Origin of the sequence: Microbispora sp. H10830 (genome assembly GCF_014161375.1) — a bacterium.
Lineage (GTDB): Bacteria > Actinomycetota > Actinomycetes > Streptosporangiales > Streptosporangiaceae > Microbispora > Microbispora catharanthi.
The window spans coordinates 400,710-446,293 of record NZ_JABBWX010000006.1 but is presented as its reverse complement, the minus strand read 5'-3'; the positions used below and the strand labels follow the sequence as shown (position 1 = coordinate 446,293).

The 45,584-nt window shown below is 72.1% G+C and carries 39 protein-coding genes and 2 tRNA genes (1 of these 41 only partly in view); 13 read left to right on the top strand and 28 right to left on the bottom strand.

The window, feature by feature from the left end; genetic code table 11:
• Positions 1–915: 915 nt before the first annotated feature.
• Positions 916–1,311 carry a hypothetical protein gene (locus tag HHX35_RS18805; protein ID WP_220505565.1) on the top strand — a complete coding sequence of 132 codons (396 nt, stop codon included), beginning with the start codon at positions 916–918 and terminating at the stop codon, positions 1,309–1,311.
• 5 nt (positions 1,312–1,316) lie between these two features.
• Here HHX35_RS18805 and HHX35_RS18800 read toward each other — a convergent pair whose 3' ends face one another.
• On the bottom strand, positions 1,317–2,912 hold the full coding sequence (locus tag HHX35_RS18800) for an ABC transporter substrate-binding protein (protein ID WP_182900059.1): 1,596 nt from the start codon (positions 2,910–2,912) through the stop codon (positions 1,317–1,319).
• Between the two features lie 175 nt (positions 2,913–3,087).
• Between HHX35_RS18800 and HHX35_RS18795 the strand changes: the two genes are divergently transcribed.
• A complete protein-coding gene (locus HHX35_RS18795) occupies positions 3,088–5,097 on the top strand; it encodes a nitrate- and nitrite sensing domain-containing protein (protein ID WP_182900058.1) in 2,010 nt (669 codons plus the stop codon).
• Positions 5,094–5,465: a DUF742 domain-containing protein gene (locus HHX35_RS18790; RefSeq protein ID WP_239109313.1), complete on the top strand. Its 372-nt coding sequence runs from the start codon at positions 5,094–5,096 to the stop codon at positions 5,463–5,465. Before HHX35_RS18795 ends, HHX35_RS18790 begins: the two co-directional genes overlap by 4 nt.
• A gap of 24 nt (positions 5,466–5,489) precedes the next feature.
• On the opposite strand, the gene HHX35_RS18785 is transcribed toward HHX35_RS18790, so the two are convergent.
• From HHX35_RS18785 to HHX35_RS18700, 18 genes are all read right to left on the bottom strand, one after another.
• A complete protein-coding gene (locus HHX35_RS18785) occupies positions 5,490–7,199 on the bottom strand; it encodes a hydantoinase B/oxoprolinase family protein (protein ID WP_182900057.1) in 1,710 nt (569 codons plus the stop codon).
• Entirely contained in the window at positions 7,196–9,208 is a 2,013-nt protein-coding gene (locus tag HHX35_RS18780) for a hydantoinase/oxoprolinase family protein (RefSeq protein ID WP_182900056.1), read from the bottom strand. The genes HHX35_RS18785 and HHX35_RS18780 overlap by 4 nt, the downstream gene beginning before the upstream one ends.
• 43 nt (positions 9,209–9,251) lie before the next feature.
• Positions 9,252–10,778, bottom strand: a complete 1,527-nt coding sequence (locus tag HHX35_RS44635; RefSeq protein ID WP_182900055.1) for a helix-turn-helix domain-containing protein — start codon at positions 10,776–10,778, stop codon at positions 9,252–9,254.
• Positions 10,762–11,745 carry an ABC transporter ATP-binding protein gene (locus tag HHX35_RS18770; protein WP_182900054.1) on the bottom strand — a complete coding sequence of 328 codons (984 nt, stop codon included), beginning with the start codon at positions 11,743–11,745 and terminating at the stop codon, positions 10,762–10,764. Before HHX35_RS18770 ends, HHX35_RS44635 begins: the two co-directional genes overlap by 17 nt.
• Positions 11,742–12,554, bottom strand: a complete 813-nt coding sequence (locus HHX35_RS18765) for an ABC transporter ATP-binding protein (protein WP_182900053.1) — start codon at positions 12,552–12,554, stop codon at positions 11,742–11,744. The genes HHX35_RS18770 and HHX35_RS18765 overlap by 4 nt, the downstream gene beginning before the upstream one ends.
• On the bottom strand, positions 12,551–13,408 hold the full coding sequence (locus HHX35_RS18760) for an ABC transporter permease (RefSeq protein ID WP_182900052.1): 858 nt from the start codon (positions 13,406–13,408) through the stop codon (positions 12,551–12,553). Before HHX35_RS18760 ends, HHX35_RS18765 begins: the two co-directional genes overlap by 4 nt.
• A complete protein-coding gene (locus tag HHX35_RS18755) occupies positions 13,405–14,421 on the bottom strand; it encodes an ABC transporter permease (RefSeq protein WP_139579232.1) in 1,017 nt (338 codons plus the stop codon). The genes HHX35_RS18760 and HHX35_RS18755 overlap by 4 nt, the downstream gene beginning before the upstream one ends.
• Before the next feature lie 2 nt (positions 14,422–14,423).
• Positions 14,424–16,058 carry an ABC transporter substrate-binding protein gene (locus HHX35_RS18750; protein ID WP_182900051.1) on the bottom strand — a complete coding sequence of 545 codons (1,635 nt, stop codon included), beginning with the start codon at positions 16,056–16,058 and terminating at the stop codon, positions 14,424–14,426.
• A gap of 17 nt (positions 16,059–16,075) precedes the next feature.
• Positions 16,076–17,623: a hydantoinase/oxoprolinase family protein gene (locus HHX35_RS18745; RefSeq protein ID WP_182900050.1), complete on the bottom strand. Its 1,548-nt coding sequence runs from the start codon at positions 17,621–17,623 to the stop codon at positions 16,076–16,078.
• Positions 17,624–17,699: 76 nt separating this feature from the next.
• Positions 17,700–18,782 carry a DUF917 domain-containing protein gene (locus tag HHX35_RS18740; protein WP_310739165.1) on the bottom strand — a complete coding sequence of 361 codons (1,083 nt, stop codon included), beginning with the start codon at positions 18,780–18,782 and terminating at the stop codon, positions 17,700–17,702.
• 113 nt (positions 18,783–18,895) lie between these two features.
• Positions 18,896–20,149, bottom strand: a complete 1,254-nt coding sequence (locus HHX35_RS18735) for an FAD-binding oxidoreductase (protein WP_182900049.1) — start codon at positions 20,147–20,149, stop codon at positions 18,896–18,898.
• Positions 20,150–20,265: 116 nt separating this feature from the next.
• The gene (locus HHX35_RS18730; RefSeq protein WP_182900048.1) at positions 20,266–21,807 is read right to left on the bottom strand and encodes a CdaR family transcriptional regulator; all 1,542 of its coding nucleotides are present in this window, start codon (positions 21,805–21,807) and stop codon (positions 20,266–20,268) included.
• A 117-nt stretch (positions 21,808–21,924) separates the two neighbouring features.
• A tRNA-Met gene (locus HHX35_RS18725) sits at positions 21,925–22,001 on the bottom strand.
• 202 nt (positions 22,002–22,203) lie between these two features.
• Positions 22,204–22,280, bottom strand: a tRNA-Met gene (locus tag HHX35_RS18720).
• 83 nt (positions 22,281–22,363) lie between these two features.
• A complete protein-coding gene (locus HHX35_RS18715; RefSeq protein ID WP_310739164.1) occupies positions 22,364–25,330 on the bottom strand; it encodes a UPF0182 family protein in 2,967 nt (988 codons plus the stop codon).
• 206 nt (positions 25,331–25,536) lie between these two features.
• Positions 25,537–26,583, bottom strand: a complete 1,047-nt coding sequence (locus HHX35_RS18710; RefSeq protein ID WP_139579238.1) for a PDZ domain-containing protein — start codon at positions 26,581–26,583, stop codon at positions 25,537–25,539.
• Positions 26,584–26,626: 43 nt separating this feature from the next.
• Positions 26,627–27,052 (bottom strand): molybdenum cofactor biosynthesis protein MoaE, encoded by a 426-nt coding sequence (locus tag HHX35_RS18705; protein ID WP_139579239.1) that lies wholly within the window; start codon positions 27,050–27,052, stop codon positions 26,627–26,629.
• Between the two features lie 27 nt (positions 27,053–27,079).
• Positions 27,080–28,150 (bottom strand): NAD-dependent epimerase/dehydratase family protein, encoded by a 1,071-nt coding sequence (locus tag HHX35_RS18700; protein ID WP_240809349.1) that lies wholly within the window; start codon positions 28,148–28,150, stop codon positions 27,080–27,082.
• An 82-nt stretch (positions 28,151–28,232) separates the two neighbouring features.
• Between HHX35_RS18700 and HHX35_RS18695 the strand changes: the two genes are divergently transcribed.
• The 3 genes from HHX35_RS18695 to HHX35_RS18685 all read left to right on the top strand — a co-directional run bounded on the left by HHX35_RS18695 (position 28,233) and on the right by HHX35_RS18685 (position 31,168).
• A complete protein-coding gene (locus tag HHX35_RS18695) occupies positions 28,233–29,498 on the top strand; it encodes a zinc-dependent metalloprotease (protein ID WP_396780361.1) in 1,266 nt (421 codons plus the stop codon).
• Between the two features lie 41 nt (positions 29,499–29,539).
• Positions 29,540–30,082, top strand: coding sequence for an NUDIX hydrolase (locus HHX35_RS18690; protein WP_182900045.1), 543 nt, complete (start codon positions 29,540–29,542; stop codon positions 30,080–30,082).
• A gap of 78 nt (positions 30,083–30,160) precedes the next feature.
• On the top strand, positions 30,161–31,168 hold the full coding sequence (locus HHX35_RS18685) for an endonuclease/exonuclease/phosphatase family protein (RefSeq protein ID WP_182900044.1): 1,008 nt from the start codon (positions 30,161–30,163) through the stop codon (positions 31,166–31,168).
• Between the two features lie 7 nt (positions 31,169–31,175).
• On the opposite strand, the gene HHX35_RS18680 is transcribed toward HHX35_RS18685, so the two are convergent.
• Both HHX35_RS18680 and HHX35_RS18675 read right to left on the bottom strand, forming a co-directional pair.
• A complete protein-coding gene (locus HHX35_RS18680) occupies positions 31,176–31,751 on the bottom strand; it encodes a hypothetical protein (protein WP_139579243.1) in 576 nt (191 codons plus the stop codon).
• The gene (locus tag HHX35_RS18675; RefSeq protein WP_182900043.1) at positions 31,748–32,263 is read right to left on the bottom strand and encodes a M48 family metallopeptidase; all 516 of its coding nucleotides are present in this window, start codon (positions 32,261–32,263) and stop codon (positions 31,748–31,750) included. The genes HHX35_RS18680 and HHX35_RS18675 overlap by 4 nt, the downstream gene beginning before the upstream one ends.
• 200 nt (positions 32,264–32,463) lie before the next feature.
• On the opposite strand from HHX35_RS18675, the gene HHX35_RS18670 reads away from it, so the two are divergent.
• Positions 32,464–33,552 carry a ThiF family adenylyltransferase gene (locus tag HHX35_RS18670; protein ID WP_182900042.1) on the top strand — a complete coding sequence of 363 codons (1,089 nt, stop codon included), beginning with the start codon at positions 32,464–32,466 and terminating at the stop codon, positions 33,550–33,552.
• A 9-nt stretch (positions 33,553–33,561) separates the two neighbouring features.
• On the opposite strand, the gene HHX35_RS18665 is transcribed toward HHX35_RS18670, so the two are convergent.
• A complete protein-coding gene (locus HHX35_RS18665) occupies positions 33,562–34,443 on the bottom strand; it encodes a LysR family transcriptional regulator (protein WP_182900041.1) in 882 nt (293 codons plus the stop codon).
• Positions 34,444–34,536: 93 nt separating this feature from the next.
• Between HHX35_RS18665 and HHX35_RS18660 the strand changes: the two genes are divergently transcribed.
• A complete protein-coding gene (locus HHX35_RS18660) occupies positions 34,537–35,574 on the top strand; it encodes a nitrilase family protein (RefSeq protein ID WP_220505564.1) in 1,038 nt (345 codons plus the stop codon).
• Between the two features lie 198 nt (positions 35,575–35,772).
• The gene (locus tag HHX35_RS18655) at positions 35,773–37,116 is read left to right on the top strand and encodes an AarF/ABC1/UbiB kinase family protein (protein WP_182900040.1); all 1,344 of its coding nucleotides are present in this window, start codon (positions 35,773–35,775) and stop codon (positions 37,114–37,116) included.
• 16 nt (positions 37,117–37,132) lie between these two features.
• Here the strand turns inward: HHX35_RS18655 and HHX35_RS18650 are convergent, their stop codons facing one another.
• The 5 genes from HHX35_RS18650 to HHX35_RS18630 form a co-directional block, all read right to left on the bottom strand.
• Positions 37,133–37,540 (bottom strand): hypothetical protein, encoded by a 408-nt coding sequence (locus HHX35_RS18650; RefSeq protein WP_182900039.1) that lies wholly within the window; start codon positions 37,538–37,540, stop codon positions 37,133–37,135.
• 248 nt (positions 37,541–37,788) lie between these two features.
• On the bottom strand, positions 37,789–37,971 hold the full coding sequence (locus HHX35_RS18645) for a hypothetical protein (RefSeq protein ID WP_139579248.1): 183 nt from the start codon (positions 37,969–37,971) through the stop codon (positions 37,789–37,791).
• Positions 37,972–38,008: 37 nt separating this feature from the next.
• Positions 38,009–38,272, bottom strand: coding sequence for a WhiB family transcriptional regulator (locus HHX35_RS18640; RefSeq protein ID WP_030507395.1), 264 nt, complete (start codon positions 38,270–38,272; stop codon positions 38,009–38,011).
• A gap of 524 nt (positions 38,273–38,796) precedes the next feature.
• Positions 38,797–39,693 carry an acyl-CoA thioesterase II gene (locus HHX35_RS18635; protein ID WP_182900038.1) on the bottom strand — a complete coding sequence of 299 codons (897 nt, stop codon included), beginning with the start codon at positions 39,691–39,693 and terminating at the stop codon, positions 38,797–38,799.
• 24 nt (positions 39,694–39,717) lie between these two features.
• Complete coding sequence (locus tag HHX35_RS18630) at positions 39,718–41,814, bottom strand: ATP-dependent DNA helicase UvrD2 (RefSeq protein WP_182900094.1); 2,097 nt, start codon at positions 41,812–41,814, stop codon at positions 39,718–39,720.
• Positions 41,815–41,919: 105 nt separating this feature from the next.
• Between HHX35_RS18630 and HHX35_RS18625 the strand changes: the two genes are divergently transcribed.
• Positions 41,920–42,903: an alpha/beta hydrolase gene (locus tag HHX35_RS18625; RefSeq protein ID WP_182900037.1), complete on the top strand. Its 984-nt coding sequence runs from the start codon at positions 41,920–41,922 to the stop codon at positions 42,901–42,903.
• 76 nt (positions 42,904–42,979) lie between these two features.
• Positions 42,980–43,219 carry a mycoredoxin gene (locus tag HHX35_RS18620; protein WP_139579251.1) on the top strand — a complete coding sequence of 80 codons (240 nt, stop codon included), beginning with the start codon at positions 42,980–42,982 and terminating at the stop codon, positions 43,217–43,219.
• 1 nt (position 43,220) lies between these two features.
• Here the strand turns inward: HHX35_RS18620 and nudC are convergent, their stop codons facing one another.
• On the bottom strand, positions 43,221–44,135 hold the full coding sequence (gene nudC, locus HHX35_RS18615) for an NAD(+) diphosphatase (protein WP_396780372.1): 915 nt from the start codon (positions 44,133–44,135) through the stop codon (positions 43,221–43,223).
• A 129-nt stretch (positions 44,136–44,264) separates the two neighbouring features.
• On the opposite strand from nudC, the gene HHX35_RS18610 reads away from it, so the two are divergent.
• Both HHX35_RS18610 and HHX35_RS18605 read left to right on the top strand, forming a co-directional pair.
• Positions 44,265–45,428 carry a siderophore biosynthesis protein gene (locus HHX35_RS18610; RefSeq protein ID WP_182900035.1) on the top strand — a complete coding sequence of 388 codons (1,164 nt, stop codon included), beginning with the start codon at positions 44,265–44,267 and terminating at the stop codon, positions 45,426–45,428.
• A protein-coding gene (locus HHX35_RS18605) for an IucA/IucC family protein (protein ID WP_259405153.1) crosses the window boundary here: on the top strand, positions 45,413–45,584 show its beginning. Its footprint extends 1,448 nt past the window's final position; 172 of the gene's 1,620 nt are visible here — the first part of the coding sequence; the start codon lies at positions 45,413–45,415; its stop codon lies beyond the right edge, outside the window. The genes HHX35_RS18610 and HHX35_RS18605 overlap by 16 nt, the downstream gene beginning before the upstream one ends.

The following is a 45,584-nucleotide window of genomic DNA, read 5'->3' as shown; positions in this document are numbered from 1 at the left end:
ATGCCGTCAAAGGAATCCGTCACCGATGAAACCACCGGTTGACGGGGTCATGCATGATTCATGCACTGGCTTTTAGCACACTGTTGAGTTCTCAAGAAACGGACGCGACCACCATCACCCGAAACCCTCTGAAGAAGGTCCCACGCTCCGGGGCGTTTCACCGTTTGTTTTTCTTTTGTCTTGCTGTTCTTAATTCTTCCCGACCGGCTCTTCCGTGTCAAATCCGCCCCACCGGGACTTATTTGACCCGAAACCCGCCGACCGACAGGAATTCGACCACCCCGTTTCCGGGGCAACCCCTCTAACTTACCCGAACCCTCAGCCCGGCGCAAAACCACCGAACCAAGAAGATCGAAAAGCGAGAGGAGCCGCCGGCAATCAACCCGCGCACACACAAGACAACCACCGAAGTGATCGTGGAGGAGTGCGCCGAACCGCGCCGACACCACAAGATTACCAGGGTCCGGCACCGCCATGACCCGGTTCGAGAACAACGCCCCCACGGCTCGGGCTATTCCCCGCCGGGGCCGGCCCGGCCCGGGCGTCCGGTCGTCCAACACACCAGCCCGCGGCGGCTGTTCCCGCAGGTCGGGACCGGGAGCGTGCCCCGTCTCCCGTACGCGGCAAAACGGGCGAGCGAGCGGGGACAACCAGATCCGGCTCTCAGGCATCTACTTAGCGCCGCGGCGATCAGCCTGCACGGCACGGACGATCGGGGAGGCACGACGTGAGGGACGACAGCCGCGCATGGCCGTCGTCCTCGCGTTCCGCGACGGCTCCACGTGGCCGTCGTTGTCCCACGCAACCGAACGTCAAGCCGCTCGCAATCGCCCCGCGCTACGAAGACGATGCGGAAGTCCCCGTACGGCGCCAACCCGGCCGCCCGGACTTTCGTCGCTGGAGGTGGCCATCATCATGCGGTCGGAGTTCGACGACATCCGTGCCCACATCACCGCCGAGCCGCCGCGGCCGAGCGAGTTGCTCGAGCTCGCGCACTCACTGCTCGACGACCTGGAGCAGTTGCGAACCCGCGAGGCGATCCTGCGCTCGCACTACCTGGCTCTGCTGACCGCCGCTCGCGCCACCGTGGCGGCCGACGGCGCCGGGCACCCGGTGCCGCTCACCTTCCTCCAGCACGAACTGGCCGAGCACGGGCAGCTTCCCGACGGTGAGCAGGCGCAGCGGATCTTGTCGGACGCCGCGGCCGCGCAGTCCATGCTCGCCCACCTAGACGAGCCCGCGGGACCCCGGCGGTCCCGCGCCGCCCGCGCCCCCCTCTGCGGCGGTGTCAGCCGCAGTCTGCGGGGCTGAGGGGCTCAGCCGCCGGGGATGAGCTCGTGCACGAAGACGACGTTGGGGTAGGCCGGGTTGTCGGTGTACCCCTGGACGTTGCCCAGGTAGGCCCGCTGATAGTTGGACACCCACGGCACCGCCACCACGGCCTCCTCCTCGATGAGCTTCCTCTGGAGTTCGGCGTACGCCCTCTCCGCGGCGGGACGGTCGTTCGTCAGCAGTGACGGCAGACGGTCGATCTTCGCGTCGACGTCCCTGTCCTTGAGGTAGGTGAGGTTGAAGGACACCGGCTCCGCGCTGTGGAAGACGTTGAGGAACCACGAGTACGCGTCGGCGTAGTCGGGCCACCAGTACATGACGAGGATGTCCTGGCGCTTGGCCGGGTCGGCGGACTTGCCCTGGTCCCACTGCTGGGTCCACTGCATCGCTTTCGCATCGAGCTGGACGTTCAGCTCGGCGAGCGCGCTCCTGAGCCTGCGTACGAGCAGTTCCTCGTCGTCGTCCCCCTGCGCGTACGTCAGTGTCAGGCGCAGGGGCCTGCCGCCCGGGCCGTACCCCGCCTCGTTCAGCAGCGCGGCGGCCCCGGCCGGGTCCTGCTTCTGGGTGAGGCCGGGCGTGTGCCCGAGCAGGCCCTCGGGGACGAGACCGGAGGCTGGCGCCCCCGCCCCCTTGAGCGCGGCGATCAGGCCGTCGTAGTCGACGGCCTTCTGCACCGCCTTGCGCAGCCGTACGTCCGCCAGCGGGCCCGAGGCGGTGTTGAACAGCACGAGCATGTTCTGGAACGACGGCACCTGCAGCGTGCGCACCCCGGCGGTGGTGCGAGCCTTCTGGTACAGGGTCCGGTTCAACCGCCGTACGTAGCTCGCCTCACCGCGCAGCAGCAGCCGGTAGGCCCTGTCGAGGTCGGGCGTCACGCGGAACTCGGCGTTCCGGTAGTGCGGGCCCTCCCAGCCGCCCCAGTAGCCGTCGAAGGCGCGCAGCACCAGTTCCTTCTCGCGGCCCTTCTTCCAGCTCGCCACCGTGTAGGGCCCCGAGCCCGCGTCCCGGCCGGCCTGGAACCACTTCTTGAGGTCACCCGTGCCCGCCGCCTGGGTGTCGTAGATGTACGCGGCGTAGTCGGACGAGGCGATCAGGTCGAGCGGGGCGGCGTACTTGAGCCGGAACTCCACGGTGAGCGGGTCCTTGACCGTGATCTGCTGGACGGAGTCCCAGATGTAGGCCGCGCCGGCCCCCATCCGCTTGGTGCGCTCGATGGACGCCTTGACCGCGGATCCGTCCACCGGCCGCCCGGTGTGGAAGGTCATGCCTGAACGCAGGGTGAACGTCCAGACCTTGCCGTCGGACGAGGCCTGCCAGCGCTCGGCCAGGCGCGGCGCGGCCCTGCGCGTCCGGGGGTTGTACGTCGTCAGCGAGTCGTAGATGTTCTGCATCGCCATGATCTCGTTGGAGTACGAGCTGGCGGGGTCCCAGTCGGTGACGATGTCGAGATTGGACAGATAGACGAAGGTCGAGTCCTTCGTCGACGGAAGGTTCGCGGCCGAGATCTCCGGGACCTGACCTCCGCCGCATCCCGCGAGGGCCAGCACGGCCATCACTCCCAGCACGAGTAAACGGCGCATGCGTGCGGGTCCTTTCCGTGTCTACCATGATCGACGCTACTGCAAGATCACGATCAGACACGATATTTCCGGCTAATCGATCACAGGGCTCTCATCCGACCCACCCCGCTGCTAGTCTCTATCCCTGTCGCAAAAAGGTTTTATGTGAGGCTTGTCCCTCACTGGGCGAGGTGCCATGAGTCCGCGCAGGCGTGACCGGCCGATCAGGTCCCGGCTCATCGGCCTGCTGCTCGTACCGCTCTTCTCGCTGATCGCCCTGTGGGCGGTCACCGCAGGCGTCACGATCGGCGAGAGCCTGAGTCTGCGCACATACAACACGCTGTGGTCCACGCTCCGGCGGCCCGCCGACTCCCTCATCGTCGACCTGCAGGCCGAACGCCTGACCACGGCCCGATTCCTCGGTTCGCACCGGACGGCCGGCCGCGACGCCATGGTCCTGCAGCGCCAGCGGACGGACAGGGCCAGGGACACGCTCCGCACGCTGGCCCTGTCCGACTCCTCCCGCTCGGCCACCACTCCGGCCATGCGTACGCAGGTCGACGAGATGCTTGCGGGACTCAGCCAGGTCGACGAGATCCGGGCGGAGGTCGACGAGGGGGTCTCCGAGCGGCTGCGTGCCATCGAGACCTACAACCTGGTCAGCGACTCCATCTACCGCATGCACTACAGCCTGGCGCTGATCGACGACATCCCGATCTACCAGCAGTCGCGCGTGGTGATCTCGCTCGGGTACGCCAAGGAGCTGCTGACCCGGGAGCAGGCGCTGGAGGCGGCCGCCGGCACGTCCGGCCTCACCGACGAGGAACGCAAGCTGTTCACCCAGCTCGTGGGCAACCGCCGGTTCCTCATCGACCAGGCGCTGCCCGAGCTGGACGCCGGCCTGCGGCAGCTCCACGTCAACCTGATCACCACTCCGCTCTACCAGCGGCTGCGGCTGCAGGAAGAGCAGATCATCGAGGCCCCCAGGCTCTCGACGCGTACGCAGCGGGTGTGGCAGTCGACCTCCGACGACCTGGCCGACTCGTTCCAGAAGGCGCAGACCCAGGCGGCGGCCCTGCTCGCCGAGCGCGCCGCGCCGATCGCCGACTCGATCCTGCGGCGGGCCGTGCTGGCCGGGGGCTTCGGCCTCCTCGCGGTCATCGCCTCGATCCTGATCTCGCTGCGGGTCGGCGGACGCCTCGCCCGCGAGCTGGCCGACCTGCGGCAGGCCGCGCTCGACCTCGCGAACAAGCGACTGCCGGGTGTGCTGGTCAAGCTCAAGCGCGGCGACGACGTCGACCTGGCCACCGAGGCGCCCCCGCTGCAGACCGCGGGCGGGACCGCCGAGATCCAGGACGTGGGCCGGGCCTTCTCGACCGTGCAGGAGACCGCGGTGGAGGCCGCCATCGGGCAGGCCCGCCTGCAGCGGGGTGTCAGCCAGGTCTTCCTCAACCTGGCGCGACGCAGCCAGACGCTGCTGCACCGGCAGCGGACCCAGCTGCACGGCATGCAGCGCCACGCGACCGACCCGGACATGCTGGAGGAGCTGTTCCGGCTCGACCACCTGACGACCCGCATGCGCCGCCACGCCGAGGGCCTGATCATCCTGTCGGGCAACGCCCCCGGCCGTGCCTGGCGCAAGCCCGTCCCGATGTACGACGTCGTACGCGGGGCCGCGGCCGAGGTGGAGGACTACGCCCGGGTGAACGTGCCGCCGATGGAGGACCACGGGCTCGACGGCGCCGCGGTGGCCGACGTCATCCACCTCATCGCCGAACTGATCGAGAACGCCACGATCTTCTCGCCGCCGCACACCACCGTGTCGGTGCGCGGCGAACTCGTCGGCATGGGCTTCGCGGTCGAGATCGAGGACCGCGGGCTCGGTATGACCAAGGAGCGGCTCGCCGAGCTGAACGAGCGTCTGGCCAACCCGCCGGAGTTCGACATCGCGGACACCGACCGCATGGGACTGTTCGTCGTCGCGCGCCTGGCCGCACGGCGGGACATCCGCGTGACCCTGCGGCCCTCGCCCTACGGAGGAACGACCGCCATCGTGCTGATCCCATCCGTGCTCATGGTTGGCCCCAACGATCCCGATCTCGCCCGTCTCGCCGCGGGAGAGGTCACCCCGGAGGACATCATCCTCACCTCGCTGCAACGGGGGCCGCAGGAAAACGAGAACACCGGCGAGGAGGACCGAAAGTGACGGAACGCATGCAGGACCAGTGGCTGGACGAGGAGGCCGGGCCGATCGTGCCGGCCTACGCCCTGACCCGCGGACGCGTGCGGCCCTCCAGCCAGGAGATCGACCTCGTCGCCATCGTCACCGCGACCGGCGGGCCCACGCCGGTGAGCCTCGGTCCCGAGCAGTGGATGATCCTCAGCCTGTGCGCCCGCCCGGCGTCGCTGGCGGACATCGCCGCGGCGATCGACCTGCCGCTCGGCGTCGTACGGGTGCTGGTGGGCGACCTCCACGAGCAGGGTCTCGTGCAGGTGCGCCCACCCGCCAACGTCGCGCGCTTCCCCACCCCCGGCATCCTGACCGAGGTGATCAGCGGCCTTCGCGCGCTGTGACCCTCCTCGGTCGAGAGCGCCGGATCAGAACGCGTGCGGGTAGTGCCGTGCGGCGTGCTCAGGGGTGATGTAGCCCTCCCGCAGGTCGGCGCGCACGGCCTCGGGGTCGCGCTCGGCGGGCGGGCCGTACCCGCCGCCCGAGCCGGTGCGCAGGTGCACGACCGCGCCCTTGGGCAGGAAGATCCGCGTCTTCAGCGAGAAGTCCTCGGCGCGCCCGTCGGGATACTCCACCGTGAGCCGGTTGGGCCGGCCGGGCAGGCCGCCCTCCAGTCCCCAGGGCGCCAGCGCGGTCCTGGCCAGGCCCGCGGTGAGGTACTGGTCCTCCAGGATGCGGAAGGACAGGTCGAGCCCCAGGCCGCCGCGGTGGCGGCCGGGTCCGCCGGAGTCCTCGGCCAGGGCGAGCCGCTCGATCCGCCAGGGGTTGCGCGCCTCCCACACCTCGGCGGGGGTGAAGCGGGTGGCCGACTCCGAGATGTACATGAGCGCGCTCGCGCCGTCGGCCGACGGTGAGGCGCCCTGGCCCACCGGATGGGGCGCGCCGTCGGCCCACGGCTCGCCGGTCGCCTCGCGGTTGCCCCACCACACCAGGGCGTTGATGTCCCCGCCGCTGGCGGCCGGCACCGATTCGGGCACGGCCTCGGCCAGCGCCCTGATGATCAGCTCGATGGCGTGGTCGGAGGGGATGCCGTACATGAAGCAGGGCGCCGGCCGTACGGGGTGGAACAGCGAGCCGAGCCGGGTGACCAGCTCCAGCGGGCGGAAGTGGCCCTCGTTGGGCTGCTCGCCGGCCCCGGCGAGGAAGGCCACCGCGATCCGGACGGCCGCCACCGTGGACGGCAGCGGGCAGTTGACCGGCCCGCCGACCTGGTCGGGGCAGTCGGTCAGGTCGACGGTCACCGACGAGCCGTCCACGACGACCCGGACGCCGAACGGGATCGGCGTGCCGTTCACGCCGTCGGAGTCGATGACGCTGGACGCCTGGTAGACGCCGTCGGGCAGGCGCTCGAACCAGCCGCGCACCAGCGCCTCTCCGTGGGCGTACATGCGGGCGACGCAGCGGCGGAAGGTGTCCAGGCCGTGCCGCCGCACCAGCGCGCCGAGGGCCTCCGCCCCGGTCCGCGCCCCGGCCACCATCGCGTTGATGTCCCCGATGACCATCTCCGGCATCCGGCTGTTGGCCAGGATCATCCGGTAGACGTCGCTGACCAGCCGCCCGGCGTCGTACAGCTTGACCCCGGGGAAGATCGTGCCCTCCTGGTGGACGTCGACCGTGTCCGTGCAGTAGGGGTCCTTGCCGCCGATGTCGAGCCAGTGGGCCTTGATGACCGAGTACGCGACCAGCGTGTCGTCGTGGAAGATCGGCACCACCATCGCGGCGTCCTGGGGGTGGGAGCCGGTGCCGTACGGGTCGTTGTAGAGGATCACGTCGCCGGGGCTGAGCGCGGCGGGACCGCCGACGCCCTCGACGGCCTCCCGCACGCAGAAGCCGAGGGTGCCCATGAACGCCGGCAGCGTCGGGGCCTGCGCCAGCATGCACATGTCGGCGTCGTAGAAGGCGACGGCGAAGTCCAGCGCCTCGTAGATGATCGGCGAGAACGCGGTGCGGATCAGCGACTGCTTCATCTGGTCGGCGGCCGCGTTGAGGCCCTGCCGGATGATCTCGGTGGTGACGGGATCGGCGCCGTCGCCCAGCCCGGGGTGGACCTCCGCGTATCGGGTGCGGACGATGGTCATGGGCGGTCCTTCCGTGTGATCAGGAGACAGCCGCTCTCGTGCGCCTCCACCGCGAAGCCCGCGTCCACGTAGGTCGTCGCGGTCGGCTCCACCACCAGCAGCGGGCCCTCGGCCACGCCGCCCAGGTCCTCCCGCCGTACGACCGGGGCCTCGGCCCAGGCGCCCCGGCGGAACGACCACAGCCGCGTCGTCCCCCGCCCGCCCTCGCCGGACGGCGGGGCCGGCACCATCGGGCGGTCCGCGTCGAGGACCACCCTGCCGGTGGCCCGTACGGTGACGATCTCCAGCGGGTCGGGCAGGGTGTGGCCGAAGGACCGGTGGTACGCCTCGGAGAACCGGGCGGACACCGCCGCCAGATCGTCCTCCCCGAGCCGCACCGGGATGGTCAGCGTGTGCTCCTGTCCCCGGTGGCGCAGGTCGAGGTCCACCTCGCGTACGGCTCCGGGCTGCGCGAGCCGCTCGAACAGCGTCTCCGTCACCCGCTCGACCAGCGGCAGCGCCTCGTCGTCCAAAGGACGCACCATCGTGCGGGCGGCCGACCGCACGATGTCGGCCTGCACCAGGCCGACGGCGGAGAAGTTGCCCGCGTTGGGCGGCACGACCACGGTGTCCACGTCGAGCTCGTCGGCGAGCAGGCAGCCGAACACCGGCCCGGCGCCGCCGAAGGCGACGACGGCCGCGCCGCGCGGGTCCACGCCCCGCTCCACCGTCACGCCGCGCACGGCCTGGGCCATGTGCGCGGCGGCGATCCTGACCACGCCCACCGCGACCGCGTCCACGCCGTCGATGCCGGTCGGGCCCGCGAGCGGCGCCAGCGCGCGGGCCGCCGCGTCCTCGGACAGTTCGATGCCGCCGGAGATGTGCCCGCGGGGGATCATGCCGAGGTGCAGGGCGGCGTCGGTCACCGTGGGCTCGGTCCCGCCGCGCTGGTAGCAGGCGGGCCCGGGGTCGGCGCCCGCGCTGCGCGGGCCGACGCGCAGCAGGCCGCCCGCGTCGGCGTACGCCACGGAGCCGCCGCCGGCGCCCACCGACCGCACGTCCACCCAGGGGCTCTGCAGCGGCAGGCCGACGACCTCGCCCTGGTAGAGCAGCGGGAGCCGCCCGTCCTCGATGAGCGCGGTGTCGAAGCTGGTGCCGCCCACGTCGGCGGCGACGGCCGTGCCGATGCCGAGGGAGGGGCCGAGCGAGGCGGCCAGGCGGGCGGTGGCGGCGGCCCCGGCCACCGGGCCGGACAGGATCGTCTCGAACGGCCGGGCCGCGGCCTCGGCCAGCGCCAGTGCGCCGCCGCCGGACCGGGTCACGAGCAGCTCGCCCGCGAAGCCCCTCGCCCGCAGCTCGCGGTCGAGGTTGTGCAGGTAGGGGCCCATGCGGTGGCGGACGAAGGCGTCCACGACCGTGGTGCAGGTGCGCTCGTACTCCCGATACTCCCCCGAGACCTCGTGCGACAGGGAGACCGGCCCGGCGAACCCGGCCTGCCTGAGCAGCTCGGCCGCCCGTGCCTCGTGCGCGGGGTTGGCGTAGGAGTTGACGAGTACGATCGCGACGGCGTCCACGCCCTCGGCCGCGAACGCCTCGGCGGCCCGCCGCACGTCCTCCGGCTCCAGGTCGCGTACGACCGAGCCGTCGGCGGCCACCCGCTCGGTCACCTCCAGACGAAGCCGCCGCGGCACGAGCGGCGGCGGCGGAGTCCAGAACAGGTCGTAGGGATCGTCGCGGTCGCCCCTGCGGATCTCCAGCACGTCGCGGAACCCGGCCGTGGTGATCAGGCCGACGGTCGCGCCCCGCCTTTCGAGCAGCGCGTTCAGGCCCACGGTGGTGCCGTGCACGAAGTGGCGGCAGCGCGCGAGCAGGTCCGCCGGCACCGCCGCGTCGACCGCGGCGAGGACCCCGCGTTCCGGCGCGGACGGCGTGGTGGGCTGTTTGGCGACCCTGATCTCGCCGGTCGCGGCGTCGTGCAGGACGAGGTCGGTGAAGGTGCCGCCGACGTCCACTCCGATGACCGTTGTCATGCCTGGCAACGTAGATGCGGCCGCGCGCCGCGTCGATGTGTCCTCACGACGACGAGATCGGCGTTGTTGTCCCCGGGAGACAGTCGTGGTCGAGCACCACGTGGCAGGCGAGCTGGAGCGCGAAGCGGGTCTGCGGGTCGGACAGGTCGGCGTCGAGCGCCTCGGCGATGCGCCTGATCCGGTGGGCCACCGCGTTGGGATGCAGGCTGAGCAGCTCGGCCGCCCTGGTGCGGGATCCCCAGCTGTCCAGGTAGGCCTTCAGCGTGGGCACCGCGTGGGCGCTGAGCGCCCCGAGGCGTTCCAGCGGGGCGAGCATGTCGCGGGCGGCCACCAGCGCGCTCTCGCTGCCGCTCAACTCCGCGAGGAGCGCGTGGACCCCGAGCCGGTCGAACCTGACGACCTCCCCGGCGGCGGCGCGTGCGGCGGCCGCCCGCGCCTGCGACGCCGTGCGGCGCAGCCCGTCAGGTCCCGGCTGGCAGGTGCCGACCCCGGCCCCCAAGCCCCCTGTCCCCAAGCCCCCTGCCCCCACGACCGGCGGGTGCGGCAGGCCGGAGCCGAGAGTCGTCCGCTCGTCGGCGGTGAGGAGCACGAGCACGCCGTCCTGCCAGCGGGTGACCAGCGGCGGCGCGGACAGCTCGGCCGTCCCGCCGAGGCCCGTATCGCCGAGGCTCCCATCGCGAAGTCTTCCGTCGCGAAGTCCCCCGTCGCCGAGTCCCAGTGCGCCGGGCAGCGCGGCGGCGGTCCCGCGCGCCTCGCGGAGCACCGGATCGGCCGCCCCCGGGGCCGCCTCCCCGCCGGGGTCGCGCAGGAAGACCGCCACGTGCCAGCCGTCCACCGGCACGCCCTCGTGCCGGGCGCGGCGGGCGGCGGTCCGGGTGTCCTTGGCGCCGAGCAGGGCCAGCAGCGCCCGCTCGCGAGCCGCCTCCGCCTCCCGCGCGGCCGCCCGCACCCGGCCGAGCGTGGTCGCGACGACCTGGGCCACGATCGCCGCCGCCGGGTCCTCGCCCTCCCAGCACACGTAGCCGTCCGGCCGGCCGCCGACCCGGATCACGGTCGCGTTGGCCGCCGGGTCGGCCAGGTCGGCGACCATGTACGCGACCCCGACAGAGGCGGACGCCGCGCGCAGGATGTCGTCCTCGCCCGCGCCCTCCATCGCGCCGATGCCGTCGATCGCCTCGCGCGTACGGCGCAGCAGCAGCCCGGGGTCGGCGCGTACGGCCGCGCTGAGGCCGAGCACGGTGTCCGACAGCGAGTGGTCGGAGGCGCCGGCGAGCAGCGCGACCCGCTCCCGCCTGGCCAGCTCCACCGTCTCCGGCGTGGTGCCCGAGGGGCCGGGCAGCACGATCCCGGCCAGGCCGCCGCGTCCGGCCAGGCGCAGCGCGTCGAGCACGTCGCACGACCGCATGGCGTGGCGGGACAGGATCGCCAGCGCGCCGGGGGCCGCCGCGGCCAGTTCGCGCATCTCGTCGACGAGGACGACGCTGCCGACCTCCCGGGCGTCCCAGGGCCCGGCGACGAGCGTCAGCCTGCGGCCCGCGGGCGTCCTGAGCAGGTCACTGACGCGGCGCATCGGGGGTCTCACCTCCGTGGGGGACGCGCGGAGCCGAGGAGCCCGGGGTGTGCAGCACCTCCTCCGCACGGTGACATGCCACCTTACGCCCCTCGACCTCACGCGCCTGCGGCGTCTCCTCCCGGCAGCGGTCCACCGCGAGAGGGCAGCGCAGCCGGAACGGGCACCCCGTCGCCGCCGCGGCCGCCTCTGTCCGCCCGGCGGCGCGCGGCGGCTCGCCGCCCAGGCGCGGCACCGCGTCGCGCAGCGCCCGGGTGTACGGGTGGGCCGGCCGGGTGAGCAGTTCCCCGGTGGGGCCGGACTCGACGACCCGCCCGGCGAACAGCACCGACGACGTACGGCACAGCCGCCCCACGACGCCGAGGTTGTGCGTGATGAGCAGGTAGCCGAGCCCGTGTTCGGCCGCCAGCCTCTCCAGCAGGTCGAGGATCCTGGCCTGCACGGTGACGTCGAGCGCGCTGGTGGGCTCGTCGAGCACCAGCAGTCGCGGCTCCACGGCCAGGGCGCGGGCGATGGCCACCCGCTGCCGCTGGCCGCCGGAAATCTCGTGCGGCCTGCGGGCGGCGAGCGCGGAGTCGAGCCCCACGTCGGCGAGGAGCGCGGCGACCCGGTCCCGCCGCTCGGCCCCGGACATGCGGTGGTGGGTGGTCAGGGCCTCGGTGATCGACGCCCCCGCCGTCATGCGGGGGTCGAGCGCCTCGCTGCCGTCCTGGAAGACCGGCTGCACGGCCCGGCGGAACTCGGCCCGGCCGGCCCTGCCGAGCCCGGCCAGGTCGCCGGTGCCGTAACGGACGACGCCGGAGCGGGGGCGCATGAGGCCGAGCAGGGCGCGGGCGAGCGTGGTCTTGCCCGAGCCGCTCTCCCCGATCAGGCCCACCCCGCCCTCGTCGACGGCGAGGCTCACGTCGTGGACCACCGCCGTCGCGCCGTACGCGAGGGTGACCCCCTCGGCGGCGAGCAGCGTCATGGGCCCTCCCCCTCGTCGAGATCAGCAGCTTCGGGTAACGCGGGCACCGCTTCTGGTAGTGCGGGCACCGCGGCGATCAGCTCACGGGTGTAGGGGTCGCTCGGCCGGGCGAACACCTCGGCGGCGGGTCCGCTCTCCACCACGGCGCCGTCACGCATCACCACGACCCGGTCGGCGATCGTGGAGACCAGCGCGAGGTCGTGGGAGACCAGCAGCACGGCGAGGCCGCGCTCGTCACGCAGCCGGCGCAGCACCGCGACCACCTCGGCCTGCACGGTCACGTCCAGCGCGCTGGTCGGCTCGTCGGCCAGCACGACCTGCGCGCCGAGCGCGAGGGCCAGCGCGATGGCGAACCGCTGGGCCTGGCCGCCGGACACCTGGTGGGGGTAGCGGCGCAGGATCTCCGGGTCGAGCAGCACCGCGCGGACGCCCTCCTCGGCCCGCTCCCGCGCGTCCGCGCCCTTAACGCCGTGCCGGGCGAGCGCGCGGCGCATGAGCGTGCCCAGGCGCATGGTGGGGTTGAGCGCGGCCTGCGGGCTCTGCATCACCAGGGCGGCCCGCGAGCCGCGGATCTCCCGCAGCCGCGCCGGGCTCGCCGTGAGCACGTCCACGTCGCCGACCGTGATCCGGCCGGAGACGTCCGCGCCGTGGACGAGGCCGAGCGTGCTGAGCAGGGTGGTCGTCTTGCCCGATCCGCTCTCGCCGACGATCGCCACGCACTCCCCCGCGGCCACGTCGAGTTCGGGCACCGACGCGATCACCCGGTCGCCGATCCGCACGACGAGGTCCTGCACGCTGATCAAAGTCATCGCGACAGCCTCGCCCTCAGTCCCTCGCCGAGCACGTTGAACGAGAACGCGGTGACCAGGATGGCGAGGCCGGGGAAGGTCACCACCCACCAGTCGGTGGTGAACAGCGACTGACCCTGCTGCACCATCAGCCCCCACTCCGAGGTCGGCTCGTGGGCGCCCAGCCCGAGGTACGACAGCGCGGCGGCGGTGAGGATGACCCCGCCGCCGTCCAGCGACAGCTGGACCAGCACCGGCGTGAGCGAGTTCGGCAGCACGTGCCGCAGCACGATGAGCGGGGCGGGCACGCCCAGGCAGCGCGCGGAGTCGACGAACCCCCGGGTGGCCACGGACGCGGCGACCGACGCCGTGAGCCGGGCGTACCACGGCCACCAGGTGACCGCGATCGCCACGATCACGGTGGTCACGCTCGGCTGGAGCACCACGGCGAGCGCCAGCGACAGCAGCAGCGCGGGGAAGGCGAGGAAGACGTCGGTCACCCGCATGATCACGTCGCGGGCCCAGCCGCCGGCGTACCCGGCGACCACTCCCAGGACGACGCCGGCGACGCCGCTGACGGCCAGCACCGCGACGGCGATCAGCAACGAGGTGCGGGCGCCGAACAGGACCCGGCTGAGCACGTCGCGGCCGACCTGGTCGGTGCCGAACCAGTGGGCGCCGCTCGGCGGCAGCAGCGCCTCCAGGGGATGTGTGGCCGAGCCGCCGTCCTCCGGGTAGGGGGCGATCCACGGCGCGAGCAGCGCCGCCAGCACGACGATGCCCAGCAGCACGGCCCCCGCCACCGCGAGGCGGTCCACCCCCGCCAGGCGCCGCAGCGGCGTACGGCGGAACGCGGTCAGGGCCGGAGCCGTCATCGCGCCCTCACCCTCGGATCGACCACGCCCTGGAGGAGGTCCACGGCGAGGTTGGCGACGACGTACAGCACGGCGACCAGCAGCGTGACCCCGGCGATGGCGGGGGTGTCGAGCGAGCGGATCGAGTCGGCGGCGTACCGTCCGAGGCCCGGCCAGTTGAACACGGCCTCCACGAGGAAGCCGTTCACGATCGAGTACGCGAAGACGAGCGCGATCAGCGACAGCACCGGGTTCAGCGCGGGCCGCAGTGCGAACCGGGTGAGCACCGCGGTCTCGCCGAAGCCGAGCGCGCGCTCCAGCCGGGCGTGGTCGCGCGACGACTCCTCGATGAGGGCGGCCCTGGTCATCTGGGCCACCACCCCGGCCGGATACGCCGCGATCACCAGGGCGGGCAGCACCAGGTGCGACAGCGTGCTCGTGAGGATCGGCCAGTTGCCGGTGATCAGCGCGTCCACGGCCGTGATGTTGGTGTAGAGGTGCAGGGGGCTGGTCCGGTCGAGCGACGCGTCGTACTCCCCGGCGACGGGGAACCAGCCGAGCCCGCTGGCGAAGACCGTCTGCAGGGCCAGCGCCAGCCAGAACACCGGCACCGACACGGCCAGCATCGACGACAGCCGCACCGACAGGTCGGGCAGGCGGCCCTTGTAGCGGGCGGCGGCGATCCCCAGCGGGATTCCCACGACCAGCGCGATGATCAGCGCCGCGCCCACGAGTTCCAGGGAGGCGGGGAACGCCTGGAAGAGGTCGTCGCGCACGGGCTGCCGGGTGTGCAGGCTGGTCCCCCAGTCACCGCCCAGCAGGTCGCGCACGTAGTTCCACAACTGCACCGGCAGCGGGTCGTCCAGGCCGAACCGCCGCCGGGCCTCGGCGAGCTCGGCCGCCGTCGCCTTCGGCCCGGCGTACGCCACGGCCGGGTCGCCGGGCACCAGGCGCATGACGGCGAACGTGAGGACGATCACGCCGGCCACGACCAGGACGGCCTGGCCGAGCCGGCGGATCAGATACCTCGGCATGATCAGGCGCCGGGCTTCAGGTCGTAGACGAACACCACGTTGGGGTAGGCCGGGTTGTCCACGTACCCCTGGACCGACTTGGCGAAGGCCCGCTGGTAGTTCTGCACGTACGGCACGGCCACCGCCGCCTGCTCGCCGATGATCTTGTTCTGGAGGTCGGCGTACGCCTTCTCGGCCGCGGCCTTGTCGGTCGCGGTGAGCGCGGGCAGCCCGTCGATCTCCTTGTCGATCGCCGCGTCCTTCAGGTAGGAGAGGTTGAACTGCACGTCCTTCTCGCCGTGGAAGACGTTGACGAACCACGAGTAGGCGTCGGCGTAGTCGGGGAACCAGTACATGACGAAGATGTCCTGGCGCTTCGACGGGTCCTTCGCCTTGCCCTGGTCCCACTGCGTGGTCCACTGCAGCGGCTTGGCCGAAAGCTTCACGTTCAGCTTGTCGAGCGCCGAGGAGAGCAGCGTGACCAGCAGCTCCTGGTCGGCGTCGCCCTGGGCGTAGGTCAGCGTCAGGTCGAGCTGCTTGCCGCCGGGGCCGTACCCGGCCTCCTTGAGCAGCGCCTCGGCGCCCGCGAGGTCCTGTTTGGGCGTCATGCCGGGGACGTTGCCGAGCAGGCCCTCGGGGACCAGGCCGCTGGCGGCCACGCCCGAGCCCTTCATCGCCGCCACGAGGCCGTCGTAGTCGATCGCCTTCTGCAGGGCCTGGCGGAGCTTCACGTCCTTGAGCGGGCCGTCGGCCGTGTTGAACAGCACGAGCAGGTTCTGGAACGACGGCGTCTGCGAGGTCTGCACCGTGTCCGTGCTCCCCGCCTGGGCGAACAGCTGCGAGTTGAGCCGCTGCACGAACGACACCTCGCCGCGCTGCAGCAGCTGCCAGGCGGTGGTCAGCTCGGGCGTGACCCGATAGGCGATCTTCTTGTAGTGCTGGCCGTCCCAGCCGCCCCAGTAGCCGTCGAACGCCTTGAGCGTGAGCTCGGTCTCCTTGCCCTTCTGCCAGCTCTCGATCGTGTACGGCCCGGAGCCCGCGTCGTGGCCCTCGCCGAACCACTTCTTGAGGTCGCCGGAGGCGGCCGTGGTGTCGTAGACGTACGACGCGTAGCCGGCCGAGGCGACCAGGTCGAGCGGCGTGGGGTACTTGAGCGTGAACTCGAGCGTCGTGGCGTCCTTGGCCTCGATCTTCTTGACCGCGCCCCAGATGTAGGCCGCGCCCTGCCCCTCCTTCATCGTGCGCTCGATCGCGGCCTTGGCCGCGGCGGCGTCCACCGGCTTGCCGGTGTGGAACTTCACGCCGTCGCGCAGCGTGAACGTCCACTTCTTGCCGTCGGGCGAAGAGGTCCACGAGGCGGCCAGCCGCGGCTCGGCCTTCTTCGTCTGCGGGTTGTAGCGGGTCAGCGACTCGTAGATGTTCTCCATCGCGATGTTCTCGTTGGAATACGAGCTCGCGGGGTCCCAGTCGGTGACGACGTCCAGGTTGGGGACGTACACGAACGTGCTGTCGGCCGTGCCTCCGGCCGAGCCCGCCGAGGAGCCGGGCTGCGGGGTGGAGTCGGCGGCGCCGCGAACCTGCCCGCCCGAGCAGGCCGCGGCGGTGACGGTCACGGCGGCCACGGCCCCCGCGGCGAGAAGACGCTTGTGCCAGCGCATGTGAGGGAGTTCCTTTCCTATCCGGCCTGCCGGGCGAGGGGGCCGGCGGCCTTGACGTGCAGGCGCACCGCGGGCTCAGGAAGGTAGCTGAGAGGGATCTCGCTGAGCTCGACGATCTGAACGGTTGCGGGGTCGGCCCCGGCGGCGACGGCCCGCGCGGCCGCCTCCTCCTTGGCGTTGTCGATCAATCTAGCCCTGGAGCTCCCGCCTCCAGAAGCGGGCACGATCGTTTCGAGCCTGCCGCTGGCGAGGGCGATGGCCGCGCCCACGGCGTTGGCCACCTCGGCGTGCGCGGGGCGGATCACCTCACGTGCCCCGGGCACCTGATCGGCCAGCAGGAACGCGCCGCCGCCGACCGCCACGAGCGGCCGGTCGGCGCGACCCAGCGCCACCCGGTCCACCGCGTCCGCGACGGCCTCGTCGGCCGCCCGTACGGCCCGGGCCAGCCGCTCGTGCCACTCCTCGGGGACGGGACGGGTGCCCACCGTTCCCCGCCCGGCCGCCACCGCGGCGTCGGTCATGGTGGGGGTGGAGCCGCCGAAGACGAGCGCCTCCGTGCCGATCCGGTAGCCCACAGAACGCGGCTCCGCCCCGACGATCGTGCCGCCGCCGAGCGCGATGGACAGGATGTCGGGCATCCGGAAGTTGGTCGTGACCCCGCCGATCTCGACCGCCGCGGCCGACTCCCGGGGGAAGCCGCCCACGAGCACACCGAGGTCGGTCGAGGTGCCGCCGACGTCGGCCACGATCGCGTCCGTCACCCCCGACAGGTACGCCGCGCCGCGCAGCGAGTTGGCCGGCCCCGAGCCGATGGTCAGCACCGGGTAGCGGGCCGCGTAGTCGACGGCCATCAGCGTGCCGTCGTTCTGCGCGAAGTACGTCTCGACCTCCAGGCCCCGCGCATCGAGGGCCTCGCGCAGCGCGGCGGTGACGTCGCGGGCCACGCCGTACAGGGCGGCGTTGAGCACGGTCGCGTTCTCGCGCTCCAGCAGGCCGAGCGAGCCGATCTCGTGGCTGAGGCTCACCGGCACGTCGCCGATCTCGGCGCGGATGATCTCGGCGACCCGGTTCTCCTGGTCGGCGCTCGCCGGGCTGAACACACCGGCGACGGCGACCGCGTCGGCGGGCGTGGTGGCCACGAACTTCCTGACCGCGTCCACGTCGAGAGGCGCGATCTCGCGCCCGTCGACGAAGTGCCCGCCCCGCACGATCGCGGTTCCCGCCGCGACGGTGTCGCGCAGGTCGTCGGGCCACTCGCTGAGCGGCGGCACGGAGGTGGTCGCCGGGGCGCCGAGACGCAGCACGGCCACCCTGCCGAGCGCGCGCCGCTCGAGGATGGCGTTGGTCGCGTGGGTGGTGCCGAGCATCACCCGCTTCACACGCGTTTCCAGGCCCGGATCGGGCAGCTCGGCGAGGACCGCGTCGAGCGCGGCGCGCAGTCCCTCGGTCACGTCGGGGCTGGTGGGCCGCTTGGCGGTGGCGAGGACCCGGTCGTCGTCGTCCAGCACCACCGCGTCGGTGTTGGTGCCGCCCACGTCGATGCCGACCCGCAGCGTGGTACTCATGCCACCTCCTCGCCTTGCGGCTCGGAATCGCATGAGCACAACACCCTGTGTCTACTGATTCGCTCGCTTCGCTCGCTCATGCGATCTTCTCCACCGGCAGGTAGTCCATGTCGTAGCCGAACGCCCGCGGGCCCGCCGTCTCCAGGCCCTTCTGCGTACGCCACAGGGGGTCGCAGGGCCAGGCGAGCACGGTCACCCGCTGGCCGTACCGCAGCCCCTCGGTCTGGATCGCCGTCGCCGTCTGGCTGTCGACCACCGTGATCAGGTCGGGCACCATGGCCCTGACCCGGCCGTCCTCGACGGCGACGAGGTTCTCGTTCTGGATCTCCAGGGTCAGCGTCCTGCCCCGGTCGTCGCCGGTGCCCTCGATCGTCGCCGTGCCCCGGGCGAACCCGCCGGTGGTCCTGCGCTCCAGGTCGCCCAGCTTGCCGTTGATCAGCCGTACGGCGCCGAGCTCCGCGGTCAGGGCGGCCAGCGGGTCGGCGGCGCCCTCGGTCGCCCGGCCGACCGCGATCGCCCGGCTCACCGTGCCCTCGATCACCGCGCCCGCGCACTCGCGCGCGGTCAGCACGTAGTCGGCCATCAGGGCGCTCGACCCCGCCGCCACGCAGACGGCCCGCGCGATCTGCTCCGACCACAGGCCGTCGACCGGCCGGATCGTCACGACGTTGCCGACGACGTCGGTCATGACCACGAGGTTGGCCGGGATCCCGGCCACGTACATCGAGACCATCTGGACCTCGGGGAAGGCCCGGCCCATCGCGTCGGCGTCGAGCAGCGGCAGCCCGAGCCTGGCCGCCCAGGCCACCGGGGCGACGCCGTTGCCGCCGCCGATCTCCGAGGACATGACCGCGGCGGGCGGCCGGCCGAAGATCCGCTCGATCTCCTCAGCGATCCTGACCGGCTCGTCCGTGCCGTGGACCATCTCGTTGCTGACGGTCGGGGCGCCGATTCCCGACAGCGGCAGCACGAGGGCGTCATCGGGCAGCTCGTCCAGGGTGACCAGCGGCACCTCGCCGTGCTCGCGTATCGCGCGCCGTGCGGCGATGGCGCCGGGGCGGACGTCCCCGCCGCCGCCGGTGCCGAGCACGGCGCAGCCGCGGGCCAGCGCGGCGACGTCCTCCAGTGTGATGCGGGCCTGCATGCGGGGAGCCTTCACCACCGGACGGTCCCGCCTCAATGTCACTGCGCGACACATATCGGGCGATTGTTGTCGTCCCGCGACAAGGCCCGCAAGGCGGCGCCCAACTGAACGGGCTCAGCTGAACGGGCTCAGCGCAGCGGGTCGAACTCCCGCAGGGCGGCGGGCTGCTTGCCGGTGGTGATCTGCTCGGCGAGGAGCCGTCCGGTGGCCGGACCCTGGGCCAGGCCCCACATGCCGTGCCCGCCGGCCACGTAGACGCCCGGGGCGTCGGTCGCGCCGATCAGGGGTCGCCCGTCCGGCGTGACGGGCCGGGGGCCGACCCAGACGTCGGTGCGTTCCTCCCAGCGCACGCCCCGCAGCAGGGGGCGGGCCGAGGCGATGATCGCCCGCAGCCGGGCCTCGACGGCCGGAGCGTCCGGGTCGCGGAACTCCATCGTGCCCGCGACGCGCAGCCCGCCCTGGTAGGGCGTGCACGCCACCCGCACGTCCGGCAGGTAGATCGGGCCGGGGACGGGGTGGTCCACCGGCACGGTGAACGAGTAGCCGCGGCCGGCCCGCACGGGGACGCGTACGCCCCAGCGGCCCGCCAGCCGGGACAGCCAGGCACCGGTGGCCAGCACCGCCGCGTCGGCGGACAGGACGGCGCCGTCCCTGGCCACCACGACGACCTTCCCGGCGTCGCTGCGCACGTCGGCGACCTCGTGCTTCTCGATCGTCGCGCCCCGGGCGACGACGGCCTCGCCCAGCGCGTGGACGAAGCGGCCGGGGTCGATGTAGCGCTGCCCGTCGATCCGCACGCCCGCGGTCAAGGCCTCCGAGGCGAGCGGCACGGCCTCGGCCAGTCGCCGTGCGTCCAGCGCGGTGTGATCGACCGGCTGCCCGGCCTCGGCCATCCTGCGCAGCTCGTGAAGCAGGCCCTGGGCCTGGCGCGGCGTCCGGAAGCCTGCGGTGATCGGCGCGTCCTCGACGGGGGCGGCCACGCCGTTGGCGGCGAGCACCTCGTACGCCTCGATGCACTCGTCGTTGAGCGGCAGGTTGGCGCGCACGGCCCGGGTCCACGACGACCATCGGCAGTTGGCGGCGAAACGGGTGAGGAACGCCCACAGTCCGGGATCGACGGTCGCCGGGATGTGCAGCGGCGCGGCCGGATTGAGCAGCGAGCGCAGGCCGTAACGCAGCACGGAGGGCTCGTTCAGCGGGATGGCCAGGCCGGGCGCGATCCAGCCCGCGTTGCCCCAGGACGCGCCGGCCGCCACGCCCCGGCGGTCGACCACGGTGACCTCCGCACCGCGTTCCTGCAGGAACCACGCGGTGGACAGGCCCACGATCCCCGCGCCCACCACGATGACCGACCGCGGCCAGTCGTCAACGCGCTCGGACATGCCCCACCTCCACACCAGGCGACTGCTTGCCCGGCCAGCATCGCCCGCGCGGCGCCGCGCACCGTTGTAGCGGGCGCACAATCACGGCGCCCTTGTTGTGGGTTTCGGACAACCGCCTATTCGTCCTCGGCCGCCAGAGTGATGACCATGGCGAGGCGCTTGCGCGGGTCGTCCAGATTCAGCGGGGTCACTTCACTCATCCTGCGCAGGCGGTTGCGGACCGTGTTGGCGTGCACGCCGAGCCGTCCGGCGGCGGCCATGAGGTCGCCCTGGGCCTCCAGCCACGCCCGTAACGTCGCCACATAGTGGGTGTCGTGGAGCGCGTCGTGCCGGCGCAGCGCGCTCACCGGTCCACGTGCGGGCACGCGGCCCGCCCGCGCCGCGGCGCGCAACCGGTGCAGCAGGATGTCGTCCCAGGACTCGTCGTACGCGGGCGGCCCGCCGGCGGGCACGGCGTGGGAGGTCTCCCTCTCGTGCAGCGCCAGGCACTCCTCCGCCTCCCGGCGGCTCGCCGGCAGCTCCGCCGCCTGGGCCGCCGCGCCGATGCCGGCCGCGACGCGCACCCGCGGCGGCAGCCCCGCCCCCAGCGCGGCCACCCATTCCCGTGCCGCCGCCGCCCCCGCGTCCGGCAGGATCGTGTAGAGCGTGTCGCCGAGCAGCGTGCTCCTCCCGGGCCTGGACCAGCCGAAACCGGTGGTGGCCCGCTCGAAGGCCAGCAGGAGCATGGCGTGCGGCTCCTCGGAGGTGTGCGTGCGGACCGCGACGACCCGCGTCTCCCGCGCGGCCAGTCCCAGGCGGCTGACCACGGTCGCGGCGTCGGCGGTGCCCTCCAGCAGCCGGACGACCAGGTCGGACTCGACCTGCCGTTCCAGGTCCGCGCTCGCCCGGGAGCGCAGCAGGTGCAACGCCACGGTGCGCGCGCCGTTCGCCAGCGCGGTGTGCCGCGTCCCGGTCAGGGGACTGCCGCACGTCACCCACACCGACCCGAGCAGCTCCCGCCCGGCCCGCACCGCCACCACCATCCGCCCGGTCATGCCGTGCGACGGGTCCGGCTCGACGAAGATCGGCTCGTCCGTCGCCGCCAGGCGGGCGAACACCCCCCGGGCCCGGAACATCTCCCGCAGCCGCTCAGGAACCTGCCGCACCAGGATCGTCTCCAGGCGAGCCGGGTCGCCCGCCTGCTGCGAGCGGGAGTACGCGAGCACCCGCGAGAGCGGGTCCTCGATGGTCACGGCGCCGCCGACGGCGTCCGCCAGGCTGTCGGCCAGCGCGAACAGGTCCGTGGGCCCCCGCCCCGACTCGGTCTCCCGCCCTTCCAGCACCAGTCCGTAGACCACTCCGACAAGGTGGCTCCACGAGACGGCGGGGTCGACGAGCATCACGGCCACGTCGTTGCTCTCGCCGGACACGGCCGCCTCGCGCGCGGTCTCGGCACCCGCCCGCACCAGGACCACCTTTGCCTGGGCCGCGACCGCCCATCGCACCGCCTCGGTCACCGACCCGGCTCCCACGGCCACGAGCACGTCACCGGTGACCCGGCCGTCGGTGGCGTCCGGCATCGCCACGCTGCGCAGCCGCGCCGAGCGCCTCTCGGGCCGCCCGCACAGCCGTACGCCGTACGCGCCCAGCACGTTGACCAGGCGATCCAACGTGATCATGCGCTACTCCCGCCCGAGGCCGACGGCTGTGCCCATATCGGACCGCACTGGACTGGATCAGACCCGTGGAAGGCCGAAGGCCCGGTCTCCGTTTCCGGAGGCCGGGCCTTCGACTCTTGGTAGCGGGGACAGGATTTGAACCTGCGACCTCTGGGTTATGAGCCCAGCGAGCTACCGAACTGCTCCACCCCGCGTCGTTGTGTTTGAAGCTTACCGGGCGCCGTGGACAAGTGCCAAATCGTTTGTGGTGTCAGGCGAGTTCGCACCTCCAGCCGGAGGCGAGGGAGGAGGAGACCGCGACCTCGCGGCGCCCGTGATCGTATTCGTCGACGACGGGGTGACCGGTAAACGACCAGAGGCCCGGCCTCCGTTTCCGGAGACCGGGCCTCTGACACTTGGTAGCGGGGACAGGATTTGAACCTGCGACCTCTGGGTTATGAGCCCAGCGAGCTACCGAGCTGCTCCACCCCGCGTCGGCTCTACGAGACTATCCCGGTATCGCGCGGGAGGCAAACCGGAGCCCCGCGCCCGTGGGGACGCGGGGCTCCGGAAGGGCTCAGCCGCTCGGTGCGGGGCTGGGAGTCGCACCGGCCGGTGGACTCCCGCTCGCACTCGGACTGGCGCTCACACTCGCGCTCGGAGCGGGAGACGCCGTCGAGGCGGGCGTCCCGCCCTTGAGCTTGGCCAGGTCGTCCAGCGCCTTCTTCAGCGCGGTCTGCGCGTCGCCGTACGCCTTCCAGTCGGGCGGGTTCGACGACAGCGCCTTCTGCGAATCGTCGTACGCCCGCTGGGCCCGGCCGAGCGCCGACGTCAGCGCCGAGGAGTTCTCCGGCGGAGTGACCTGACCGGGTGGCTGGTTCGCCGTCTGGTCGGGTGTCTGCTCCGGCGGCGTGGCCACGGTGCCGCCGAACACCTGCTCCAGCGCGTTGCTGAGCGTGGGGCCGAAGCCGACCTTCTCGCCGTACAGCACGAGCACCCGGCGGAGGGTCGGATACTTGCCCGAGGTCTCCGCGCGCGGCTGGATGTAGACGGGCTCGACGTACAGCAGGCCGTTGCCGAACGGCAGCGTGAGCAGGTTGCCGTACAGCACGTCGGTGCCACCGCCGCGCAGCAGGTTGAGCTCGGTCGACACCGTGGTGTTCGACTCGAACAGGTTCTGCGCCTGTGGCGGACCCTGGATCGCGGTCGTGCTCGGCAACTGGAGGATCTCCAGTGGCGGGTTCGGCGTGGCGGCCGTCGCGTCGACCGCCATGAACGCCGCCATGTTCTGCCTCTGGTTGGGCACGAACGTGGTCGTCAGCGAGAAGCGCTCGGTCTCGCTGCCCGGCATCTTCATCGTCACGTAGTACGGCGGCTGCTTGCTCTTCCCGGTCGCCGGATCCTCGGGGACCTTCCAGAAGTCCTGGCCGCCGAAGAACGCGTTGGCGTCGGTGACGTGGTAGGAGGTGAGGATCTCCCGCTGGGCCTTGAAAAGGTCGGCCGGGTAGCGCAGGTGGGCGCGCAGCGCCGGACTGATCTGCGACGCCGGCTTGACGACCCCGCCGAAGGCCTTCTCCCAGGTCTTCAGCACCGGGTCGGACTCGTCCCAGGCGTACAGGGTCACCGTGCCGTCGTAGGCGTCCACGGTCGCCTTGACCGAGTTGCGGATGTAGTTGACCTCGTCCCTGGGCACCTGCGGCACGCCGAGGCGGCTCGACTGCACGTCGGTGGTCAGCGACTCCAGGCTCTTGCGCTCGGAGTAGGGGTAGGAGTCGGAGGTCGTGTACGCGTCGACGATCCACACGATCCGCCCGTCCACCACGGCCGGGTACGGGTCGCGGTCCAGCGTGAGGAACGGCGCGACCTGCTGGATGCGCTCCACCGGCTCGCGGTTGTAGAGGATGCGCGACTCGGCGTTGATGTTCGAGTTCAGCAGCAGGTTGGTCTCGCCGTACTTCACCGCGTAGAGCAGGCGGCGGAAGAAGTTCCCGATCGAGACGCCGCCCTTGCCCTCGTAGGTGCTGTTGACCTGGCCGGTGTTGTTCTGCTGGTCGGCGCCCGCCTGTCCCTGCTGCGGGTAGTCGAGCTCGATCTTCTTGCCGGACTTGGGACCGCCGACGATCGAGTAGTCGGGCGAGTTCTCGCCGAAGTAGACGCGGGGCTCGTAGTCGCCGAGGTCGCCGACCGGCGGGATGTCGCGCTCGCTGAACTCCGGCAGGCCGCTGCTGTCCACCTTGTTGCCGGGCGCGGCGACGAAGCCGAAACCGTGCGTGTAGACCAGGTGGTCGTTGATCCAGTTGCGCTGCCCGTCCGGCGGGCGGCCGATCTCGCGCACCGCCACCACCGTGTCGCGCGGCTTGCCGTCGACGGGATACCTGTCGATGTCGAGCTGCTCGGGGAACTGGTAATAGCCCTTGATCTGCTGCTTCTGCTGGAACGTCGGCGACAGCAGGCTGGGGTCGAGCAGGCGCATGCCGGGGATGGCCGACGCCTCGGTCTGCAGCACGGAGGCGTCGGTGTCGGTCTTGGCGCTGTACTCCGTGACCTTCGCCGTGTCGACTCCGTAGGCTTTTCGAGTCGCGTCGATGTTGCGCTGGATGTACGCCTGCTCCTTGCTCTGCTGGTTCGGCTTGACCTGGAACTGCTCGACCAGCGAGGGATACACGGTGCCGATCAGGACGGCCGACAGCACGAGCAGCCCGAACGCCACGCCCGGGAACATCCCGCCCGGCCTGATGACGCCGGCGAAGAAGATCAGCGCGCAGATGAGGGAGATGACCGCGAGGATCCCCTTGGCCGGGAGCACCGCGTGCACGTCGGTGTACGACGCGCCGAAGACCTTGCCGCGGTCGGAGAAGACCAGGCTGTACCTGTCGAGCCAGTAGGCCGCGGCCTTGAGCAGGACGAACACGCCGAGCAGCACCGACAGGTGCGCCCGGGCGGCCCGGGTGGCGTGCACCCCGCCGGGCGAGGAGATGCGGAACCCGCCGTACAGGTAGTGCACGACCGTGGCCGCGATGATCGACAGCACCACGGCCGTGAACAGGAAGTTCAGCAGCATCCGCAGGAACGGAATCGTGAACACGAAGAACGACAGGTCGAGGCCGAACTGCGCGTCCTTCTCGTTGAAGGGCGTGCGGTTCACGAACTGCAGCCAGGTCCTCCACAGCCCCGCCGTGGACGAGCCCGTGAACAGGGCGAGGACGCCCATGCCGACCAGGAAGACCAGCCGCCGGTGCGGGTCGAGCGCGACGCGGTAGCGGTCGGCGCCCTGCGGCGCCCCGAACATCCCCGGCCCGAACATCGGGCGGGTGCGGTGCGCGAGCACCATGTTGCCGCCCACGACGGCGATCATCAGGGCGGCGCCCACGATGAACAGCACCACCTGGGTGAGCAGCATCGTGGAGAACACCGAGGAGAAGTTCACCGAGTCGTACCAGAGGTAGTCGGTGTAGATCCCCGAGAAGATCAGCAGTAATACGACGATCGCCACGACGGCGATCAGCACGGGTATCAGAAGGCGCGGCCGTCGGGGCAAGCGCACCGCCCGTCCGGCTCCGGGGCTCCGGAAGCTCAACGCTCAACCCCTTGTCTCAGATTGGCAGGGCCATGATTGTCAGAGGGCAACGGTCCGTGCTTGGAAACCTACACTGCGACCGGCGTGGTCGTGGTAACAGATCTGATCGTTCTCACGACGCCCCCCGGCCTCAAAGACGGGCAGGTCACGGCCCCCGTGCCCCTGGCGTACGCTCAGCCGGCCGGGCAGGCGGGGACCTCGCCCGAGTGATCGCGCAGGGCGTCGATCGCCTTGATCGCGCCGTCCAGCGTCTCGACCCGCACCAGGCGCAGCCCGGCGGGCACGGCCTTGACGGCGTCGGCGCAGTTGCCCGCGGGCGTCAGGAAGACCGTCGCGCCCGCCCGGCGCGCGCCGACCATCTTCTGCTCGATGCCGCCGATCGGGCCGACCTGTCCGGCCGGGTCGATCGTCCCGGTGCCCGCGACCGACATGCCTCCGGTGAGCGCCCCCGGCGTCAGCTTGTCGTAGATGCCCAGCGAGAACATCAGGCCCGCGCTCGGCCCGCCGACCTCGCCGACGCTGATGTCGACCGTGAACGGGAACCGGTAGCCCGACCGCATCTGGACGCCGACCTTGGCCTTGCCGTCCTTGCCCGCCACGGTGCCGACCTGCACCTGCGTCGATGTGCCGGCGCGCCTGACCGTGAACGTCACCTGCTCGCCGGGCTTGCGGCTCTGCACAGACGCCGCGACGGACGCGAGCTCGCCCACCGTCGTGCCGTCCACCGCCGTGATCTCGTCGCCCGGCTTGAGCTTCCCGTCGGCCGGCGCCCCCTTGTCGGTCTCTGCGACCGTGACCACCTTCTCGATGGGGACCTTGAGGGCGTTCAGCGCGGCGGCGGTGGCCGACTGCTGCGAGTCGGTCATCTCCTGTGTGTTCTGCTCCTCGACCTGCTGGGCCGAGGTGGACTTCGGGAACAGCGTCTCCTCCGGCACCACGGCGACCGTCGGATCGAGCCAGCCGCGCAGCGCGGTGAGCAGGTCGAGACGGTTGTCGGGCCCGCCCTGATAGGCGACGGTGACCAGGCTCAGCCTGCCCTGTGTGGGATAGGTCTGGTGGCCCGAGATCGTGATGACCGGTTTGCCCTTGACGTCCCCGATCGTGTTCTCGGTGGGGCCGGGGCTCAGCACGACGTACGGCACCGGCAGCATGGCGCCGATCACGGCCAACGCGAGCGCGAGGAAACCCGCGACCAGCAGGGTCAGAGCGCGTCGGGACATGGACGAACTCTATGCGTTCCGGGCTCCGGACATTTCGCGGGCGCTAGTCGCAGGCGCCGACCCATTCGGCGTCTCCGTCGGCGAACACCTGGTGCTTCCAGATGGGCACCTCGTGCTTGAGGTCGTCGATGAGCCTGCGACAGGCCTCGAACGCCTCGCCGCGGTGGGGGCAGGCGGCCGCCACGACGACGGCGATCTCCCCCAGGCGTAGGTCGCCCACCCTGTGGACGGCCGCCAGCGCCGTCACCTGGTGGTCGGCCGCCACCTTCTCCGCGACCCTGCGCAGGTGCTCCTCGGCGGACGGGTGCGCCGAGTACGACAGGAGCGTCACCGGCCTGCCGCCGTCCTGCTCGCGTACGGTGCCGACGAAGACCGCCGTGCCGCCGGCGGCATGGTCCTCCACCGCGCCCAGCACCTCGTCCACGGACAACGGGGTGTCGCGGATGCCCAGCAATCGGATGACGTCCACGTCCCCGAGGTTAACGCCTGAGCCCGATCAGGTGCGGCGCTTGCGGCGAGCGGCGCGGACGATCGCGGCCGTGCCGATGACCGCGACGGTCGCGCCCGCGGCGGTGATCGTGGCCTCCTTGCCCGACAGGCGGCGGCCGACGACCGCGTGCCTGCCCTCGCACAGTTCGAGCAGTTCCCGCAGCGCGGCCTCGTTGGTCCAGGCCGGCTTCCAGCCCGCCTCCCGCAGCGCCACGCCGTCGACCACCCAGGGATAGACCACGTAGTGCAGGTCGGTCGCGGCGGTCGGCGTGATGCCGAGCCGGTGCAGCCGCTGCGCCGTGCCGAACGTCACGCCGGCCGGCAGCTCGAACCGCTTCAGGCCGGAGATCTCCTCCACCTGCTCCATCTCCAGCCAGCCCTCGGAGCCGACCGCCACGACTCCGCCGACCTTGCCCAGGGCGGCGGCCTCCAGCGCGGACACCAGGTCGTCGACGTGGCAGAACTGCCAGCGCGGCAGGCAGCCCTTCACCACCAGCAGCCGCGGCGCCTCGAAGTGGCGGGTGATGACGGTGTCGACGCCCGGACCGACCAGGGCGGCGGGCCGCAGCACGGTCACCTCCAGGCCGGGATGCGCCCGCAGCGACCGCCGCACCAGGGCCTCGATCTCCAGGTGATCGCCCACCAGGCCGGTGTCGGGCTCGGCCGCGACCGGGGCGTCCTCGGGCAGGGGCACCGGATTGTCGGCGGCGGCGCCGTACACCATCGCGCTCGTCACCAGCACGACCCGCCGCACCCGGGCCGCGGCGCAGGCCGTGAGCACGGTCTGGGCGGCGCGCAGGTTGTAGCGGCGGCGCTCGGCGTGATCGGTGTCGAGCGACTCGTCCGTGCCGAGATGCACCAGGACGTCCACATCGGAGATCCGGTTCGCCAAGAGCGGATCACGAATGTCGAGGACCCGCCAGGTGACGTCAGGGACGTCGCCGCGCTGCTCGTCGATGGCCACCACGCGGCGGAAATCCGCAGACGAGGCCACCTTCGCGAGGAACGCCCGGCCGAGACCGGAGGCGGCGCCGGTGACGGCGACGACGGGGGGACGCAGGCGTTTCGAGGTAGGCACGAGGTCCTCACTTTGCACTGATCCGCCCCACGGCGGCTAACGTGGCGGATGTGGACTCCTCCATCCTGCACGAGGTGGCGCGGTGACTGACCTGCCAGGTCGCGAAAACGACCCCAACGACAATCCGTTCGCCATGTTCGGCAGCCCGGAGCAGATCGCCGCGGCCATGCGGCAGTTCGCCGACATGCTGTCCGCCTCACCGGAGGCCGGGCCCGTCAACTGGGACATGGCGAAGAACATCGCACGGCACGCCGTGGTCGCCGAGGGCGATCCGAGCGTCATGGAGGGCGAGCGACGTCAGATCGTCGAGGCCCTCAACCTGGCCGACCTGTGGCTCAACGAGGTGACCACGCTGCCGAGCGGCGTGACAACCCCGCAGGCCTGGAGCCGGTCGGAGTGGATCGAGAAGACGATCCCGGTCTGGAAGCAGCTGTGCGATCCCGTCGCCGCCCAGATGGTGGAGACGATGGGCGGCACGCTCGGCGGGGCGGGCCTGCCGCCCGAGGCGCAGGCCATGGCCGGGCCGCTCATGGGCATGCTCAGGCAGATGGGCAGCATGATGGTCGGCCAGCAGATCGGCCAGGCACTCGGCTCGCTCGCCCGTGAGGTGGTCGGCTCCTCCGACATCGGCCTGCCCCTGTCGGACACCGCCGCCCTGCTGCCCGGAGGCGTCGCCGCCTTCAGCAGCGGCCTGGAGACGCCCTCGGACGAGATCCGCCTCTACCTCGCGCTGCGCGAGGCGGCGCACCACCGGCTCTTCCAGCACGTGCCGTGGCTGCGGGCGCACCTGCTCGGCGCGGTCGAGGAGTACGCCCAGGGCATCACGGTGGACGTGTCCGCCCTGCAGGACAAGCTCCAGGGGCTCGACCTCAGCGACCCCGAGCGGATCCAGGAGGTCCTGGGCGGCGGCGAGCTGCTCAAGCCCGAGGAGACCGAGCGGCAGAAGGCCGCGCTCACCCGGCTGGAGACCGCGCTCGCGCTGGTCGAGGGCTGGGTGGCCACGGTGGTCGACGCCGCCGCCGAGGGCAAGCTCCCGTCCGCCGCGGCGCTGGCCGAGACCGTACGGCGCCGCCGTGCCACGGGCGGCCCGGCCGAGCGGACCTTCGCCACGCTGGTGGGCCTTGAGCTGCGCCCGAGACGGCTGCGTGAGGCGGCCGCCCTGTGGAAGGTTCTGGGCGACGAGCGCGGGGTCGAGGGCAGGGACGCCGTCTGGGGTCACCCCGACCTGATGCCCACCGCGGACGACCTGGACAACCCCGAGTCGTTCGTGAAGGGCGAGGCCGAGTTCGACCTGTCGGCGCTGGAAGAGCCCAAGGAGCCCGGCTCCGACGGAGAGACCGGCGAGTAGCACCGGCCGCGAGGCTCGCCGGCTGTCGGTAGGCTGCGCCGGTGAGCCTGCATCGTGACGCGCAAGCCGTACTGGGCGGATGGGTCGCGCCCACCCCCGAGGAGGAGCGGCTCCGCGAGGAGTTCCTGACGCACCTGCGCGGCCACGAGGACGCGATGTGGCGCGAGTGCGCTCCCGGTCACCTCACGGCGACGACGGCCGTCCTGTCGCACGACGGCGAACGGGTGCTGCTGACCCTGCACCCCAAGGCCGGGATGTGGCTGCCCATGGGCGGGCACTGCGAGGCGTCCGACACGACGCTCGCGCAGGTCGCCCTGCGCGAGGCCACCGAGGAGTCGGGCATCCCCGGGCTGACCCTGCTGGACGGGCCGCTCGCCCTCGACCGGCACAAGGTCTGGTGCCACCCGCCGCACAGCTGGCATCTCGACGTCGAGTACGGCGCGGTCGCGCCGCCGGGGGCCGAGGCGGTGATCAGCGACGAGTCCCTCGACCTGCGCTGGTTCCCGGTGGAGGAGATCCCGGAGCTGAGCGACGAGGCCACGCGGCGGCTCGCCCGCCGCGCCCGGTCGCTGTGCCGCGCCTGACTTCTGCACGGTACTTCTGCACGGTTCGCGCACGTCTCCCTTACACCGCGCTTCACATCCGGTGGCTAGTGTCGCCACATGACCAAGGTTGACGTGGGCGGTGAGATCGTCTCTCCCCCGCGGCGTAGGCTCCGGGTCTCCCCGCTCCTGGCGTGGATCGCGGTGGCGCCGTTCACGGTCTGGGCGGCGGCCCGGCTCGCCGGAATCGACAGCGTCGCTCGCCTCTGGGGAGTGGGCGTCGCGTTGATGACGGGCACACCGTACGTCGCGGCCGCGTCGCTCCTGGCGGTGCTGATCGCACTGGCCGCCCGCCGCGCGGCCGTGATCACGGTGGCGGTGGCCGCGTCGGCCCTCCTGGCGGCCGTGGTGCTGCCCCGCGCGGCCGGCTCGGCCCCCACGGCCACCGGGCCGTCGCTGCGGATCCTGACGGTCAACCTCTTCTTCGGCGCGGGCGACGCCGCGACCGTGGTGGACCTCGTACGCAGGCTCGAACCGGACGTGCTCAACACCCAGGAACTCACCCCCGAGGCCGTCGAGGCGCTGGACGCGGCGGGCGTGGCGAGGCTGCTGCCGTACCGGCACCTGGAGGACGGGCCCGGGCCCTCGGGCAGCGGGATCTACGCCCGCCACCCCCTGACCGAAGCGCCCGACTTCGTGCCCGAGGGCGGCCACAACATGCCGAGAGCCCGGCTCACCCTGCCGTCCGGACCGCCCGTGGAGATCGTCGACGTGCACACGCTCGCCCCGCTGAACGGTCATGACGTGGCCCAGTGGGCCGCTGAGCTGGCGGCGCTCCCGGCCGCGTCCCCCGGCGTCGTACGCGTCCTGGCCGGCGACTTCAACGCGAGCCTCGATCACGCGGCCCTGCGCGCGGTGCTCGGGCGGGGCTACGCGGACGCGGCCGACGCGACCGGCGACGGCCTGACCACCACCTGGCCGGCCGACAGGCGGTACCCGCCGTTGATCACCATCGACCACGTGCTGTACGACCAGCGGGCGTCGGCGGTGAAGACAAGCGTTCACAGGGTCCCGGGCAGCGACCACCGGGCGTTCTTCGCCGAGCTTCGCCTGCCCGCAAGCCTGTGACCCCTACTCAGGTCAGCAGAGCCCGGGTGTTGTCCCAGCCCTCGAGGCCGGGGTCGAGGCGGGCCACGTCCTGCGGTTTCCTGAGCCGGTGCCAGCCGGGACCGGTGGCGACCATGCGGGGACCCGGCGCCCGGCGGCGCATCGCCGCGACGACGTCGGGTTCGTCGAAATCGGGCGCGGCCCACTCGGGGACCGGCAGGCGCGCCGCCACGGCGACGGCGCCGCCGCCCTCGGCCGGGCAGACCGCGAGGTGCGCCCGTCCGAGTTCCCGGAAGAGCTTTCCGATCAGCAGCGGCGGCAGGTCGGGGGCGTCGGCGCTCACGATCACGCCCTCCTCCTCCTGAGGCAGCGCGGCGAAGGCGTCGGCGGGTGAGGCGATCGGCAGGACGGGCGTGCCCGGCCAGGCGATGTCCTCGAGCCCCGGCACGCCGGCCGAAAGGATCACCGGGCGCACCAGTTCGAGCCCGGCGACCATCTCGTAGGTGTCCTCGGCCATCGCCGTCAGGAACTCGGCCGGGTCCACGCCGGGCGGAGCCGCCTCCGCCATGCCCGGCGTGACCAGCACCGCGGCGACCCGGGTCAACACTCCTCCGGGGAGCCGTTGGCCGCCATCGAGAAGCCCTCCAGGAAGCCCCTGGCACGTTCCGCCCGTGGGTAGCGCTCCACGAGGGCCCAGAAGCGCGGGCCGTGACTCGGCACGAGCAGGTGGACGAGCTCGTGCATGATGACGTAGTCGACGACCCAGGCCGGCATGCCCCGCAGCCGGACCGACAGCCTGATCGTGCCGTGGTCGGGGGTGCACGAGCCCCACCTGTGGAGCTGGTTCTCCACCCAGCGCACACTGGTCGGCAGGGCCTTTCCGTCCAGATAGCGCGCCGACAGCTCCGCCGCCCGTTCGAGCAGGTCGTCGTCGCTCGGGCGTCTTCGCTGCTCCTTCGCCGCAAGGCGGTCGAGCATGCGGCGTACCCACTGCTCCTCGTCGGTCGTGCTCAGACCAGCCGGAAGCAACACGATGGTCTTGTCTCCATCGCGGTACGCGGAAACGGTTCGCCGCCGTCGTGCGCTCCGACGAACCTCGACTGTCTCGGGGGGCACATATGAAAGGTAGCCGACACGCGCCGAATTCCACAGGGGGTGGTACACGTTCTCCCTGGTCAATCGGGCGAACGTGACCTTGCGGGCGTGAAAACTACGGGGTTGCGGATATTCACCAACCACGATCACCCCGGTAATTATCCACAGCCCCGCTGGTTCCGACGCCGGGGCTTTCCGGCGTATGGCAAGGTCTGGCGATTATGAGACCTCGCCTCAAGCCCGTGCTGCGCCGGGTCGAACGAGACGGCCGCACGCTGCAGTTCGGTGTCCATCCGCTGCGTGCCGTCGTGCTGACCGGCGTCGAGCCGCCCGTACGCCGCCTGATCGACGGCCTGGACGGCACCCGCACCCTCCATCAGGCGGTGGCCGGCAGCGGCCTCGACGAGGCGTCCGCCCAGGAGGTGGTCGCCCGGCTCGCCGCGCACGGCCTGATCGAGGACGCCGCGACCCGGCCGGAACCCCTCGCCGACCTGCCGCCGGCCGAGCGCGACCGCCTCCGCCCCGAGCTGGACAGGCTGTCGCTGACCTCCACCGACGGCGGCATGGGCGCCCTGTCGGCGCGGAGGGCGGCCCGGGTCCGCGTGTACGGCGCCGGCCGGGTCGGCGCCCGGATCGTCACCCTGCTCGCCGCGGCCGGAGTGGGCCACATCTGCGTGGTCGATCCCGGCACGGCCACCGCGGGCGACGTGGTCCCCGGCGGGCTCGGCCGCGCGGAGACCGGGATGACCCGCGAGGAGGCCGCCGTGCTCGCGGCCCGGCGGATCTCCCCCGCCGTCAACGCCTGGCCCGGACGAGCCGCCTCCCGCCTGTCCGACGGCGGGGTGCGCCCCGACCTCGTGATCCTCGCGCCCGCCGATCCGCTCGACGCCACGCTGGTCCACGAGATCGTCGCCGAGGGCGTGGCGCACCTGCTGGTCTGCGCCTTCGAGGGACACGGCTCGGTGGGGCCCTTCGTCGTCCCGGGGCTCACCCCCTGCCTGCGCTGCCTCGATCTCACCCGCCGCGACCGGGACCCTTCCTGGCCGCTCGTGGGCGCCCGGCTCGGGGGTTACCCCGCGGGCGAGATCGCCTGCGACGTGGTGCTGTCCTGCCTGGTCGCCGCGCAGGCGGCGGGTCAGGCTCTGGCCTATCTCGACGAGGGACGCGTGCCCGACGGCCTGCTGGAAGTGTCGCCCGGATGGCGCTGGCGGCATCGCGCCCGCGAGCCGCATCCCGACTGCGGCTGCGTCCGGAGCGACCTGGCCGACGCCGCCGTGATCGCGCCGCGAGCTCCCGGCCAGGCCGCGTGAACCGGCCTCTCAGACGGCGCGGATGTCCCGGACCACCTCCAGGAAGTTGCGGATCACGGCGGTGCGACGCCTTCCGCTCCAGACGGCGCCGATCCGCCAGACCGCGACCGGGTGGTCGATCGGAGTGATCGTCACCGTCGGCGGCGCGATGCGGGCGGCGCCGGCCGGCACGAACGCCACACCGACTCCCGCCGCGACCAGGGCCAGCACGGTCTGCAGGTCGTGCGCCTCCTGCACCACGTCCGGGAGGGCGCCCACGACGGTGCGGAGCCGGTCGACCTGACGATCGAGCCCCGGCCCCCTGGCCGCGGCCAGCCGTACGACGCCGTGCGCTGCGGCCCACGCGGGGAGATCCGCGGCAGCGGGAGGCGGAGGACCGTGCCGGTCGGTCGCGGCGATCGCGAGCCGGTCGGTGCCGACTGTCAGATGCTCCCACTCGTCGGCGACGGGGAGCCGGACGAAACCGACGTCGAGCTCGCCCGTTTCGAGCCGCTCGACCTGGGCCTGCGAGGACATGTCCTCCAGGGTCACGCGCACCTCGGAATAGCGGCGCCGGAAGGCCGCGACCGCGCGAGGGGCCAGGTCGATGCTCGACAGGCCGAAGCCGACCGCCAGCCTCCCGAGCTCACCATGGGCCATGCCGGCCATCCGGGCGGACAGGGCGTCGGCCCGGCGCAGCAGATCGTGCGCGTCCGGCAGCAGGAGGACGCCGAGATCCGTCAGCACGGCCCCGTGCCGGCCCCGGTGGAACAGCCTGCCGCCGACCCGCGCCTCCAGCGACTGGATCTGCTTGGTCAAGGTGGGCTGTGTCACCGAGAGATCCCGCGCCGCACGGCCGTAGTTGCGGTGCGCGGCGAGTGTGACGAACGCGCGGAGCAGGCCCAGATCCATTCCCGGATTCTATGGAAGTGCGATGAACATTCATTGGACGCATCGAAGCGGTCTGCGATGTCCTGGTGGTCCCGAGACGATCAGGAGGACGAGATGAGACAGGTCATGGAGGACGGCGCGGCCACGAAGGCGATGCGGTGCGCGAGCGTGCAGTTCGAGCACCGGCCCGACGACAAGGCCTACAACCTGAGCAGGATCGAGCACTTCGTCCGCTCAGCCGCAGCCGACGGGGTGAAGATCGTCACCTTTCCTGAGATGTGCGTGCTCGGCTACTGGCACCTGCGCCGGCATACCGCCGAGCGGCTGCGGGAGCTGGCCGAGCCACTGACAGGACCATCGGTCGGCTTCGTGCGCGCCCTGGCGGTCGAGCACGGCATGGCGGTGGGCGCGGGCTTCCTGGAGATCGACGAGGAGGGCCGGCTGTTCAACAGCTACGCGGTCTGCCTCCCGGACGGGCGTGTCCACCGCCACCGGAAGCTGCATGCGTTCGAGCACGAGGCCATCGGCAGCGGTGACTCCTACACCGTCTTCGACACGCCCTGGGGCTTCCGCGCGGGCGTCCTCATCTGCTGGGACAACAACCTCGTGGAGAACGTACGGGCGACCGCGCTGATGGGCGCCTCGGTGCTGCTCGCGCCGCACCAGACCGGCGGCACCGCCTCCCGCAGCCCCCACGGCATGCGGCCGATCCCGGCGGAGCTGTGGCGGCGCAGGCTCAGCGATCCCGAGGCGATCGACGCCGAGTTGCGCGGGCCGAACGGACGCGAGTGGCTGATGCGGTGGCTGCCCGCGCGCGCCCACGACAACGGCCTGTTCATCCTGTTCAGCAACGGGGTCGGCCAGGACGACGACGAGGTCCGCACAGGCAACGCCATGATCCTCGACCCGTACGGCAGGGTCGTCGCGGAGACCTGGGCCGCCGCCGACGACATGGTCGTCGCCGATCTCGATCTCGAGTCGCTGCCGCTGTCGACCGGCCGTCGGTGGCTGCAGGGACGACGGCCGGAGCTGTACGGCATTCTCACCCGGCGCTTCGGGGACGAGCGGGACCCCCGAACCGCCCGGTTCGCCGTGGAGCCCGTGCCGGTCACGCGCACCCCCGGACGTACGGACCGGCCCGGTTCCGCCTGACCCGGCTCGCGTGCCGGGCACGCCGCCGTACGGCCCGTCGATCCTTTCACCGGCGGACACTCCCGTAACGACAGCGCTGGTGTGACCAATGTCATAGGCGGCGTATTTCCCCGAGAGGCTCGCGACCGCCGGAGCCGGGGCGGCCACCCGATCGGAAATTGTGGTCGATAGCACCCTTCATCGCCGACAATGGGTCGTGTGAGTGACCTTCCCCACCGTGCCGTGACCCGCTCGGCAAAGCTCGCGACACTCCCCCTCGGGTTCGCCGGCCGCACCGCGCTCGGACTGGGCAGGCGGCTCGGTGGCACCTCCGCGGAGATCGTCGCCCGGGAGATCCAGCAGCGCACGGCCGACCAGATCTTCAAGGTGCTCGGCGAGCTCAAGGGCGGGGCCATGAAGCTCGGCCAGGCCCTGTCGATCTTCGAGGCCGCGCTGCCGCCCGAGATCGCCGGGCCGTACCGGGCGACGCTGACCCGCCTGCAGGACGCCGCGCCGCCGCTTCCGGCCGCCACCGTCCACCGGGTCCTGACCGAGCAGCTGGGCGACGACTGGCGGGAGAACTTCCTGGAGTTCGACGACCGGCCGAGCGCCGCGGCGTCGATCGGGCAGGTGCACCGCGCCGTGTGGCACGACGGCCGCCCGGTCGCCGTGAAGATCCAGTATCCGGGGGCGGGCAAGGCCCTGATCTCCGACTTCAACCAGCTCGCGCGGCTCGGCAAGCTCTTCGGCGCGCTGCTGCCCGGACTGGACATCAAGCCGGTGCTGGCCGAGCTGAAGGAGCGGGTGGCCGAGGAGCTCGACTACCTCAAGGAGGCCGAGGCCCAGCACGCGTTCGCCGAGGAGTTCCGCGACGACCCCGACTTCCACGTGCCCGCCGTGATCGCGGCCAACGAGCAGATCCTCGTCTCCGAGTGGATGACGGGCACCCCGCTCTCCAGGATCATCGCCGACGGCACGCAGGAGGAGCGCAACCACGCCGGCCTGCTGTTCGTCCGCTTCCTGTTCTGCTCTCCGGCCCGGGTCGGGATGCTGCACGCCGACCCCCACCCCGGCAACTTCTGGCTGACGGAGGACGGGCGGCTCGGCGTGCTGGACTTCGGGGCGGTCAACCGCATGCCCGACGGCTACCCCGTCGCCTTCGGCAGGCTCACGCGCATCTTCAACCAGGGCGACATGGACGCGGTCGTGCACGGGCTGCGTGCGGAGGGGTTCATCCGCCCGCACATCGAGGTGGACGTCGACGCCCTGCGGGCCTTCCTCGCGCCGTACGTCGAGCCGACCCGGGTCGAGGAGTTCGCCTTCAGCAGGGAATGGCTGCGGGAGCAGGCGGCGACCGTGGCCGACCTGCGGCCGAACAACGTGGTCCGCCAGCTCAACCTGCCCGCGTCGTACGTGCTGATCCACCGCGTGCACGCGGCCGGCGTCGGCGTGCTGTGCCAGCTCGGCGCCACCGCCCGCTTCCGCGACGAGGTGGTGCGCTGGGTCCCCGGCTTCGCCGACGAGACGGGCGAGTCCGAGGACAGCGCGCTCGCCCTGACCTGAGCCGGCACACTCCGGGCTAGCGGCGGCCGCCCCTGCTCTCGACCGTCCGGAGATTCTGGTTGATGACGCAGCGGTTGATCCCTCTCTTGCAGTTGCCGTTGAGGGTGTTGGTGAAGACGCTGACGCTCGACACCTGCTGGATGCCCGCGAACGTGACGGCGCTGTTGGCTGCGGGGGCGTTCACGTTGCGCCGGCCCCCCGATATCTGCTTGGGCGGGCTCTTGATCGTGGGCGAGTTCGCGGTGTTGGTGCCCCCGGTGACCTGGGTCGCTCCGTCGCCGTGACCGTCGCCGTGACCGTGGCGAATCGGCGCCGCCTCGGCCCCCGGGATGACCGAACCCCACAGTCCGATGACGAGCGCGGCGACGGCGAGCCGTCGCGCACCCGCCACGAGATCAAGCGCGCCTGACGTCCGGTCGTCCATCGAAGTCCCACCCACCGCTCGTGCACCGCTTCGCCTGCCGCCCGTGACCATCAGGCGCCGGGGGCGCTCGGCTCATACCCCGTGATCCTCGCCGTCTCCCACGACAGGCGATCTTCTGTGCGTTCGGTGATCTCTTCTTTACGAGCACGGCCGTTACGAGCACGGCCTCTACGAGAACGGCCGAAGGCCCGGACCGTTACCGGGCCCGGGCCTTCGGATCGCACCGTCATCAGCGCGTCAGGGTCGCGTCACATGCGCGCCAGCGCGGAACTCAGCCGCCGGGACGCGCGCTCGGCCTGCCGGCGTGCCCTCTGCACGCTCCTGATCCGGCCGGCCAGCCGCTCCTCAGCCGCCTCGCGGTGGAGGGTTCGTATTCGCTCATGCGCCAGTTCTTGATGCAGATACAGGGCGGTGATCGGGGAGATGCTCATCTGGATCGGTTCCTTCCGGAATTGCTGTGGTTGCTGGTCAGGCGGCGACAGGAGACTTGCGCGGGCGCCCACGGGGACGCTTGCGGGGCACGACGACCCCCCGCAGGATGAGCTCCCCGCCCCAGACGCCCCACGGCTCCTCGCGCTCCAGCGCGCGGGCCAGGCAGGCCTTCTGGATCGGGCAGCCGCCGCAGAGCGCCTTGGCGAACTCCACGTCCTCGGGAGACTCGGCGAACCACAGGTCGGGCTCGGTACGACAGGGGATTTCGGCTTCGATCAGGTCCATGACCGGGGCCGCCATCTGCGTCACCTCTTCGAATGGTTTGGTCTGGGTGTCCTCGTTCTGGGGTGTGGATTCGTGGCCGACAAACAAGAAGGCCGCGGATCCTGGTGCGGATCCGCGGCCTGGAGGTGGAGACCGGTCAGGGTATGACTGGTCCTCTCCAGGCATAGTGCGGACCCTGCGCACCGCCGCGAGCGGCGGCGCGGATCTGCTCATCGCTCATCGGCCGGTTGACATAAACCGGGCGGTGGGCGGGGTTGCCATGGGTGGCCGGGCGGGCGAACGCGCCGAAGGCGGCTGAGCCCGCGACTCCGGTGACCAGAGCCTGGGCAGGAGCGGCCTCGCCACGCCGCAGTTTCGTCGGCACGACAATGGCGGCCGGGCATGCGGAGGCGAGCCACAGCGCGCGGGACGTCGTCATGTTCCTCACTGGACTCACCTCCATTTCAGTGCGATCTCGCCGGACCTGAGCGTCCGGCTGACTTGTCCAAGACCCTAAACCGCCGCGGCAGGGTGGGCAACCTATTTTCTACCTGCGATTTTCACGACTTCGTGACATCGGGATGCAGCGCGGGCGACACCCGGATGAGGCATTCCTGAACCACGGATACGGCGAGTTCCCCCGCGGCGGTGAACATCTGCCCGCGGGCGAGCCCGCGCGCCTCCCCCGACCAGGGCGACTCCTGGGCGTACAGCAGCCATTCGTCGGCCCGGAAGGGCCGGTGGAACCACATCGCGTGGTCCAGGGACGCGCCGGACACCGCCGAGGACCCCCAGGCGAGGCCGTGGGCCAGCAGCACGGTGTCCACCAGCGTGAAGTCGCTGGCGTAGGCCGCGAGCACGACGTGCAGCAACGGGTCGTCGGGCAGGTCGGCGTCGTACCGGAACCAGACGTTGTTCTCCGGGGTGACCAGGGCGGGGTCGTGGGCGGCCTCCCACGTCAGCGCGTTCACATACCGCGCGTCCACCGGGCGCGGCTTGGCCAGCAGCTCGCGCCATCCCGGCTCGTCGCCCACGACGTCGAGCATCCGCTCCTGGAAGGTCGGCAGGGTCTCGGGGTCCGGCACCTGCGGCATGCGCGCGGCCTGGTGGCTCACGCCCGGCTCCTGGACGTGGAACGACGCCGACATCGAGAAGATCGCCTTGCCGTGCTGGATGGCCGTGATGCGCCGGGTGGTGAACGACCGCCCGTCGCGCACCCGCTCGACGTTGTAGACGATCGGGACGGCCGGGTCTCCCGGCCGGATGAAGTAGGCGTGCAGCGAGTGGACCATCCGGTCGGACGGCACCGTACGGCCGGCCGCCACGAGCGCCTGCGCCGCCACCTGGCCGCCGAAGACCCGCTGGATGCGCTCCTCCGGGCTGCGCCCCCGGAAGATGTCGAGCTCGATCGGTTCGAGGTCGAGCAGGTCCAGCAGCTCCTTCAGGGCCGAGTTCACAGGGGCCTCCAGCGCACGCGGGTATTACTCGTCGGTAACACTATCGGCGCCGCGGCAGAGCTCGAGGACCGCGTCGCCGTACCGCTCAAGTTTGACGCGTCCGATTCCGGCGATCGCGAGCAGGTCCTCCTCAGAGGTGGGCACCCGCTCGGCGATGGCCTGGAGGGTGACGTCCGTGAAGACGACGTACGCCGGCACCTTGGCCTCCTTCGCGGCCGCCGTGCGCCACGCCTTAAGGCGTTCGAGCAGGGCCTCGTCGTAGTCCGCCGGGCAGGTCGCGCAGCGGCCCAGCTTCTGCTCGGCCGCGGCCGAGAGCGTCTTGCCGCAGATCCGGCAGTGCAGCGGTGCCGCCGACCGCTTCGCCCGCCCGCCCGCGCCTCCCGGCCGCTCGGCCCTGGCCGGGCTCGCCGTACGCGGGGACAGCCCGTCGAGGAAGCGCGACGGCCTGCGGGCGCGGCGGCCTCCCGGCGAGCGGGCGAGCGCCCACGACATGTGCAGGTGCTCGCGGGCCCGGGTGATCCCGACGTACAGCAGCCGCCGCTCCTCCTCGATCTGGTCCGGCGTCTCCGCGTAGACGATCGGGACCATGCCGTCGGTGAGGCCGACGAGGAAGACGGCGTCCCACTCCAGGCCCTTGGCGGCGTGCAGGGAGGCGAGCGTCACGCCCTCGACCGGCGGCGCGTGCTGCTCCATCGCCCTGCGCTCCAGCTCGCCGACGAACCTCGGCAGGTCGGCGCCCTCGGTCGCCATGTCCTCGGCCAGATCGGCGAGCGCCTTGAGCGACTCCCACTTCTCCCTGGCCTTGCCGCCTCCGGGCGGCTCGGCGGTCAGCCCGATGCCCGAGAGGATCGCGTGCACGGCGGGCGCGAGCGGCTCGTCGGCCGACGACCGGGCCGCGCCGCGCAGCAGCACCACGGCCTGGCGCACCTCGGGGCGCTCGAAGAACCGCTCCGCCCCGCGCAGCAGGTAGGGCACGCCGGCGTCGGTGAACGCCTGCTCGTACGCCTCCGACTGGGCGTTGACGCGGAACAGCACCGCGATCTCGCGGGTGGGCACGCCGTCCGCCATCAGCTTCTTGACCGTGAGCGCGACGCCGAGCGCCTCGGCCTGCTCGTCGTCGTACTCGGTGAAGACCGGCTCGGGTCCGTCGGGCCGCTGGGCGACCAGTTCCAGCCGGTGGGGCGAGCGCGCCATGACGCGGTTGGCCAGCGTGACCACCTGCGGGGTCGAGCGGTAGTCGCGCACCAGCCTGATCACGGCCGCCGAGGGATGCTCGACGGCGAAGTTGGTCAGGTAGTGGGGCGTCGCGCCGGTGAACGAGTAGATGGTCTGGTTGGGGTCGCCCACCACGCACACGTCGTCGCGCCCGCCGAGCCAGGTGTCGAGCAGCAGCTTCTGCAGCGGGTTGACGTCCTGGAACTCGTCGACCACGAAGTAGCGGTACTGCTGGCGGATCTGCGCGGCGACCTCCCGGTGCTCGGTCATCACGGCCGCCGTGAGCTCCAGGATCGTCTCGAAGTCGATCAGGTTGCGCTGGCGGCGCAGGCTCTCGTACCCCTCGTACAGCCGCGCCACCTCCTCGGGCGCGATCGGCGGGGTGCGGCGGGCCTTGGCCGCGGCGGCCGGGTAGTCCTCCGGGCCGATCTGGGTGACCTTCGCCCACTCGATCTCGCTCGCGACGTCGCGCAGTTCACCGCGGTCGGGGTTCCTGCGCAGGCGCCTGGCCGCCTCCACGAGCAGCGGCAGCTTCGACTCGACCACCTGCGGCGGATCGCCGCCGATCACTCGCGGCCAGAAGTAGCTGAGCTGACGCAGGGCCGCCGCGTGGAACGTGCGGGCCTGCACGCCGGGCGCCCCGAGACCGCGCAGCCGCTGCTTCAGCTCGGCCGCCGCGCGGGTCGTGAAGGTCACGGCGAGCACACCCTGCGGCTCGACCACCCCGGTCTGCACGGCGTACGCGATGCGGTGCGTGATGGCGCGGGTCTTGCCGGTCCCCGCCCCGGCGAGCACGCACACCGGTCCGCGCACCGCCTGGGCGACCTCGCGCTGCTCGGGATCCAGACCGTCGAGGACGTCCAAGGAACGGCTCCCAACATGCGTTGCGGACGTTGTTACTGGCATCATCCTTCCAGCAGCCGACCGAGCATGTCCCGGGGACCGGTCGGCGCACCACGCGACATCGGGGAGGAAGACGCCGTGGCCACCGCGGTCCGAACTGCTTTAGGCATGGGCGCCGCCGCCCTCGCCGCCCTCATGCTCGCCCCGCCGGACGCCCAGGCGGCCACCCCGGCGGGAGCTCCCGTCCACCACCCCTCCGCTTCCCCGGCCCCGTCCGCGACACCGTCCGCCGCGCCCTCGGCCTCGCCCTCCGCGAGCCCGTCGCCCTCGCCGTCCCCCTCGGCCTCGCCCTCGCCGGCCCTCACGCCGACCGACGTGCGGATCCGCACCTACGCGTACGGCTCGCACGCGCGCCAGACCATGGACGTGTGGTGGCACACCGTCGGACCGCGGCACCCGGCCGTCTTCGTCATCCACGGCGGCTGGTGGTCCGGGGGCGACAAGAAGTACATGACGTCGATCAGCCGCAGCTACTCCCAGCTCGGCTACACCGTCGTCAACCTCGACTACCGGCTGTCGGGCGACGCGGCCTGGCCGGCGCAGCGCACCGACGTGCTGACCGCCGTCAACGCCGTGCGCAGGCACGCGGCGTTCTTCAACACCGACCCCAACCGCTACGTCCTGATCGGGTTCTCCGCCGGCGGCCACCTCGCCGCCGCCGTCGGCGCGTACGGCGACGGCCGGCCGGGGCTGCGCGGCGTCGTCGGGATCTCCCCGCCCGTCTCGCCGCTGTCGGCGTTCACGGACGGCAGCGCGTTCGGCAGCAAGGAGCAGCAGAAACTGCGCAAGGCGGCCATCAAACTGGCCGGCGGCTGCACGCCCGCCCAGTGCCCGCGCGTCTGGTCGAGCATGGAGGTGCCCTTCCACGCCTCGGCCGGCGACCCGCCGATGCTCGCCTTCCACTCCTCGGAGGAGTTCGTCCCGCCCTACCAGAGCGAGATGCTCGAGGAGTCGCTGGCGAGCGTCGGGGTCCGGATGACCGTCAAGACGATGGCCGGCACCCAGCACAGCGCCCCGCTGTACCGGGAGCCGGGGGTCGCCGAGACCGTCCAGGCCTGGATCATCGCCCGGCTGGGGCGCGTCTCCGGGTAGCCGGGAACACGTGGCGCGCTCGCGATGTTGCCATGACTGCTCTCGGCAACAGTGATGCGCACGGAAGGGACGACAGATGGCGCTGACGGTTTACACCACGAGCTGGTGCGGCCCCTGCAAGCGGCTGAAGGGCCAGCTCACCCGGGAGGGCATCGTCTTCAGCGAGGTCGACATCGAGCGCCACCCGGACGCCGCCGACTTCGTCGCGAGCGTGAACAACGGCAACCAGGTCGTCCCCACGGTGGTCGCGGACTGTCACACCATGACCAACCCCTCGGTCGCCGAGGTGAAGCGGCACCTCGAAGGCGCCTGCTGATTCACCAGTCGGTGTCGGGGATCGGCGCTCCGTACCAGGTCTCGATCAGCCGCCGGGCGATCGAGACCTGGCCGGGCAGCGCCAGGTCACCCGAACGCACCTGGGCCTCCAGCTCCTCCCGGGACAGCCAGCGGGCCTCGGCGATCTCCTCCAGGTCGGGACGCAGGTCGGTGGTGACGGCGCGGGCGAAGAAGCCGAGCATCAGACTGCGCGGGAACGGCCAGGGTTGACTGCCGAGATACCGCGGCGCGGTGACGGCGACGCCCACCTCTTCCAGGACCTCGCGGACCACCGCGTGCTCCAGCGACTCCCCCGGCTCGACGAACCCGGCGAGCACCGACATCCGGCCCCGGGGCCACTGCGGGCCGCGCGCGAGCAGGATGCGGCCCTCGTCGTCGTGCACCAGCATGATCACCGCGGGGTCGACGCGCGGGAAGTGCTGACTGCCGTCGCGCGGGCACACCCGCATGTGGCCCGACGCGGTGACGTCCGTGAGGCCGCCGCACCTCGGGCAGTACTCGTGGCTCGCGTGCCACGCCTCCAGGGCCACCGCGTAGACGAGGAGCCCGGCGTCGCGGTCGTCCAGCAGCACCGCGGCCTCCCGCAGGCCCACCGCGTCCGCGGTGCTTCCGAGGGGCTCGGGCAGCGGGGCGTTGACCGCGAAGTAGGGCACGCCGTCCTCGTCCACGCCCAGCAGGTAACGCGTGCCCTCCGGCGCCTCGGCCGGCGACGTGAGCACCAGGGCCGCGCCGTCGGTGAAGCGGCGCACCAGCGTGCGGCCGTCGTGGATGAGGAAAACCCTCGTCTTCTCCGCCTCCCACGCGCGCCGCAGCCATTCCTCGTCGCCGCGCAGGGCCGCCGATCTGTCGATGGCGCTCCTCGCCAGGAGCAGGGGGCCGAGCAGTCCGTCCGCGATTTCCACGTCGTCATCCTTCCACTGCCGCCGCTCCGGCAATCTTCCTGCCCATGGCCGTTCCCCGGTCAAAAGGTCGAGGTCCCCGGCTAAGATGCAGTCGCTTAGGTTAGCCTTACCTATGGAGGGCCGGTGCGGCTGTACCTCACCACGCTCAACCCGACCGACTCGGTGACCGGCGGGTTCCTCCCCGCCGCGGCCGCGCTGGGCTGGGACGTGACGATACTCACCGACCAGCCTGATCGGTATCCGGGGTACGACGTCATGGCGGCGGACGTCCGCGACCCCCGGGCGGTGATCGACGCGGTGGCCGCCCACCACCGGCCCGATGTGATCTTCTCCAACTCCGACCACCTCCAGGCCGCCGCCGCGCTCGCCGCCGGGTATTTCGGCCTGCCGGGCAAGGACTGGCGGGCCTGCGTGACCGCCAAGAACAAGGCGCTCACCCGCCGCGCCCTCGCCGCCGTCGAACCCGTCAGGTCCGTACGGCTGCCGCCCGGCGGAGGGGTGCCGGAGGGCCTGCCGTACCCGGTCGTGGTCAAGCCCGCGCTGGGCGTGGCCAGCGAGGACGTGGTGCTGGTGGACGGCCAGGACGCGCTGGCCGCCGCCGTCACGGCGATCAGGGAGCGACGGCCGGAGGAGGTCCTGGTCGCGGAGGAGTTCCTCGACGGGCCGGTCCGCACGCTGGAGACGCTCGGCGACGGCACCACCCGGGAGGTCGTCGGCGGGTTCGCCACCACGCTCGGCCCGCTGCCGCACTTCGTGGAGGAGCGCCTGGACTGGCGGCCCCCCGACGCCGGCCACCTGGCCCACCTGGGCGCGGCGCTCGACGCGGCGGGGGTCGGCTTCGGGGTGTGCCACACCGAGTATGCCGTCACCCCGGACGGTCCCCGCGTCATCGAGATCAACTATCGGCTGATCGGCGACAACTGCGACTTCCTGCTGGCGGACCTGCTCGGTGTGCCCCTGCACCAGTGGATCCTGCGCGTCCACGCGGGCGAGCCGGTGTCCTCGTTCGACCTGGACGGCCTTCGCGCGGCGTACGGATCCGTGGTGAGCCTCGTGGCCGAGCGCTCCGGCACGGTCACCGCCGCGCCGCCGGACATCTCCGTGCCCCGTACGGGCGACGGCGTGCGGCTGTGGCACCGGGCACTGCGCCAGATCGGCGATTATGTCGAGGTGACGGGCACGAACCGCGACTACCTCGGCCTGCTTCGCGCCGTCGGCCCGGACGCCGCCGGCGTCGACGCCGCGATCGACACCTTCAGGAAGGAGCACCCTTGGGTGCTCGCATGATCCCGGCGGCGCGCGACCACCGGGAGGCGACGGGCGGAGAGCACTACCTGGCCGCGCGGGTGCTGAACGCCCTGCTGCGGGAGGACTACGCCGGAATCTCCGCCAGGGTCACCCACGACAAGGACGGGGTGGCGATCGTCCTCGCCTCTGGACGAC

Excerpts from the sequence above, each read along its gene's own strand:
- HHX35_RS18685 (WP_182900044.1), top strand. The coding sequence starts at position 30,161 with ATGACCAAGGTTGACGTGGGCGGTGAGATCGTCTCTCCCCCGCGGCGT.
- HHX35_RS18795 (WP_182900058.1), top strand. The coding sequence starts at position 3,088 with ATGAGTCCGCGCAGGCGTGACCGGCCGATCAGGTCCCGGCTCATCGGC.
- HHX35_RS18770 (WP_182900054.1), bottom strand. The coding sequence starts at position 11,745 with ATGACGCTGCTCGCCGCCGAGGGGGTCACCCTCGCGTACGGCGCGACG.
- HHX35_RS18620 (WP_139579251.1), top strand. The coding sequence starts at position 42,980 with ATGGCGCTGACGGTTTACACCACGAGCTGGTGCGGCCCCTGCAAGCGG.
- HHX35_RS18735 (WP_182900049.1), bottom strand. The coding sequence starts at position 20,149 with ATGTCCGAGCGCGTTGACGACTGGCCGCGGTCGGTCATCGTGGTGGGC.
- HHX35_RS18660 (WP_220505564.1), top strand. The coding sequence starts at position 34,537 with ATGAGACAGGTCATGGAGGACGGCGCGGCCACGAAGGCGATGCGGTGC.
- HHX35_RS18640 (WP_030507395.1), bottom strand. The coding sequence starts at position 38,272 with ATGGCGGCCCCGGTCATGGACCTGATCGAAGCCGAAATCCCCTGTCGT.
- HHX35_RS18665 (WP_182900041.1), bottom strand. The coding sequence starts at position 34,443 with ATGGATCTGGGCCTGCTCCGCGCGTTCGTCACACTCGCCGCGCACCGC.
- HHX35_RS18755 (WP_139579232.1), bottom strand. The coding sequence starts at position 14,421 with ATGCCGAGGTATCTGATCCGCCGGCTCGGCCAGGCCGTCCTGGTCGTG.
- HHX35_RS18630 (WP_182900094.1), bottom strand. The coding sequence starts at position 41,814 with ATGCCAGTAACAACGTCCGCAACGCATGTTGGGAGCCGTTCCTTGGAC.
- HHX35_RS18800 (WP_182900059.1), bottom strand. The coding sequence starts at position 2,912 with ATGCGCCGTTTACTCGTGCTGGGAGTGATGGCCGTGCTGGCCCTCGCG.
- HHX35_RS18670 (WP_182900042.1), top strand. The coding sequence starts at position 32,464 with ATGAGACCTCGCCTCAAGCCCGTGCTGCGCCGGGTCGAACGAGACGGC.
- HHX35_RS18645 (WP_139579248.1), bottom strand. The coding sequence starts at position 37,971 with ATGAGCATCTCCCCGATCACCGCCCTGTATCTGCATCAAGAACTGGCG.
- HHX35_RS18785 (WP_182900057.1), bottom strand. The coding sequence starts at position 7,199 with ATGACCATCGTCCGCACCCGATACGCGGAGGTCCACCCCGGGCTGGGC.
- HHX35_RS18650 (WP_182900039.1), bottom strand. The coding sequence starts at position 37,540 with ATGGACGACCGGACGTCAGGCGCGCTTGATCTCGTGGCGGGTGCGCGA.
- HHX35_RS18745 (WP_182900050.1), bottom strand. The coding sequence starts at position 17,623 with ATGAGTACCACGCTGCGGGTCGGCATCGACGTGGGCGGCACCAACACC.
- HHX35_RS18625 (WP_182900037.1), top strand. The coding sequence starts at position 41,920 with ATGGGCGCCGCCGCCCTCGCCGCCCTCATGCTCGCCCCGCCGGACGCC.
- HHX35_RS18730 (WP_182900048.1), bottom strand. The coding sequence starts at position 21,807 with ATGATCACGTTGGATCGCCTGGTCAACGTGCTGGGCGCGTACGGCGTA.
- HHX35_RS18760 (WP_182900052.1), bottom strand. The coding sequence starts at position 13,408 with ATGACGGCTCCGGCCCTGACCGCGTTCCGCCGTACGCCGCTGCGGCGC.
- HHX35_RS18805 (WP_220505565.1), top strand. The coding sequence starts at position 916 with ATGCGGTCGGAGTTCGACGACATCCGTGCCCACATCACCGCCGAGCCG.
- HHX35_RS18780 (WP_182900056.1), bottom strand. The coding sequence starts at position 9,208 with ATGACAACGGTCATCGGAGTGGACGTCGGCGGCACCTTCACCGACCTC.
- HHX35_RS18765 (WP_182900053.1), bottom strand. The coding sequence starts at position 12,554 with ATGACTTTGATCAGCGTGCAGGACCTCGTCGTGCGGATCGGCGACCGG.
- HHX35_RS18750 (WP_182900051.1), bottom strand. The coding sequence starts at position 16,058 with ATGCGCTGGCACAAGCGTCTTCTCGCCGCGGGGGCCGTGGCCGCCGTG.
- HHX35_RS44635 (WP_182900055.1), bottom strand. The coding sequence starts at position 10,778 with ATGCGCCGCGTCAGTGACCTGCTCAGGACGCCCGCGGGCCGCAGGCTG.
- HHX35_RS18710 (WP_139579238.1), bottom strand. The coding sequence starts at position 26,583 with ATGTCCCGACGCGCTCTGACCCTGCTGGTCGCGGGTTTCCTCGCGCTC.